General features: G+C 60.1%; 54 protein-coding genes and 1 tRNA gene (1 of these 55 running past the window's edge). 28 read left to right on the top strand and 27 right to left on the bottom strand.

What is annotated here, in order from left to right:
* Positions 1–41: 41 nt before the first annotated feature.
* The 7 genes from sucC to lpdA all read left to right on the top strand — a co-directional run bounded on the left by sucC (position 42) and on the right by lpdA (position 9,194).
* Positions 42–1,235, top strand: a complete 1,194-nt coding sequence (gene sucC / locus ACTIEN_RS01520; protein ID WP_439521337.1) for an ADP-forming succinate--CoA ligase subunit beta — start codon at positions 42–44, stop codon at positions 1,233–1,235.
* Positions 1,236–1,315: 80 nt separating this feature from the next.
* Complete coding sequence (gene sucD / locus ACTIEN_RS01525) at positions 1,316–2,200, top strand: succinate--CoA ligase subunit alpha (protein ID WP_439521338.1); 885 nt, start codon at positions 1,316–1,318, stop codon at positions 2,198–2,200.
* A 53-nt stretch (positions 2,201–2,253) separates the two neighbouring features.
* Entirely contained in the window at positions 2,254–2,718 is a 465-nt protein-coding gene (locus ACTIEN_RS01530; RefSeq protein ID WP_439521339.1) for a DUF805 domain-containing protein, read from the top strand.
* A gap of 33 nt (positions 2,719–2,751) precedes the next feature.
* Complete coding sequence (locus ACTIEN_RS01535) at positions 2,752–5,718, top strand: 2-oxoglutarate dehydrogenase E1 component (RefSeq protein ID WP_439521340.1); 2,967 nt, start codon at positions 2,752–2,754, stop codon at positions 5,716–5,718.
* 3 nt (positions 5,719–5,721) lie between these two features.
* A complete protein-coding gene (gene odhB, locus ACTIEN_RS01540) occupies positions 5,722–7,254 on the top strand; it encodes a 2-oxoglutarate dehydrogenase complex dihydrolipoyllysine-residue succinyltransferase (RefSeq protein ID WP_439521341.1) in 1,533 nt (510 codons plus the stop codon).
* 71 nt (positions 7,255–7,325) lie between these two features.
* Complete coding sequence (locus tag ACTIEN_RS01545) at positions 7,326–7,715, top strand: MAPEG family protein (protein ID WP_439521342.1); 390 nt, start codon at positions 7,326–7,328, stop codon at positions 7,713–7,715.
* A gap of 90 nt (positions 7,716–7,805) precedes the next feature.
* Positions 7,806–9,194: a dihydrolipoyl dehydrogenase gene (lpdA, locus tag ACTIEN_RS01550; RefSeq protein WP_439521343.1), complete on the top strand. Its 1,389-nt coding sequence runs from the start codon at positions 7,806–7,808 to the stop codon at positions 9,192–9,194.
* 365 nt (positions 9,195–9,559) lie between these two features.
* Here the strand turns inward: lpdA and ACTIEN_RS01555 are convergent, their stop codons facing one another.
* Genes ACTIEN_RS01555 through ACTIEN_RS01570 form a run of 4 tightly spaced genes read right to left on the bottom strand, consistent with a single transcriptional unit; the run spans position 9,560 to position 12,468 of the window.
* Positions 9,560–10,168: an MSMEG_1061 family FMN-dependent PPOX-type flavoprotein gene (locus tag ACTIEN_RS01555; RefSeq protein ID WP_439521344.1), complete on the bottom strand. Its 609-nt coding sequence runs from the start codon at positions 10,166–10,168 to the stop codon at positions 9,560–9,562.
* Entirely contained in the window at positions 10,152–10,889 is a 738-nt protein-coding gene (locus tag ACTIEN_RS01560; protein ID WP_439521345.1) for a lysophospholipid acyltransferase family protein, read from the bottom strand. Before ACTIEN_RS01560 ends, ACTIEN_RS01555 begins: the two co-directional genes overlap by 17 nt.
* Complete coding sequence (locus ACTIEN_RS01565) at positions 10,889–11,764, bottom strand: cell division protein FtsX (protein ID WP_439521587.1); 876 nt, start codon at positions 11,762–11,764, stop codon at positions 10,889–10,891. Before ACTIEN_RS01565 ends, ACTIEN_RS01560 begins: the two co-directional genes overlap by 1 nt.
* 26 nt (positions 11,765–11,790) lie before the next feature.
* Positions 11,791–12,468: a cell division ATP-binding protein FtsE gene (locus ACTIEN_RS01570; RefSeq protein ID WP_439521346.1), complete on the bottom strand. Its 678-nt coding sequence runs from the start codon at positions 12,466–12,468 to the stop codon at positions 11,791–11,793.
* A gap of 183 nt (positions 12,469–12,651) precedes the next feature.
* On the opposite strand from ACTIEN_RS01570, the gene ACTIEN_RS01575 reads away from it, so the two are divergent.
* From ACTIEN_RS01575 to ACTIEN_RS01620, 10 genes are all read left to right on the top strand, one after another.
* Entirely contained in the window at positions 12,652–13,512 is an 861-nt protein-coding gene (locus ACTIEN_RS01575) for a zinc-ribbon domain-containing protein (RefSeq protein ID WP_439521347.1), read from the top strand.
* A gap of 186 nt (positions 13,513–13,698) precedes the next feature.
* Complete coding sequence (locus ACTIEN_RS01580) at positions 13,699–15,087, top strand: aminotransferase family protein (protein ID WP_439521348.1); 1,389 nt, start codon at positions 13,699–13,701, stop codon at positions 15,085–15,087.
* The gene (locus tag ACTIEN_RS01585) at positions 15,084–15,794 is read left to right on the top strand and encodes a GNAT family N-acetyltransferase (protein ID WP_439521349.1); all 711 of its coding nucleotides are present in this window, start codon (positions 15,084–15,086) and stop codon (positions 15,792–15,794) included. Before ACTIEN_RS01580 ends, ACTIEN_RS01585 begins: the two co-directional genes overlap by 4 nt.
* 200 nt (positions 15,795–15,994) lie before the next feature.
* On the top strand, positions 15,995–18,373 hold the full coding sequence (locus tag ACTIEN_RS01590) for a glycogen/starch/alpha-glucan phosphorylase (protein WP_439521588.1): 2,379 nt from the start codon (positions 15,995–15,997) through the stop codon (positions 18,371–18,373).
* The gene (gene glgB, locus ACTIEN_RS01595) at positions 18,370–20,583 is read left to right on the top strand and encodes a 1,4-alpha-glucan branching protein GlgB (RefSeq protein WP_439521350.1); all 2,214 of its coding nucleotides are present in this window, start codon (positions 18,370–18,372) and stop codon (positions 20,581–20,583) included. Before ACTIEN_RS01590 ends, glgB begins: the two co-directional genes overlap by 4 nt.
* A gap of 27 nt (positions 20,584–20,610) precedes the next feature.
* Positions 20,611–21,870 (top strand): glucose-1-phosphate adenylyltransferase, encoded by a 1,260-nt coding sequence (glgC, locus tag ACTIEN_RS01600; protein WP_439521351.1) that lies wholly within the window; start codon positions 20,611–20,613, stop codon positions 21,868–21,870.
* 1 nt (position 21,871) lies between these two features.
* On the top strand, positions 21,872–23,305 hold the full coding sequence (gene glgA / locus ACTIEN_RS01605; protein ID WP_439521352.1) for a glycogen synthase GlgA: 1,434 nt from the start codon (positions 21,872–21,874) through the stop codon (positions 23,303–23,305).
* Complete coding sequence (gene glgX / locus ACTIEN_RS01610) at positions 23,305–25,413, top strand: glycogen debranching protein GlgX (protein WP_439521353.1); 2,109 nt, start codon at positions 23,305–23,307, stop codon at positions 25,411–25,413. Before glgA ends, glgX begins: the two co-directional genes overlap by 1 nt.
* Positions 25,410–27,395: a 4-alpha-glucanotransferase gene (locus tag ACTIEN_RS01615; RefSeq protein WP_439521354.1), complete on the top strand. Its 1,986-nt coding sequence runs from the start codon at positions 25,410–25,412 to the stop codon at positions 27,393–27,395. Before glgX ends, ACTIEN_RS01615 begins: the two co-directional genes overlap by 4 nt.
* The gene (locus ACTIEN_RS01620) at positions 27,392–29,023 is read left to right on the top strand and encodes an alpha-D-glucose phosphate-specific phosphoglucomutase (RefSeq protein WP_439521355.1); all 1,632 of its coding nucleotides are present in this window, start codon (positions 27,392–27,394) and stop codon (positions 29,021–29,023) included. Before ACTIEN_RS01615 ends, ACTIEN_RS01620 begins: the two co-directional genes overlap by 4 nt.
* A gap of 77 nt (positions 29,024–29,100) precedes the next feature.
* Here the strand turns inward: ACTIEN_RS01620 and ACTIEN_RS01625 are convergent, their stop codons facing one another.
* The 5 genes from ACTIEN_RS01625 to ACTIEN_RS01645 all read right to left on the bottom strand — a co-directional run bounded on the left by ACTIEN_RS01625 (position 29,101) and on the right by ACTIEN_RS01645 (position 32,974).
* On the bottom strand, positions 29,101–29,949 hold the full coding sequence (locus tag ACTIEN_RS01625; protein WP_439521356.1) for a metal ABC transporter permease: 849 nt from the start codon (positions 29,947–29,949) through the stop codon (positions 29,101–29,103).
* A complete protein-coding gene (locus ACTIEN_RS01630; protein ID WP_439521357.1) occupies positions 29,949–30,851 on the bottom strand; it encodes a metal ABC transporter permease in 903 nt (300 codons plus the stop codon). The genes ACTIEN_RS01625 and ACTIEN_RS01630 overlap by 1 nt, the downstream gene beginning before the upstream one ends.
* On the bottom strand, positions 30,848–31,726 hold the full coding sequence (locus tag ACTIEN_RS01635) for a manganese/iron ABC transporter ATP-binding protein (protein WP_439521358.1): 879 nt from the start codon (positions 31,724–31,726) through the stop codon (positions 30,848–30,850). The genes ACTIEN_RS01630 and ACTIEN_RS01635 overlap by 4 nt, the downstream gene beginning before the upstream one ends.
* A 114-nt stretch (positions 31,727–31,840) precedes the next feature.
* Positions 31,841–32,740: a metal ABC transporter substrate-binding protein gene (locus tag ACTIEN_RS01640; protein WP_439521359.1), complete on the bottom strand. Its 900-nt coding sequence runs from the start codon at positions 32,738–32,740 to the stop codon at positions 31,841–31,843.
* A 158-nt stretch (positions 32,741–32,898) separates the two neighbouring features.
* A tRNA-Lys gene (locus tag ACTIEN_RS01645) sits at positions 32,899–32,974 on the bottom strand.
* A gap of 141 nt (positions 32,975–33,115) precedes the next feature.
* Here ACTIEN_RS01645 and dapF point away from each other — a divergent pair.
* The 4 genes from dapF to ACTIEN_RS01665 all read left to right on the top strand — a co-directional run bounded on the left by dapF (position 33,116) and on the right by ACTIEN_RS01665 (position 36,948).
* On the top strand, positions 33,116–33,952 hold the full coding sequence (gene dapF / locus ACTIEN_RS01650) for a diaminopimelate epimerase (protein WP_439521360.1): 837 nt from the start codon (positions 33,116–33,118) through the stop codon (positions 33,950–33,952).
* On the top strand, positions 33,949–35,202 hold the full coding sequence (mtaB, locus tag ACTIEN_RS01655; protein ID WP_439521361.1) for a tRNA (N(6)-L-threonylcarbamoyladenosine(37)-C(2))-methylthiotransferase MtaB: 1,254 nt from the start codon (positions 33,949–33,951) through the stop codon (positions 35,200–35,202). Before dapF ends, mtaB begins: the two co-directional genes overlap by 4 nt.
* Before the next feature lie 91 nt (positions 35,203–35,293).
* Entirely contained in the window at positions 35,294–35,989 is a 696-nt protein-coding gene (locus ACTIEN_RS01660; RefSeq protein ID WP_439521362.1) for a CDP-alcohol phosphatidyltransferase family protein, read from the top strand.
* Between the two features lie 35 nt (positions 35,990–36,024).
* Entirely contained in the window at positions 36,025–36,948 is a 924-nt protein-coding gene (locus tag ACTIEN_RS01665; RefSeq protein ID WP_439521363.1) for a DMT family transporter, read from the top strand.
* Here the strand turns inward: ACTIEN_RS01665 and ACTIEN_RS01670 are convergent.
* The gene (locus ACTIEN_RS01670) at positions 36,896–37,705 is read right to left on the bottom strand and encodes an ABC transporter permease (protein ID WP_439521364.1); all 810 of its coding nucleotides are present in this window, start codon (positions 37,703–37,705) and stop codon (positions 36,896–36,898) included. The two genes, ACTIEN_RS01665 and ACTIEN_RS01670, sit on opposite strands and share 53 nt — an antisense overlap.
* Positions 37,706–37,825: 120 nt before the next feature.
* Between ACTIEN_RS01670 and ACTIEN_RS01675 the strand changes: the two genes are divergently transcribed.
* Positions 37,826–38,407 carry a GcrA family cell cycle regulator gene (locus tag ACTIEN_RS01675; RefSeq protein ID WP_439521365.1) on the top strand — a complete coding sequence of 194 codons (582 nt, stop codon included), beginning with the start codon at positions 37,826–37,828 and terminating at the stop codon, positions 38,405–38,407.
* Positions 38,408–38,526: 119 nt separating this feature from the next.
* On the opposite strand, the gene ACTIEN_RS01680 is transcribed toward ACTIEN_RS01675, so the two are convergent.
* The 6 genes from ACTIEN_RS01680 to ACTIEN_RS01705 all read right to left on the bottom strand — a co-directional run bounded on the left by ACTIEN_RS01680 (position 38,527) and on the right by ACTIEN_RS01705 (position 43,801).
* Complete coding sequence (locus ACTIEN_RS01680) at positions 38,527–39,951, bottom strand: hypothetical protein (protein ID WP_439521366.1); 1,425 nt, start codon at positions 39,949–39,951, stop codon at positions 38,527–38,529.
* Positions 39,948–40,709 (bottom strand): class I SAM-dependent methyltransferase, encoded by a 762-nt coding sequence (locus tag ACTIEN_RS01685; protein WP_439521367.1) that lies wholly within the window; start codon positions 40,707–40,709, stop codon positions 39,948–39,950. Before ACTIEN_RS01685 ends, ACTIEN_RS01680 begins: the two co-directional genes overlap by 4 nt.
* Positions 40,706–41,110, bottom strand: a complete 405-nt coding sequence (locus ACTIEN_RS01690) for a GtrA family protein (protein WP_439521368.1) — start codon at positions 41,108–41,110, stop codon at positions 40,706–40,708. The genes ACTIEN_RS01685 and ACTIEN_RS01690 overlap by 4 nt, the downstream gene beginning before the upstream one ends.
* 1 nt (position 41,111) lies before the next feature.
* Positions 41,112–42,062, bottom strand: coding sequence for a glycosyltransferase family 2 protein (locus ACTIEN_RS01695; RefSeq protein WP_439521369.1), 951 nt, complete (start codon positions 42,060–42,062; stop codon positions 41,112–41,114).
* 189 nt (positions 42,063–42,251) lie between these two features.
* Positions 42,252–42,563 carry a Dabb family protein gene (locus ACTIEN_RS01700; RefSeq protein ID WP_439521370.1) on the bottom strand — a complete coding sequence of 104 codons (312 nt, stop codon included), beginning with the start codon at positions 42,561–42,563 and terminating at the stop codon, positions 42,252–42,254.
* Positions 42,560–43,801 (bottom strand): MFS transporter, encoded by a 1,242-nt coding sequence (locus ACTIEN_RS01705; RefSeq protein WP_439521371.1) that lies wholly within the window; start codon positions 43,799–43,801, stop codon positions 42,560–42,562. The genes ACTIEN_RS01700 and ACTIEN_RS01705 overlap by 4 nt, the downstream gene beginning before the upstream one ends.
* A gap of 103 nt (positions 43,802–43,904) precedes the next feature.
* Here ACTIEN_RS01705 and rimO point away from each other — a divergent pair, with 103 nt between their 5' ends.
* The 3 genes from rimO (at position 43,905) to ACTIEN_RS01720 (ending at position 46,746) form a co-directional block, all read left to right on the top strand.
* On the top strand, positions 43,905–45,269 hold the full coding sequence (gene rimO, locus ACTIEN_RS01710) for a 30S ribosomal protein S12 methylthiotransferase RimO (RefSeq protein WP_439521372.1): 1,365 nt from the start codon (positions 43,905–43,907) through the stop codon (positions 45,267–45,269).
* A gap of 45 nt (positions 45,270–45,314) precedes the next feature.
* Positions 45,315–46,262 carry a zinc transporter ZntB gene (locus ACTIEN_RS01715; RefSeq protein ID WP_439521373.1) on the top strand — a complete coding sequence of 316 codons (948 nt, stop codon included), beginning with the start codon at positions 45,315–45,317 and terminating at the stop codon, positions 46,260–46,262.
* A 94-nt stretch (positions 46,263–46,356) separates the two neighbouring features.
* Positions 46,357–46,746 (top strand): thiol-disulfide oxidoreductase DCC family protein, encoded by a 390-nt coding sequence (locus tag ACTIEN_RS01720; RefSeq protein ID WP_439521374.1) that lies wholly within the window; start codon positions 46,357–46,359, stop codon positions 46,744–46,746.
* Here ACTIEN_RS01720 and ACTIEN_RS01725 read toward each other — a convergent pair.
* From ACTIEN_RS01725 to ACTIEN_RS01735, 3 genes are read right to left on the bottom strand one after another with little or no spacing between them, the layout of a single operon-like run.
* Positions 46,730–47,077 carry a diacylglycerol kinase gene (locus ACTIEN_RS01725; protein ID WP_439521375.1) on the bottom strand — a complete coding sequence of 116 codons (348 nt, stop codon included), beginning with the start codon at positions 47,075–47,077 and terminating at the stop codon, positions 46,730–46,732. The genes ACTIEN_RS01720 and ACTIEN_RS01725 overlap by 17 nt on opposite strands.
* A 23-nt stretch (positions 47,078–47,100) precedes the next feature.
* Positions 47,101–47,451, bottom strand: coding sequence for a YigZ family protein (locus ACTIEN_RS01730; protein WP_439521376.1), 351 nt, complete (start codon positions 47,449–47,451; stop codon positions 47,101–47,103).
* Positions 47,438–47,896, bottom strand: coding sequence for a hypothetical protein (locus tag ACTIEN_RS01735; protein ID WP_439521377.1), 459 nt, complete (start codon positions 47,894–47,896; stop codon positions 47,438–47,440). Before ACTIEN_RS01735 ends, ACTIEN_RS01730 begins: the two co-directional genes overlap by 14 nt.
* A 272-nt stretch (positions 47,897–48,168) precedes the next feature.
* On the opposite strand from ACTIEN_RS01735, the gene ACTIEN_RS01740 reads away from it, so the two are divergent.
* Both ACTIEN_RS01740 and ACTIEN_RS01745 read left to right on the top strand, forming a co-directional pair.
* Complete coding sequence (locus ACTIEN_RS01740) at positions 48,169–48,750, top strand: thymidine kinase (RefSeq protein WP_439521589.1); 582 nt, start codon at positions 48,169–48,171, stop codon at positions 48,748–48,750.
* A 96-nt stretch (positions 48,751–48,846) separates the two neighbouring features.
* On the top strand, positions 48,847–49,341 hold the full coding sequence (locus ACTIEN_RS01745; protein WP_439521378.1) for a PRC-barrel domain-containing protein: 495 nt from the start codon (positions 48,847–48,849) through the stop codon (positions 49,339–49,341).
* 56 nt (positions 49,342–49,397) lie between these two features.
* Here the strand turns inward: ACTIEN_RS01745 and ACTIEN_RS01750 are convergent, their stop codons facing one another.
* Entirely contained in the window at positions 49,398–50,516 is a 1,119-nt protein-coding gene (locus ACTIEN_RS01750) for a beta-ketoacyl-ACP synthase III (protein ID WP_439521379.1), read from the bottom strand.
* 122 nt (positions 50,517–50,638) lie between these two features.
* Between ACTIEN_RS01750 and ACTIEN_RS01755 the strand changes: the two genes are divergently transcribed.
* Positions 50,639–50,893, top strand: coding sequence for a hypothetical protein (locus ACTIEN_RS01755; RefSeq protein WP_439521380.1), 255 nt, complete (start codon positions 50,639–50,641; stop codon positions 50,891–50,893).
* On the opposite strand, the gene ACTIEN_RS01760 is transcribed toward ACTIEN_RS01755, so the two are convergent.
* The 7 genes from ACTIEN_RS01760 to ACTIEN_RS01790 form a co-directional block, all read right to left on the bottom strand.
* Complete coding sequence (locus tag ACTIEN_RS01760) at positions 50,890–51,843, bottom strand: 2-hydroxyacid dehydrogenase (protein ID WP_439521381.1); 954 nt, start codon at positions 51,841–51,843, stop codon at positions 50,890–50,892. The genes ACTIEN_RS01755 and ACTIEN_RS01760 overlap by 4 nt on opposite strands.
* Complete coding sequence (locus ACTIEN_RS01765) at positions 51,837–52,175, bottom strand: tRNA-binding protein (RefSeq protein ID WP_439521382.1); 339 nt, start codon at positions 52,173–52,175, stop codon at positions 51,837–51,839. Before ACTIEN_RS01765 ends, ACTIEN_RS01760 begins: the two co-directional genes overlap by 7 nt.
* Positions 52,168–52,983 carry a pyrroline-5-carboxylate reductase gene (proC, locus tag ACTIEN_RS01770; RefSeq protein ID WP_439521383.1) on the bottom strand — a complete coding sequence of 272 codons (816 nt, stop codon included), beginning with the start codon at positions 52,981–52,983 and terminating at the stop codon, positions 52,168–52,170. Before proC ends, ACTIEN_RS01765 begins: the two co-directional genes overlap by 8 nt.
* A 33-nt stretch (positions 52,984–53,016) precedes the next feature.
* Positions 53,017–53,517 (bottom strand): YbjN domain-containing protein, encoded by a 501-nt coding sequence (locus ACTIEN_RS01775; RefSeq protein ID WP_439521384.1) that lies wholly within the window; start codon positions 53,515–53,517, stop codon positions 53,017–53,019.
* A gap of 505 nt (positions 53,518–54,022) precedes the next feature.
* A complete protein-coding gene (locus ACTIEN_RS01780; protein ID WP_439521385.1) occupies positions 54,023–55,285 on the bottom strand; it encodes an ABC transporter substrate-binding protein in 1,263 nt (420 codons plus the stop codon).
* Positions 55,286–55,302: 17 nt separating this feature from the next.
* Positions 55,303–56,256 carry a branched-chain amino acid ABC transporter permease gene (locus ACTIEN_RS01785; RefSeq protein WP_439521386.1) on the bottom strand — a complete coding sequence of 318 codons (954 nt, stop codon included), beginning with the start codon at positions 56,254–56,256 and terminating at the stop codon, positions 55,303–55,305.
* Positions 56,253–56,372 carry the final stretch of a branched-chain amino acid ABC transporter permease gene (locus ACTIEN_RS01790; protein WP_439521387.1) on the bottom strand. The gene runs 795 nt beyond the window's last position, so 120 of the gene's 915 nt are visible here — the last part of the coding sequence; the start codon falls outside the window, past its right edge — the gene reads right to left on this strand; its stop codon occupies positions 56,253–56,255. The genes ACTIEN_RS01785 and ACTIEN_RS01790 overlap by 4 nt, the downstream gene beginning before the upstream one ends.

The following is a 56,372-nucleotide window of genomic DNA, read 5'->3' on the forward strand; positions in this document are numbered from 1 at the left end:
ATATCGGCCAAAATCGCAGCAATAAACGGGACAGTTGACCGATGAACATCCACGAGTATCAGGCGAAAGCACTGCTACGCAGCTACGGCGCCCCGGTGTCGGACGGCCGCGTGGTCCTCAAGGCCGAAGAGGCCAAGACCAAAGCAGGCGAAATGGACGGCCCGCTCTGGGTGGTCAAGGCGCAGATCCACGCAGGCGGTCGCGGCAAGGGCACGTTCAAGGAAGAAAGCGCGGGCGAAGCAGGCGGTGTGCGCCTGACCAAGTCGGTGGAAGAAGCCGCCGAAGAAGCCAAGAAGATGCTGGGCCGCACCCTTGTGACCAAGCAGACAGGCGATGCCGGCAAGCAGGTCAACCGCATCTACATCGAAGACGGCTCGGGAATTGAGACCGAGATGTATCTCGCGATACTGGTGGATCGCCAGACATCCCGCGTTTCGTTTGTCGCTTCCACCGAAGGCGGCATGGACATCGAGGAAGTCGCCGAGAATACGCCTGACAAGATCCTGTCCTTCAGCGTTGATCCCGCCACCGGCTACCAGCCCTTCCACGGCCGCCGCATCGCGTTCAACCTTGGCCTTGAGGGCAAACAGGTTAAGCAATGCGTCACGCTCATGGGTACGCTCTACAAGATGTTCGTCGAAAACGACATGGAGATGCTGGAAATCAACCCGCTGATCGTCACCGACGCGGGCGACCTTAAATGCCTCGACGCCAAGATGAGTTTCGACGGCAACGCGATCTACCGCCATCCCGACATCGCGGAACTGCGCGACACCACCGAAGAAGACCCGAAAGAGCTTGAGGCGTCCAAGTACGACCTCAACTACATCGCTCTGGACGGTGAGATCGGCTGCATGGTGAACGGCGCGGGCCTTGCCATGGCGACCATGGACATCATCAAGCTTTACGGCGCTGAGCCTGCCAACTTCCTCGACGTGGGCGGTGGTGCGACCAAGGAGAAGGTCACTGAGGCGTTCAAGATCATCACCTCCGACCCGCAGGTCAAAGGCATTCTGGTCAACATCTTCGGCGGCATCATGCGCTGCGACGTGATCGCGGAAGGCGTGATCGCGGCGGTGAAAGAGGTCGGCCTCAAGGTGCCGCTGGTGGTGCGTCTCGAAGGCACAAATGTCGAAAAGGGCAAGGAGATCATCCAGAACTCCGGCCTCGACGTGATCGCCGCCGACGACCTCAAGGATGGCGCCCAGAAGATCGTGAAAGCGGTTAAAGGATAATTCGTAGGGTGCGTGATTTCACGCACCTTCCCGGAATGATCGGTGCGTGAAATCACGCACCCTACTCAGGAGAACGCCACATGGCAGTCCTCATCGACGAAAACACCAAAGTGATCTGTCAGGGCCTTACCGGCTCGCAGGGCACGTTCCACACCGAACAGGCCATCGCCTATGGCACCAAGATGGTCGGCGGCGTGACACCGGGCAAGGGCGGGATGACGCATCTTGACCTCCCGGTCTTCAACTCGGTCCACGAGGCCAAGCACCAAACCGGCGCAAACGCCTCCGTGATCTATGTCCCACCCCCCTTCGCTGCCGACTCGATCCTCGAAGCGATCGACGCCGAAATGGAAGTGATCGTCTGCATCACCGAAGGTATCCCGGTGCTCGACATGATGAAGGTCAAGCGCGCGCTGGAAACCTCCAAGTCGCGCCTCATTGGCCCGAATTGTCCCGGTGTCATCACACCCGACGCCTGCAAGATCGGCATCATGCCCGGCCACATCCACCGTCGCGGCAGCGTCGGCGTCGTGTCCCGTTCCGGCACGCTGACCTACGAAGCGGTCAAGCAGACCACCGATGTGGGTCTGGGCCAGTCCACCTGCGTCGGCATCGGCGGCGACCCGATCAAGGGCACCGAGCATATCGACGTGCTGGAATGGTTCCTTGCCGATGACGAGACCGAGAGCATCATCATGATCGGTGAGATCGGTGGCTCTGCCGAGGAAGAAGCGGCGCAGTTCCTGGCCGATGAAAAGAAGAAAGGCCGCTGGAAGCCGACTGCCGGTTTCATCGCAGGCCGCACCGCCCCTCCGGGCCGCCGCATGGGCCACGCCGGTGCGATTGTCGCCGGTGGCAAAGGTGGTGCCGACGACAAGATCGAAGCGATGAAATCCGCTGGCATCGTCGTCGCCGAAAGTCCCGCCGGACTTGGCGAAGCCGTGCTTGAAGCGATCAAGGGTTAAAGACGAGGCCGGGCATCAAGCCCGGCTCAACCACACCAAGGGAGGCTACAGATATGACGATGGATTTCCAGACAGCCGTTCGCACCTGTCTCATGCAAAAATACGCCAGCTTTCAGGGCCGCGCGTCGCGCTCTGAATATTGGTGGTTCTTTCTCGCCTTCCTGATCGGCGCGGTCGTCACCCAGCTTATCTGGTGGGGGCTTTATATCGTGTACGCCCTTGCACTGCTCAGTCCAATGATTGGTGCAGGCTTCCGGCGCTTGCAGGATACCGGGCGTCCGGGATGGTATATCGTCATTCCCTTCGGTCTTGGCCTTCTGACCACACTGTTCGCCCCCGACATGCCGGACCCCGACGCGATGGCGACCGGGCAGATGCCCAACATGGGCAACATGGCGCTTTTCTCGATTCTCGGCTTTGTGCAGTTGATCGTCAGCCTGTTGTTCCTGTGGTGGCTGACGCGCCCGTCACAGCCAGAGACCAACGCCTACGGGCCTCCGCCCACCCAACACTCCTGATTCCGCTCGCCCCCAGAAACCCAAGGTGACGTCATGACCGACCAGAGCCCCAACGATCTTTTCCACGCTTCCAGCTTCATGCAGGGGCACAACGCGGCGTATCTTGAACAGATGTACGCCCGATACGCCAATGACCCCAACGCGGTCGATGAGTCCTGGCAGGCGTTCTTCCGGCAACTGGGCGATGACGACATCAGCGTCAAGAAAGAGGCGACCGGCCCAAGCTGGGCGCGCGCCGACTGGCCGCCACAGCCAAACGATGACCTGACAGCCGCGCTGGATGGTCAATGGCCCGTGGCCCCGGTCGAGGCCAAGGCCGCCGGCGACAAGATCAAGGCCAAGGCGCAGGAAAAGGGCGTCGAGGTCACCGACGACGCGATCCAGCGCGCCGTGCTCGACAGCATTCGCGCGCTGATGATCATCCGCGCCTACCGGATCCGGGGCCACCTTGCCGCCGATCTCGACCCGCTGGGCATGCGCGAACAGACCTCCCATCCGGAACTGGACCCGAAATCCTATGGGTTCACCGAATCCGACATGGACCGCCCGATCTTCATCGACAACGTTCTGGGCCTCCAGATCGCGTCCATGCGCGAGATCCTCGACATCGTGCGCCGCACCTATTGCGGCACCTTCGCGCTTCAGTACATGCACATCTCGGACCCCGAACAGTCCGCGTGGCTCAAGGAACGGATCGAAGGCTACGGCAAGGAAGTTGCCTTCACCCGCGAAGGCCGCAAGGCGATCCTGAACAAGATGGTCGAGGCCGAAGGCTTTGAAAAGTTCTTGCATGTCAAGTACATGGGCACCAAGCGCTTTGGTCTGGATGGCGGAGAAAGCCTGATCCCCGCGATGGAACAGATCATCAAGCGCGGTGGCAACCTGGGCGTGCAGGAAATCGTCATCGGCATGCCGCACCGGGGTCGCTTGTCGGTTCTGGCCAACGTGATGCAGAAACCCTATCGCGCGATCTTCAACGAATTCCAGGGCGGTAGTTTCAAACCCGACGAAGTCGACGGCTCGGGCGATGTGAAATACCACCTTGGCGCGTCCAGTGACCGCGAGTTCGACAAAAACACCGTTCACCTGTCGCTGACAGCCAACCCATCGCACCTCGAAGCGGTGAACCCGGTTGTGCTGGGCAAGGTGCGCGCCAAGCAGGACCAGATGGGCGACACCGAGCGCCGTCAGGTCATGCCCATCCTGCTCCACGGCGACGCGGCCTTTGCCGGTCAGGGTGTGGTTGCGGAATGTTTCGCCCTCTCGGGCCTGCGTGGCCACAAGGCTGGCGGCACCATGCATATCGTGGTGAACAACCAGATCGGCTTTACCACCGCGCCGCACTTCTCGCGGTCGTCACCCTACCCGACGGACAACGCGCTTGTGGTCGAGGCTCCGATCTTCCACGTCAATGGCGACGACCCCGAAGCGGTGGTCCACGCTGCCAAGGTGGCAACCGAGTTCCGTCAGAAATTCGGCAAGGACGTCGTGGTGGACATCTTCTGCTATCGCCGATTTGGTCACAACGAGGGCGATGAACCGATGTTCACCAACCCGTTGATGTACAAGAAGATCAAACAGCAGAAGACCACGCTCTCGCTTTACACTGAACGTCTGGTCAAGGACGGCCTGATCCCCGAAGGCGAAATCGAGGATATGAAGGCGGCGTTCCAAAGCCACCTGAACGAGGAATTCGAGGCCGGGAAGACCTACAAGCCCAACAAGGCCGATTGGCTGGATGGCCGCTGGTCACATCTGGACCGTCAGAAGCAGGGCAAGTACCAGCGCGGCAAGACCTCGATCACGCCCGAAACACTGGCCGAGATCGGAACCGCGCTGACCTCGCCTCCGGACACGTTCGCGCTGCACAAGACCATCACCCGGTTGCTTGAAACGCGCAAAGAGATGTTCGAAACCGGCAAAGGCTTTGATTGGGCGACAGCGGAATCCCTGGCGTTCGGATCGCTTCTTACCGAAGGCTACCCGGTGCGTCTGTCCGGTCAGGACAGCACACGCGGCACGTTCAGCCAACGGCATTCCGGCCTGATCAATCAGGACACCGAAGAACGCTACTACCCGCTCAACCATATCCGAGAAGGCCAGTCGCGCTACGAGGTGATCGATTCCGCCTTGTCGGAATACGCAGTGCTTGGCTTTGAATACGGCTACTCGCTGGCGGAACCGAACGCACTGACCCTATGGGAAGCCCAGTTCGGCGATTTCGCCAATGGCGCGCAGATCATGTTCGACCAGTTCGTGAGCTCGGGCGAAAGCAAATGGCTGCGGATGTCCGGTCTTGTCTGCCTGCTGCCGCACGGGTTCGAAGGTCAGGGGCCGGAACACTCTTCCGCGCGTCTGGAACGCTTTCTGCAAATGTGCGGTCAGGACAACTGGATCGTTGCCAATTGTTCGACCCCGGCCAACTATTTCCACATCCTGCGCCGTCAGCTGCACCGGTCGTTCCGCAAACCGTTGATCCTGATGACACCCAAATCGCTGCTGCGGCACAAGATGGCAGTGTCGAAGGCCGACGAGTTCACAACCGGGTCAAGCTTCCACCGCGTTCTGTGGGACGATGCGCAATATGGCAACTCGGACACCAAACTCGTCGCCGATGACAAGATCAAACGCGTCGTGATGTGTTCGGGCAAAGTCTACTTCGACCTGCTTGAAGAACGCGATGCGCGCGGCATTGACGATGTCTACATCCTGCGCTTCGAACAGTTCTACCCGTTCCCCGCCATCTCTGCCGTCAAGGAACTGGAACGCTTCCCGCAGGCCGAGATGATCTGGTGTCAGGAAGAACCCAAGAACCAGGGCGGATGGACCTTTATGGAACCGAACCTTGAATGGGTCCTGGGACGCATCGGCGCCAAGAACGCGCGTCCGAAATATGTAGGCCGCGCCACGTCCGCCTCACCGGCGACCGGTCTGGCCAGCCAACACAAAGCACAGCAAGCAGCACTCGTTGACGAAGCGCTGACGATCGAAGGGAACTAAAACATGACCACCGAAGTGCGCGTGCCCACCCTGGGCGAATCCGTGACAGAGGCAACGGTTGCCACATGGTTCAAGAAACCGGGCGACAGCGTTGCAATGGATGAAATGCTGTGCGAACTGGAAACCGACAAGGTGACGGTCGAAGTGCCGTCACCCGCGGAAGGCAAGCTGGCCGATATCGTGGCGAACGAAGGCGATACGGTGGGTGTCGATGCGCTTCTGGCCAATATCGCCGAGGCCGGTGAGGCAGGCGCGACCACCCCCGAAAAACGCCCCTCGGAAGAGGCGAAACCCGCGCCGAAAGCGGCCTCGGATGACAGCGGATCGGCGATTGACGTGATGGTGCCGACGCTGGGTGAATCCGTGTCCGAAGCCACCGTTTCGACCTGGTTCAAAAAGGTTGGTGACACCGTCGCGCAGGACGAAATGCTCTGCGAACTGGAAACCGACAAGGTGTCTGTCGAAGTTCCCGCACCTGCCGCCGGTGTTCTGTCCGAAATCATCGCCGCAGAAGGCAGCACCGTTGCAGCCGGTGGCAAGCTTGGGGTGATCGGCGGCAGCGCAGGTGCCGCTGCCTCGGCCAGCGCGCAGGAAACCGCTCCGGCCCCTGCCGCACAACCTGCCAGCTCGGGCAATGCAGATGTGGAACACGCACCATCCGCCAAGAAAGCGATGGCCGAAGCCGGGATTTCCAGCGATCAGGTGCAGGGCTCTGGCCGCGATGGGCGCATCATGAAAGACGATGTCGCCAAGGCGGTCGCCGCCGCGTCAAGCGCTCCGCAGGCACAGGCGGCGGCCCCCGCCGCCCCCCGCGCACCCGTCAGCGCCGATGACGCCTCGCGCGAGGAACGGGTCAAGATGACCCGCCTGCGCCAGACCATCGCGCGCCGCCTCAAGGACGCCCAAAACGCCGCCGCGATCCTGACCACCTATAACGAGGTGGACATGACCGAAACGATGGCGCTGCGCAGCGAATACAAGGATCTCTTCGAGAAGAAACACGGCGTGCGCCTTGGCTTCATGTCCTTCTTCACCAAGGCCTGCTGCCACGCGCTGAAAGAAGTGCCCGAGGTCAATGCCGAGATCGACGGCACCGACATCGTCTACAAGAACTTCGTCCACATGGGCGTCGCCGCGGGCACCCCGCAGGGTCTGGTGGTTCCGGTGATCCGCGATGCCGACCAGATGAGCTTTGCCGAGATCGAAAAGGCCATCGCCGAGAAAGGCCGCCGCGCCCGGGATGGCAAGCTGTCGATGGCGGAAATGCAGGGCGGCACCTTCACCATCTCGAACGGCGGCGTCTACGGCTCTCTGATGTCCTCGCCGATCCTCAACCCGCCGCAATCGGGTATCCTCGGCATGCACAAGATCCAGGACCGCCCGATGGTCATCAACGGCGAGATCAAGATCCGCCCGATGATGTACCTCGCGCTGTCCTATGATCACCGCATCGTCGACGGCAAAGGAGCTGTGACGTTCCTCGTGCGAGTGAAAGAGGCGCTGGAAGACCCGCGTCGGTTGTTGATGGATTTGTAAGGACGGTGCGTGCCAGCACGCACCCTACGGCCTTGTAGGGTGTGTGATCTCACGCACCAATTGGTGCGCCTATGACCCCCGAACTCACCGCCCTCACCCTCGCCGCGCTGCTGCAAGTCCTGCAACTGGCGCTCTATTCCATTGCCGGGCAGAAGCAGGCCGGGACCAAGGCCGCACTCAAGCCCCGCGATAGGGCGATCGAACTCACCGGCAAAGCAGGGCGCCTCAAACGCGCCATGGACAACCATTTCGAAGGGCTGATCCTCTTCGGCATCGCGGTCATGGTCATCACCTATTCCGGCCAGAATACGGACATGACGGCGCTGGCCGCCGCGCTCTACCTGTTGGCCCGCGTTCTTTACATCCCCGCCTATGTCTTCGGCTGGGTGCCTTGGCGGTCGCTGATCTGGGCGATTGGTTTCCTGGCCACGCTCTACCTGTTACTGGCAGCCCTCATGTAGCTTCATCTTGCCCATAAACTCCGGGGGAGTCGCCGGAACGGCGACGGGGGCAGCGCCCCCTTCCCCACCCAATACAAAGGACACCGCACAATGGCACAATACGACGTCATCATTATCGGCTCCGGCCCGGGCGGCTATGTGGCCGCGATCCGCTGTGCGCAGCTGGGCCTGAAAACTGCCTGCGTCGAGGGCCGTGACACTCTGGGCGGCACCTGTCTCAACATCGGCTGCATCCCGTCCAAGGCGCTGTTGCATGCCAGCCATATGTTGCACGAGGCCGAGCACAATTTTGCCAAGATGGGCCTCAAGGGCAAAAGCCCGTCGGTCGACTGGAAACAGATGCTGGCTTACAAGGACGACGTGATCGGCCAGAACACCAAGGGCATCGAATTCCTGTTCAAGAAGAACAAGATCGACTGGCTCAAGGGCTGGGGGTCGATCCCCGAGGCCGGCAAGGTCAAGGTCGGTGACGAGGTACACGAGGCCAAGAACATCATTGTCGCGTCCGGGTCCGAACCGAGCAGCCTGCCGGGCATCGAGATCGACGAGAAGGTCGTCGTGACGTCCACCGGCGCACTGGATCTGCCGAAGATCCCCAAGAAGATGGTGGTGATCGGCGCGGGTGTGATCGGGCTGGAACTGGGGTCGGTCTACAGCCGTCTTGGCACCGAGGTCGAGGTGATCGAATTCCTTGATGCGATCACACCGGGCATGGACGGCGAAGTACAGAAAGCGTTCCAGAAGCTGCTGCAAAAGCAAGGTCTGAGCTTTACCCTTGGGGCTGCGGTACAAAAGGTCGACGCCAGCAAGACCAAGGCGAAGGTCACCTATAAACTGCGCAAGGATGACAGCGAACACACCGTGGATGCGGATGTGGTGCTGGTCTCCACCGGGCGCCGCCCCTACACCGATGGTCTGGGTCTGGACGCGCTGGGGATCGAGATGTCAGATCGCGGTCAGATCAAGACCGACGACCACTGGCAGACCAATGTCAAAGGCGTCTACGCCATCGGCGATTGCATCGACGGTCCGATGCTGGCCCACAAGGCCGAGGACGAAGGCATGGCCTGCGCCGAAGTGATCGCGGGCAAGGCAGGCCATGTGAATTACGGCGTGATTCCGGGGGTGATCTACACCCATCCCGAGGTCGCCAATGTCGGTTTGACCGAAGAACAGCTCAAGGAAGCGGGCCGGAACTACAAGGTCGGCAAGTTCAGCTTTATGGGCAATGGCCGTGCCAAGGCGAACTTTGCGGGTGACGGGTTCGTCAAAATCCTTGCCGACAAGGACACGGACCGCATCCTGGGCGCGCATATCATCGGCCCGATGGCGGGCGATCTGATCCACGAGATTTGCGTGGCCATGGAATTCGGCGCGTCGGCGGAAGATCTGGCGCTGACCTGCCATGCCCACCCGACCTATTCCGAAGCGGTGCGCGAGGCCGCGCTGGCCTGCGGCGACGGTCCCATTCACATGTAAACGGACACGCCAAAGCGGGAAGCCTTTTCGAAAAGGCTTCCTTCAAGCGCGTTTCAACGCGCTTGTTCACGCGGTTTGCAAACCACGTCTCAAGGCCGCTTTGATGGGCCTTTACCGTGTCTGATGATCGAAGCGGCGCCGCCCCTTTCGGGCTGACGGTTCTCTTGAATTCGGGGAAATCCCCGGACCTGTGCCCCTGTTCAGGGCCTTTGAAACCGGTCTCTCATGGTCGGTGCGTCACCACCGGATAAGAGAAACGTCAATTGGATCGCGGTGTGGGAGTGACCCTGTCCGCTCGTTGCGCAACGTGGGGCCAGACTGCCGCGACCGGGTTAAGCATTTGGAAACCGACCGAACGGCGGCGCTTACCAAAGCTTCGGGATCGACCGTTCCTCGTAATCCACATCATAGGCGAGACCGCCAACTTCCCCGGCCGATGCATCGGCAAGGATCTCTCCAACCGTCGGCAAACCCTCGGGCACCGGAGCACCGTCCCAGAGACCGGACCGCATGAGAGCCTTGGCACATTGGGAATACACCTCGACAATTTCGGTCACGATGATCGTCGCAGGTCGACGGGTTTTCTTCTCGAACGAGGCGCGCAGATCGGAATCGTCGGTCAGGAAGGCCCGACCATTCACCCGCACCGTGGTCTTGGTGCCGGGGATCAGGAACAGAAAGGCGATGCGGGGGTCTTCGATGATGTCGCGCAACCCATCCAGCCGGTTGTTGCCCTGCCAATCCGGCAAGAGCAGCGTCTTTGCATCATGGATTCGGACAACCGGATCAATGTCACCGCGCGGCGTGCCATGAGCCCCCCGTGATCCCACCGTCGAGACCACGCAAAATCGGGATGACTCGACCCAGCGACGATAACTTGGGGTCAGATGATCCGTCACCTTGCTCAGCGCTGGTCCCGAAGGCGTGCCATACAGCGCCTCAAGGTCGGTGATCGTCTCAATTCTGCGCAGCATGAAATCCAGCCTCTTCGTTCAGTTTGTTCGACGCAGCCTCGATCCGGGTCTCGAGCTGGGTCAGAAACACATCCCGTGCCAGTCCCGCCGGGATCGGCTCAAGAAATTCGACCACAGCAGTGCCCTGATGGCGATAAATGCCACGTTTGGGCCAGAACAATCCGACATTTGTGGCCACGGGCACGCAGGGCTGTTTGAGCTGTTCATAAAGCACCGCCGTCCCGATCTTGTAAGGGGCCTTGACCCCCGGCGCGATCCGGGTGCCCTGCGGATAGATGATCAGTTGCCCAGGCGTCGCAGCCCCATTGCGCACCGCTTCCACCATCTGCCTGATCGCCGCGCCCCGCTTGCCCCGGTCCACAGGAATACAGCCGATGCGCAGACCGTATTGTCCGACAATGGGAGAATACATCAGGATACGCTTCATGATGAATTTGCCCGCAGGCATCACGGAAAAGACCATGAATACGTCCAGAAAGCTTTGATGCTTGGACGCGACAAGGCATTCATAATCCGGTGGCGTGCCGCGAATTTCGGTCTTGAGGCCGATCATCCAGGGCGCTGCCCAACGCACGAAGTGGCACACGCTCATACACCCGGTCCGCGCCCCTTTGCGCGACACCAGCGCCCAGGGAAACAGAACCAGACCCACAACCGCGATCGACAGATAAACCGCGATGATGAAGACAAGTGACCTGGTCCACTGAATTGCGTATGCCATCAGGCCAATTCCTCCAACACACGACGGGCCGCAAAGCGGGTGGCCACGAAGGCGACAATCCCCGAGAGCGGCGGGATCAGGATCACCCAGACCCATCCCCAGCCCTGAATGGACAGATCCGTCAGAAACCCGGCTGTGTCGCTTCCGGTCGGGATCAGGAACAAGGCGATGATCCCGGCCAGCGTCCCGAACGCCGCACCGGTCAACGCCCGCAGGGCAAAACGTCGGACAAAGGCACTGGCGATATAGGTGTCCTTGGCCCCGACCAGCCGCAATACGGCAATCACCTGCGCATTCGCCGCAAGCGCCGCATTCGCGGCCAGCGTGACCATCGCCGCCGTGGCTGTGGCGATCAGCAGGATAGAGACCCAGCCCAGCAAACGAAGCCGCGCCGCCGCCTCGATCAGCGGACGCCGCCAGCGAGCATGGTCATCCAGCACCGCGGCAGGGGCTTCGGCGGCAAGGCGCAGTCGGAGGCCGGCGGAATCATACCCATCATCCGTTTCGACAATGTCGATCAGTTGCGGCAGGGGCAGATCCTCGATCGGAAGATCGGAGCCGAACCACGGGGTCAAAAGCGCCCTTTGTTCGTCAAGTGTCAGGGCCCGTGCATCGACAATGCCCGGCGTCGTGCGCAGAACGCGCAACGCGGCTTCGGTCTGGGTTGCCACCTCACCAGCCGGCGCGGAAATGCGCACGGTCGACGATTGCGCAAGCTCTTCCCCCCACCGATCCGCCACGCGCCCTGCGGCCAGCGACAAGGCCAGCGCAAAGACTGCGAGGAACGCCATGGCAAACGCGCTGAACAGGGTCAGCCGAGCTGTGAACCCGGTGGGCGGGACAACGCGATCCGACTTTTCGTCGAATTGCAGCATTTTGGCCGTTGTGCGCAGGTCAAAGGTCACAGGTCAGCCCCTGCCATTTGCAGACGCCGGTTGGAAATCCGCAGAACCCGCGTCTGAACCTGCGCCTTTGCCGCGCGGATCAGGCCAAGGTCATGGGTCGCGATCAGGATCGTCTTGCCCATGCGGTTCAGCTCGACCAACAGGGTCAGCAGGCGCTGGGACATTTCCCAGTCGATATTGCCGGTGGGTTCATCCGCCAGAATGACATCGGGTGACATGATCACTGCCCGGGCCAGCGCCGCACGCTGGCGTTCACCACCCGACAGCTCTGGCGGAAAGGCATCCGCGCGCGACGTCAGCCCAACCCATGCGAGAAGCTCCTTGAGGTTGGCATCCGCGCCGTTTGCATCCTGTCCGGACACCGCCAGAGGCAGGGCGACGTTTTCGGTCACCGGCAGATGGTCGAGGAACTGACAATCCTGGTGGACGACACCGATCTTGCGCCGCAACAGCGCCACGTCATCCCGACCCAGACCGCGCACATCCCGATCAAAAAGCCGCACATGCCCCGCCGTCGCCTGAAGCGCGCCGTAGCACAGTTTGAGAAACGTGGTCTTGCCCGATCCCGATGGCCCCGTCAGGAAATGAAATGACCCCGGCGGCACTGTCAAAGTCATGTCCGTGAGCAATTCGCCACCGCCATAACTGTAGGCCACATTTTCCAACTCGATCACGGCGGTCTTGTCCCTGCCACTTGTTCCGCGTTGTTGTGCCTGAGCATCGTGCCGGTTTCAATGCGGCGGAGGGTTAACAATAGGCTTTTACAAGCGGAAAGGCCCGCTTATGGTGCATTTCAAACGGTGAGCAAAGGGGTTGGCCGCAAAATCAAGGCCAACTGGATAGGGGCAACAGGCAATATGCGGCTGACATGTCCAAGCTGCGGGGCACAATACGAAGTCCCCGATGACGTCATTCCCGACGACGGACGGGACGTTCAGTGTTCCAATTGCGGCAACACCTGGTTTCAGGCGCCTGACACCAGCAACACCCCCGAAGCAATGGCGGCAGCGGCCGCAGCCCCCAAAGATGCCGTGTGGCATCCCGAAGTCGAAAGCGACATCGCGGACCGGCCCTCGGTCAATCAAAAGCCGACGCCCGGCAGCACACCACCCCCGGCCCCTCCCAAGCGCCGCGAGCTAGACCCGTCGATCGCCGACATCCTGCGCGAAGAGGCCGAACATGAAACCCGCAGCCGCGAGGCCGAAGCGGGATCGCTTGAAGAACAACCCGAGCTTGGCCTGCAAGAGCCCGAGGACGAGGCCGCAAAACGCGCGCGGCAAGCACAGGACCGCATGCGCAAGCTGCGAGGAGAGAACCCCGAGGCCGCAGCAGCCGCCGCCGCAGCATCGGCTGTCACCGACCGCCCGAAATCGCGCGGCGATATGCTCCCGGATGTGGAAGAGATCAACCAGACGCTGCGTGCATCAACCGAACGGCGCGAGGTCCGCACGGTTCAGGCAGACCTTGATGATGACGATGATACGTCCGGCGGGTTTGGGCGCGGCTTTGTCTTTACACTTTTGATCTTCGCCATCGCTGCGGCGATCTATGTGTTTGCGCCGCAACTGGCGGATACCATTCCGCAACTCAAGGCGCCGCTTGACACTTTTGTGCAGTTGATCGACCAGCTGCGCGCATGGCTCGATGTGCAAATCGCCTCGATTATGGGGATGATCAGCGGCGGTGCGACAGAGCCCCCCGCACCCGACGGAACCTGAAACGCCTTCAATACGGACCGCCTGACATTTAACCGATGATGTGATAGGCAATGGCCAGGTTGCAATGTGGACCTATGCGTGATGCAGGTCTGGCCCTAACGTGTGTCCTGCGTTCTGATCAAGATGGCCCCGCCAGAGCAAGACATGCGTCCGGCCCATTTTGATTCTCAGACGGAGGTGACACCCATGGACGGTACATTGTCCCAGAACGATCTCAGCCGCGTGGTCGAAGCCGACCGCGCCCATGTGTGGCATCACCTTATCCAGCACAAGCCGTTTGAGACGAACGATCCCCGGATCATCGTCGAAGGCAAAGGCATGCGGGTCTGGGACCAGAAGGGCAAAGAGCACCTTGATGCCGTGTCCGGTGGCGTCTGGACGGTCAACGTCGGCTATGGCCGTGAAAGCATCGCCAAGGCGGTTTATGACCAGTTGCTGAAACTGAATTATTTCGCCGGGTCCGCCGGGTCGATCCCCGGTGCGCTGTTTTCGGAAAAGCTGATCTCGAAAATGCCGGGCATGACGCGGGTCTATTACACCAATTCCGGGTCCGAGGCGAACGAGAAGGCCTTCAAGATGGTCCGCCAGATCGCGCACAAGCGTTATGGCGGCACCAAGCACAAGATCCTTTACCGCGACCGCGATTACCACGGCACCACCATCGGCTGTCTGTCGGCTGGCGGTCAGGACGAACGCAACGCGCAGTACGGGCCATTCACTCCGGGATTCGTGCGCGTACCGCATTGTCTTGAGTACCGCGCTGGCGATCAGGGTGCCCCGACCGAGAATTACGGCGAATGGGCCGCCGATCAGATCGAAGCGGTGATCCTGCGCGAAGGCCCGGATACCGTGGGCGCGCTGTGTCTTGAGCCGGTCACAGCGGGCGGCGGCGTGATCACCCCGCCGCAGGGCTACTGGGACCGCGTGCAGGAGATTTGCCGCAAGTATGACATCCTGCTGCATATCGACGAAGTGGTCTGCGGCGTCGGCCGCACCGGCACATGGTTCGGCTACCAGCATTACGGCGTGCAGCCCGACATGGTGACGATGGCCAAAGGTGTGGCGTCTGGTTATGCCGCGATTGCGTGCCTCGTGACCACCGAGGATGTATTCTCGATGTTCAAGGACGATGCAGACGATCCGATGAACTATTTCCGCGATATTTCGACCTTTGGCGGCTGTACGGCTGGCCCGGCAGCGGCGCTGGAAAACATGCGGATTATCGAAGACGAAGACCTGCTCGAGAACACCACGGCGATGGGCCACTACATGCTCGACCAGCTTCATGCGCTGGCCGACAAGCACAGCGTGATCGGTGATGTGCGCGGCAAGGGTTTGTTCCTTGGGGCCGAACTGGTCGAAGACCGCGAAACCCGCACACCGATGGCGGAAAAGCGGGTGCAGAAGGTTGTGGGCGACTGCATGCAGCAGGGCATCATCATTGGCGCGACCAACCGGTCGCTGCCCGGCATGAACAACACCCTGTGTTTCAGCCCCGCGCTGATTGCCACCAAGGACGACATCGACCAGATCATCGCCTCTGTCGACGAAGCCCTGGGCCGCGAATTTGGGTGACTGATCCATTGATCACGGGCCAGCGCAGCAATGCGCTGGGCCAACCCGTCGGGTTACCTCTGTCCGATCCATCTTCGCGCGCTTTTCCTCCACGCGCGGAGATGGTCGGACGCTATTGTTCGGTCGTGCCCTTGACCATGGACCATGCCGACGATCTGTATGCGGCCTTCCGACAGGATACAGAGGATCGTATCTGGACCTACCTTCCCAACGGTCCCTATCACGACCCCGGAACGTTTCGCGCCTGGGTCGAACAGGCCATTGTCATGGACGATCCGCTGATGCACGCGATTGTCGTGGACGGGCGCGCTCTGGGTCATGCCAGTTACCTGCGGATCGCGCCGGCAAGCGCCTGCATCGAGGTGGGGTTCATCAACCTGTCCCCTGCGTTGCAACGCACCCGGTCTGCGACCGAGTTCCAGTTTCTGATGATGGCACGCGCCTTTGATGATCTGGGCTATCGCCGTTATGAATGGAAATGCGACGCCCTGAACGCGCCCTCGCGCAAAGCGGCAGAGCGGTTGGGGTTCACCTATGAAGGCACGTTTCGGCAGGCCACGCATTACAAGGGTCGCAACCGCGATACCGCCTGGTTTTCGATCATCGACAGCGAATGGCCGGACCTGAAGGCGCGTTTCACCCGCTGGCTGTCACCCGAGAATTTCGACGAACACGGGATGCAAAGGCAATCCCTGTCCGTTCTCTGACTGCCCCAACCACACCACCAGAGATGCCTCGAAATGAGGCGACGCCAAAGGCGGGTTGTTGCCTTGGAGTCAATTCCTGAAGAAATTGGCAAGCACCTCTGCAATATGTGCAATGGTATTTTCTGCAATATAGGTTATTAGAAGCCAATGTTAGCGCTATCGCAACCTTTGACCCGACTTTGGAACGCCGCTGGATGACCATGAAAACCGACATTTTGAACCGCCTGAAATATTCGTTGGGCAAAGACGCCGAAAATGCCTCGACCTATGACTGGCGCATCGCGATTTCGCTCGTCCTGCGCGACGAGATGGTCGAAACGTGGTTCCGATCGACAAAGGCCACCTACGAAGCCTCGCCAAAGCGGGTTTATTACCTGTCGATGGAATTCCTCATCGGGCGGCTGATCGAGGACATGATCGCAAACCTGCGAATGGAAGACACGGTCAAGGCGGCGATTGCCGAACTGGGTCAGGATTACGACACCATCGTCCATGACGAACCGGACGCAGCGTTGGGCAATGGCGGGCTTGGGCGTCTGGCCGCGTGTTTCATGGATTCGCTGGCCACGCTCGGCATTCCCGCTTTTGGCTATGGCATCCGCTATGAACACGGATTGTTCGAGCAAAGCTTTGCGCAGGGGCAGCAGGTCGAAAAGCCCGAAACATGGCTGACCCAGCGCCATGCGTGGGAATTCGAACGCCCCGAAGCACGGTACCGCATCGGGTTCGGCGGGCATGTTGAACACCACGAGGGCAAGGCCCATTGGCATCCCGGTGAGGTCGTGATGGCAACGGCCCATGACACGCCCGTTGTGGGGTGGAAAGGTGAGTGGGGCAACACGCTGCGCCTTTGGTCGGCGGAGCCCGCCAAGGAGTTCGACCTCGAAAGCTTTAACAGGGGTGACTACCTTGCCGCCGGGCGGTCCGAGGCGTTGGCGCGCACGATCAGTCGTGTCCTGTACCCAGACGACACCACCGAAAGCGGCAAGGAACTGCGCCTCAAGCAGGAATATTTCTTCACCGCCGCGTCGATCATGGACCTGCTGCGCCGCTACCTGAATGATCACGACGACATCCGCGCCCTGCCCAATTACGTGGCGATCCAGCTCAACGACACGCACCCGGCCATTGCCGGACCTGAACTGGTGCGGATAATGGTGGATGAGCACGACATCCCGATGGACGAGGCAATTCCGCTCGCGCGCAAATGTCTGGCCTACACCAACCATACGCTGCTTCCCGAAGCGCTGGAACGGTGGAGCGAGCATTTGATGGGCCGTATCCTGCCCCGTCATATTGAAATCATCCGCGCCATCGAACATGCCCACCAGACCGAATTTCCCGACAGCCCGCGCATTCTTGACCACGGCGACGTGCGCATGGGGGAACTGGCCTTCATCATGGCGCACAAGGTCAATGGCGTCTCGGCGCTGCACACCGAACTGGTCAAGGAAACGGTGTTTGCCGACCTGCACCGCATTCACCCGACCCGGATCATCAACCAGACCAACGGCATCACCCCGCGCCGCTGGCTTTATGGCTGTAACCCGTCGTTGCGCCATCTGATCACTGACACCATCGGTGAAGGCTGGGTATCAGATCTGGAACAGCTATCTGCGCTCAAGCCCAAGCGCGACGATGCCGCGTTCATCGAGGCGTTCACCGCGTCCAAGCGCAAGAACAAGGTCAACCTGTCGAACTGGATCGGTCAGTCAATGGGCGTCAGCCTTGACCCCGACGCGATGTTCGACGTGCAGATCAAGCGCATCCACGAATATAAACGCCAGTTGATGAACCTTCTGGAGACCGTCGCGCTGTGGAATGACATGCGCGACAATCCCAACGCCGACTGGACCCCGCGCGTCAAGATTTTCGGCGGCAAGGCGGCACCCGGCTATTTCGTGGCCAAGGACATCATCCGCCTGATCAACGACGTGGCAGCGGTGATCAATGCTGACGAGGTGACGGGCGACAAGCTCAAGATCGTGTATCCCCCGAACTACAACGTCACGATGGCCGAACGGCTGATCCCGGCGGCGGATCTCTCGGAACAGATCTCGACTGCGGGCAAGGAAGCGTCGGGAACCGGCAACATGAAATTCGCCCTGAACGGCGCGCTGACAATCGGCACGCTGGACGGTGCAAACGTGGAAATCCGCGAACATGTGGGAACCGAGAATTTCTTCCTGTTCGGTCTGACCGCGCAGGAGGTGATGGAGCGCCGCACCCATCACGGTTTCGCCCGCGCCGCAATCGAGGCCAGCCCGCGCCTGCAACGTGTGTTGGGCCAGATCGCCGAAGGACGTTTTGCACCACATGACCCAAGCCGCTATCATGGCCTTGTGGGAATGCTTTATGATCATGACTATTTCCTCGTGACCTGTGATTTCGACAGCTATTTCGACACGCAGCGTCGCGCGGACAGGGCTTATCAAAACCCGCAGAACTGGGCGGCAATGGCGCTTGCCAACACGGCCAGCATGGGGTGGTTCTCGTCCGACCGCACGATCCGTGGCTATGCTCGTGACATCTGGGGCGCCGAGAGCGTATCGCGCCCAAAGCTTGAGAAATCCGCATGAATGAGAGTTCAGACCTGATCGACAGCGCCACGGCGTCCACCCTATCCAACGGGCGGCACGGCGATCCGTTTTCCGTTCTCGGGTTGCACGAGGTTGACGGCAAGCTGGTGCTGCGCGCCATGCGCCCCGAAGCAGATACGGTTGAGGTTCTGGACACCAAGACAGGCCGCAAGATTGCGGCTTTGGACCGGGTCGATGGGGGTGACGGTCTTTTTGCCGGTGTGATCCCGCGCCGCAAGAAGCGCTTTGACTACACGCTGCGCATGACGCGGGGCGCAGAACGCTGGGAAGAGCAGGACGCCTATGCGTTTGGTCCCAAGCTGGGCGATCTCGACGAATACCTTCTGGGCGAAGGCACGCATAACCGGCTTTGGGATGCCTTGGGCGCGCATGTCTGCACACATGAAGGTGTGGCAGGCACACATTTTGCCGTATGGGCGCCAAATGCGTCGCGCGTGTCGGTTGTGGGGAATTTCAACGGGTGGGATGGCCGCCGTCATGTCATGCGCCGTCGCGGTGCGACAGGTGTCCACGAGATTTTCCTGCCGGGGCTGGGTGACGGCACGGCCTACAAGTACGAAATTCTGGATGGGGCCGGCAACCTGCTGCCGCTCAAGGCCGACCCGGTGGGGTTTGGCGCGGAACTGCCACCCAAGACCGCTTCCGTCGTGCGGGATCTGGACGGCTACGAGTGGTCCGATGCGGGGTGGCTCAAGGCGCGTGGCACAAAGCAAAGGTTCGACCAGCCGATCTCGATCTACGAGGTGCATCTGGAAAGCTGGCGGCGCGTCCCGGAAGAAGGCAACCGGTCGCTGACTTACCTCGAACTGGCGGAGTCGCTGGTCGGCTATGCCAAGGACATGGGATTTACCCATATCGAACTCACGCCGGTATCGGAATATCCGTTTGGCGGTTCTTGGGGGTATCAGCCGGTGGGCCTTTTTGCGCCGACCTCGCGATTTGGCACACCGCAAGAGTTTCGCGCCTTTGTCGACGCCTGCCATGCTGCGGGTCTGGGCCTGATCATCGACTGGGTGCCGGGGCATTTCCCGACCGACCAGCATGGGCTGGGTCAATTCGATGGATCGCCGCTTTATGAACATGCCGATCCAAAGGAAGGGTTTCATCCCGACTGGAACACGCTGGTCTACAACTATGGCAGGACGGAGGTGCTGAACTTCCTGATCGCAAACGCGAAATTCTGGTTCGAGGAATACCATATCGACGGGCTGCGGGTGGATGCCGTGGCCTCGATGCTCTACCGCGATTATTCGCGCAAGCAAGGTGAATGGGTGCCCAACAAGGATGGCGGGCGTGAAAACCTTGAAGCCATCGCCTTCATGCAGCGGATGAACGAGGTGGTCTATTCCGCCGATGACAGCATCCTGACGGCCGCCGAGGAAAGCACCGCTTTTCCGGGTGTCAGCGCACCGACCAGCGGGGGTGGTCTTGGGTTCGGCTTCAAGTGGAACATGGGGTGGATGAACGACACCCTCCGATACATGGCCGAAGACCCGATCAACCGGAAATACCATCACGACAAGATGACGTTCGGGCTGCATTACGCGTTTTCGGAAAACTTCATCCTGCCGATTTCCCATGACGAAGTGGTGCATGGAAAAGGGTCGCTTCTGGGCAAGATGCCGGGCGATGACTGGCAGCGGTTCGCCAATCTGCGCGCCTATTTGGGGTTCATGTGGGGCCATCCGGGCAAGAAGCTGTTGTTCATGGGATGCGAGTTTGCGCAAGGCGGTGAATGGAACAACGAGACCAGCCTTGACTGGCATCTGTTGGAATATGCGCCGCATCAGGGGATGCAGAACCTCGTGCGGGATTTGAACGCGCTCTATCGGGAAACCCCGGCGCTTTACCAGAAAGACAGCTCTGAAGACGGTTTCCGCTGGATCGACGGCGGCAATGCGGCGGACTCGGTGTTCTCCTGGGTCCGCTATGGCAAGGACGGCACACAGCCGGTTCTGGTTGTCGCAAACTTCACGCCCATTCCGCGCACCGGCTTTCGCATCGGCGTTCCCGAGGCCGGACATTGGGATGAAAAGCTGAATTCGGACGCTGCGATCTACGGCGGCACCGATACCGGAACGGCCGGCGGTGCGAGGTCCGAAGACGTTTCGATGCACGGCTGCCCATATTCGATCGAGATAACCGTACCGCCATTGGCGACCGTGTATTTTCAGTTGGCCAAAAACTGACGGACACGGGTTTAGGGGAGGAAAGACATGAGAGAAGATCGTTTCAGCCTGGCGCAACAATCCATGGCGTTCATTCTTGCCGGAGGTCGTGGCAGCCGCCTGAAAGAGATGACGGATGTGCGCGCGAAACCGGCGGTTTATTTCGGCGGCAAGACGCGGATCATCGACTTTGCGCTGTCAAACGCGGTGAATTCCGGTATCCGCCGCATCGGTGTGGCGACACAATACAAGGCGCATAGCCTGATCCGCCACATGCAGCGCGGCTGGAGTTTCTTTCGCGCCGAGCGCAACGAGTCGCTGGATATCCTGCCCGCCTCGCAACAGCTGAACGTGGATAACTGGTACAAGGGCACGGCGGATGCCGTGACCCAGAATATCGAGATCATTCGCGGCTACGGTCCCAAATATGTGCTGATCCTTGCCGGGGATCACATCTACAAGCAGGACTATTCGGTCATGATCGAGGAACATGTTCGGTCCGGGGCCAAGGTGACGGTTGGCTGCATTGCCGTCCCGCGCGAAGAGGCCAAGGGCTTTGGCGTGATGCATGTGGACAAGTCCGACAAGATCCTTGAATTCGTCGAAAAGCCTGCCGACCCTCCGACGATGCCCGGCGACGACACCAAATCACTGGCGAGCATGGGGATTTACGTCTTCGAAGCCGAATACCTGTACACTATCCTGCAAAAAGATGCCGAAAACCCGGATTCGGACAATGATTTCGGCAAGGACATCATTCCTGGGATCGTGGCGGAAGGCGGTGCGCGGGCGCATCCGTTCAACCGGTCCTGTGTGATGTCCGGTCTGGAAACCGAACCCTATTGGCGCGATGTCGGCACGATTGATGCCTATTGGCAGGCCAATATCGACCTGACCGATTTCAAACCCGATCTGGACATTTACGCAACCGACTGGCCGATCTGGACCTATTCGGAACTCACACCACCGGCAAAATTCATCCACAACGAAGAAGGACGACGTGGTCAGGCGGTGTCTTCGATGGTGTCGGGGGGATGTATCATCTCGGGGTCGTCGCTGTATCGCTGCCTGTTGTTCACCGGCGTGAAAACCCATTCGTTCTCGCAACTCGAAGGTGTGGTTGCCCTGCCCTATGCCGAGGTGGGACGGCGTGCCTTTCTCAAGAACGTGGTTCTCGATCGTGGCGTCAAGATCCCGCCAAATCTTGTTGTTGGCGAAGACCCCGAGCTTGATGCCAAACGGTTTCGGCGGTCGGAAAACGGTATCTGCCTGATCACACAAGCGATGATTGATAAACTGGACAGCTGATATGCAAGTCTTGATGGTCGCCTCGGAATGTGCGCCTTTTGTGAAGACCGGCGGGCTGGCGGATGTGGTGGGTGCCCTGCCCGCTGCGCTTGCGTCGCTGGGTGTGGACACGCAGGTTGTGCTTCCGGCCTATCCGGCGCTGTTTCCGTTGTTGCCAACAGGCACAGAGGTGGCACGGTTCGACGATCTTCCGGGTGGCACCGGGCGCATCGTCAAGGTGGCGGCCCACGGGCTGACCCTGTTGCTGCTGGACGCGCCACAGTTGTTTGACCGACCCTGTGGGCTTTACGTTGACGAGACAGGCAAGGACTGGCCCGACAACCACCTGCGGTTTGGCGCACTGTCAATGGCCGCAGCGCGGATCGCCATGGGTCAGATCGACGGCTACCACCCGGACGTTCTGCACGCCCATGATTGGCAAGCGGCATTGACGCCCGTGTATCTGAAAATGTCCAACCAGCAGACACCGCGATCCATCATCACCATCCACAATATCGCGTTCCAAGGCCGCTTTGGTCCCCAGGTGCTTGGGCAGCTTCATCTCAAGACGGATTGGTTTCACCCCGAAGGTCTTGAGTTTCACGGAGATCTGAACCTGCTCAAGGGTGCCTTGATGTTCTCGGACCGGATCACAACAGTCAGCCCGACCTATGCACGCGAGATCCTTACACCCGAGTTCGGGATGGGATTGGACGGCGTGCTTCGGTCGCGCTCTGACGTGCTGAGCGGGCTGCTGAACGGGATCGACACGGACGCATGGAACCCGTCGGACGATCCTGCATTGGCGGAACCCTACGACGCAAAGTCGCTCAAGCGAAAAACTGCAAACCGCACTGCACTGTGCGCACGGTTGGGGCTTGAGCCGGAAAGGGGAGGACCGCTTTTCTGCGTGGTCAGCCGGTTGACCAGCCAAAAGGGGCTGGACGCGCTTCTTGACGCGGTTCCGCATCTTGTTGCCAAAGGTGGACAACTGGCCATTTTGGGCAGTGGGCAGCCGGAACTGGAGCAAGGCTTCATGGATGCGGCAGAGGCCTATCCCGGTCAGGTCGCCGCCTTTATCGGGTATGACGAACCACTTTCGCATCTGTTTCAGGCCGGCAGCGATGTCATCCTGATTCCCTCCCGCTTTGAACCCTGCGGCCTGACCCAGCTTTACGGTCTCCGCTATGGCACGCTGCCCGTGGTCGCGCGCACCGGTGGGCTGGCCGATACCGTGATTGATGCCAATGTCGCGGCCATCGCGGCCAAGGTTGCGACGGGGTTTGTGTTTGGCGACGTCAGCGCCCTTGGTCTGTCCGAGGTGATCGACCGCGTGATCGAGGCCCATTCCGATCCAAAGCTCTGGCAATCCATGCAACGTAATGCGATGCGTCACCCGGTGAGCTGGGAAAGCTCTGCCAAGGCGTATCGCGACCTTTATTCCGAACTGATCTGATGACCTACCACACCACCGTTTCCGCCACTCTTGAACCCGGCAGCCCGGCGCAGCTTGGCGCACATTTTGACGGCGGTGGGACAAATTTTGCGGTGTTCTCTGAACATGCCGCGCAGGTGTTTCTGTGTCTCTTTTCCCCTGATGGCAAAACTGAAGAGATGCGCCTGCCCTTGCCAGAACGCACCGGATCGGTGTGGCATGGGTATCTGCCGGGGCTCGCGCCCGGAACATTGTACGGCTATCGCGTGTCCGGACCTTATGACCCGGACTCCGGGCATCGGTTCAATCGCAACAAGCTGCTGATCGACCCCTACACGCGCGAATTTCACGGAGCGTTCAGCGATCACACTGCCACGTTCGGCTATCAGCACGCCGCACCCGAGTCCGACCTGTCCTTTGACAGCCGGGACAGCGCACCGTTCGTGGCGAAATCGGTGGTGTCTGATCCGGCGCTTTTTCCGCTGGATGCGCAGCCACTGGGCAACGGCTGGCACGAGACGCTGATCTACGAAGCCCATGTAAAAGGCTTGACCAAGTGCCACCCGGATATCCCGAAGACCGCGCGGGGCACCTATGATGGCCTGGCCACGCCAGCGATGCTGGATCATCTGACCAAGCTGGGTGTGACTGCTGTCGAATTGTTGCCGGTCCAGTCGATCAAGTCCGAAGGCGCACTTTCGGGGCGCGGCCTGGTCAACTACTGGGGCTACAACACCATCGGGTTTTTTGCACCCGAACCACGCTATTTCGGACCTGCGGGCGTGCGCGGCTTCCGGGCGATGGTGGACCGGTTCCACGCCGCCGGGATCGAGGTCATTCTGGACGTGGTCTACAACCATTCGGCCGAAGGGGATCACCTTGGGCCAACCCTGTCCTTTCGGGGACTGGACAACGCCGCCTACTACCGCCTTCAGGACGACAACCCGCGCTATTACGTCAACGATACGGGTTGCGGCAATACGTTGAACGTCACCCATCCGTTTGTCACGCGCATGATCCTCGACAGTCTGCGATTCTGGGTGCAGGGCATGGGGGTCGATGGGTTTCGATTTGATCTGGCGACAACGATCTGTCGCGAGGCCGATGGCTTTGACCGCAATGGACGGTTTCTGACCGCGCTGCGTCAGGATCCGGTTCTGGCAGGGGTCAAGCTAATCGCGGAACCCTGGGATATCGGCCCCGGCGGCTATCAGCTGGGTGGATTTCCGGCAACGTTCTCTGAATGGAACGACCGCTATCGTGACACCGTCCGCAAGTTCTGGCGCGGCGATGCGCATGGCGCACAGGAACTGGGTTCGGCGCTTTTGGGGACCGCCTATGTGTTTGACAAACGCGGTCGCCGCGTCTGGTCGTCGATCAACTATGCCGCCTCGCATGACGGCTTCACGCTTGCCGACACGACCCGCTATGAGAAACGTCACAATCAGGCCAATGGCGAAGGCAATCGCGACGGGCACAAGGCCAATTTCAGCGACAATTTCGGTGTCGAAGGCCCAAGCCCCGACCCCGACATCCAGGCCCAACGCGCCAAACGCCAACGCAACATGCTGGCGACCGTCTTTTTGTCTCAGGGCACTCCGATGCTGCTGGCCGGTGACGAGGGTGGGCATAGCCAGAACGGCAACAACAACAGCTATTGTCAGGACACCGAAATAAGCTGGATCAACTGGTCCACGCTTGATCCTGACCAGATCACGTTTACCGCCGCGCTGTCCCGCTTTCGCCGGAACACGCCGGTTCTGCGACAGATGGATTTCCTGCACGGTGCAACCCGCGAAACCGACCGACGCAAGGATGTGGAATGGCGCGGATTCGACGGCAAACCGCTGAATTGGGGGGACGAAACGTTATCAAGCCTGTGTCTTCACCTGCGCGGCAATGCCGAAAGCGTTGCGGGCAAGGCGTGCAGCGACGAAGTGTTGCTTGCCTTCAACCGGTCGGATGACGACCTTGATCTGCTCGTGCCGAACACCCCATCCAACAAATGGGTGCGCGAGATCGAAACCTCAAATGCCGGCCAGGACGCGACACCTGTCGACGGCGAACGCATCCGCGTACCTGCACATTCGGTCAGTGCCTTTGTGCTCAGGGACGGCCCGCGCGAATGAGCGGCGATGACGACAGACTGCGCCAGCTTGCGCAAGCGCATGGCATCTACCTTGATTTCCACGATCTGCATGGGGAACGCCACGAGGCAGACCCCGAAACGCTTCGGGCGTTGCTGAAGGCGCTTGGAACCGAGGCCGAGACAGCCAATGACATCGACACAGCCCTGGGCGCGCTTGCCTTGGATCAGGAGGGTCTTCCCAAAGAAACCATCGTGTTTGCCGGTGCGCAGACGCGTATTCCGGTCGCGTTGAACTGCTTTTGGACTCTGCTGGATGACTCCGATCAGATCGTGGCCGAGGGCAAATCCAGCGAAGGGATCGACCTTCCCGCGTTGGACGTCGGGTATTTCGATCTGCATGTGACCAGTCAAACCTGGTCCGGCAGCATCTTCCTGATGGTGCGCCCCCATCGCGCGCCCGATCTGCCGTCGCAAAGCCGGATGGAGCATTGCTGGGGCGCGACAGGGGCGCTTTACGGGTTGCGGTCGGCGCAGAATGGCGGGCTGGGCAGTTACGGTGATCTGGGCGCAACCGCCGCGACATTTGGACGGGCCGGAGCACAGTTTTTCGGGGTGAACCCTTTGCATGCCCTGGGGTGGGCGATGCAAGAGATCATCAGCCCCTATTCACCATCGCATCGCGGCATGTTCAACATTGATCATATCGCACTTCAGGACGGGCTTGGGCCAACGCCGGAGGATGCGCTGATCGACCATTCGGCGTTTCGCAAACGGCATCGCGCCGCGTTGGAGCGCGCGTTTCAGGACCGGGACAAGGCGGCTTTTGCCGGGTGGTCCAAGACCTGTTCAATCGAAACGCATCAGTTTTCGCAGTTCGAGGCGATCAGCGAAACATACGGCCACGATTTCCGCACATGGCCTGTCCAGCTGCAATCGCCGGGTGCCGCCGCAAAGGCCGCCGCCGGGACGCGGGCAGAGTTTCATCTATGGTTGCAGTGGTTGGCAGAAACACAGATTGACGGCGCCCAGGACAGGGCAATGCAGTCCGGCATGTCGCTTGGGCTTTATCTTGACCTTGCCGTCGGGCCACGCCCGGACGGGGCCGAGGTCTGGATGAATGTCGACACCATCGCCAGAGGTGTCACCATCGGCGCGCCGCCGGATCACCTGAGCCCGGAGGGCCAGTCCTGGGCGCTTTCGGCCCATGCGCCTGGTCCATTGGCCCGCGCGCGGTACGCGCCGCTCCGCTCCATGCTGCGGCGCCTGATGGCCAAATGCGGATTGCTGCGGATCGACCATGCGCTGGGCCTGCTGCGCAGCTACTGGCTTCCTGATGATGGCAGTCCGGGGGGCTACATAACGCAGCCGCTCGAGTCGCTTTTGGCAGTGATTACTATCGAGGCGCATCGTGCGGGGTGTGTGGTCGTGGGTGAAGACCTTGGGCTTGTGCCAGACGGGTTCCGGGACGCCATGAACACGGCGGGGCTTTACAGCTATGCGGTCTGGCAGTTCGAAACCAACCATCTGGGGGACATCCTTCCAGCCAACACACTGCCTCCCTACAGTCTTGCCTGCTTTGGCACCCATGACACGCCAACGCTGAACGGATTCTGGCACGGCACGGACATCGAATGGTGGCACAGGGTGGGATGGCTTGACGGCACTCACAGGGCGGATCGACACGCGCACCGGTCCCGACAACGGGCCAGCCTGCGCAAGGTGTGCGCGCTGACTGCGGATGCGTCGATTTCCACCGTGGTCGACACCATCCACAGCGCATTGGCCAAATCGCCTGCCGCTTTGGTGTCGGTCCAGATGGATGACGTCTTTGGCGAACTTGAGGCGCAAAACCTGCCCGGTACAATTGACGAACACCCGAACTGGCGCCGTCGCCTTGGCGTTCCCATCGAAGGAATGGAACAGAGCCGCGCGTTACGGCATATTGCCGAAGTTATGAACACCCGTCGCGGTCCGACATCCGCCAAAGACCCAAGGGACCAGCCCAAGGAGATACCCGCATGACGATCCTGACCCATAGCTGCACCCCGTTCGAGGGGCAGAAGCCCGGCACATCGGGCCTGCGCAAGAAAACGCGCGTCTACATGCAGCCCGGCTATGTCGAGTGTTTCGTGCAGTCGATCTTCAACGCGATTGGCGGCATTGCAGGCAAGACGCTCGTCATCGGCGGGGATGGACGGTACTTCAACGCGGATGCAATCCAGACGATCCTGCGCATGGCGTCCGCCAACGGTGCGGCGCGCGCGATTGTCGGTCAGGGGGGGCTTCTGTCCACACCGGCCGCGTCGAACCTCATCCGGCAACGCAAGGCGGATGGCGGTCTGATCCTGTCGGCCAGCCACAATCCCGGTGGCATCGACGAGGATTTCGGGTTGAAATACAACACATCAAACGGCGGTCCGGCCCCAGAGGCGATCACTGACGCGATCTTCGCGCAGACCAAGACCATCGACAGCTACAAGACCCTCGACACCGCCGATATCGACCTTGACCGGGTAGACGAGCGTGCCTTGGGCGACATGACGGTCGAGATCGTCGATCCGGTCACCGACTACGCCGCTCTGATGGAAGACCTGTTCAATTTCGACGCGCTGCGTGCGCTGTTTGCGGGTGGATTTACCATGCGGTTCGACGCCATGCATGCGGTGACCGGACCCTATGCCACAACCATCCTCGAAGACACGCTGGGTGCGCCTGAAGGCACCGTTCTCAATGGGGTGCCGTCAGAGGATTTCGGCAAGGGCCATCCCGATCCAAACCCGATCTGGGCCAAGCCGCTGGTCGATCTGGTGATGTCGGATGACGGCCCGGACTTTGCGGCGGCGTCTGATGGCGATGGTGATCGCAACATGATCCTTGGCAAGGGCATCTATGTGACCCCGTCCGACAGTCTTGCGGTTCTGGCCGCCAACGCCCACCTCGCCCCCGGCTACACCCGTGGCATTGCCGGTGTTGCGCGGTCCATGCCCACCAGCGGTGCGTGTGACCGGGTCGCCGAGGCGCTTGGTGTGGAGTGTTTCGAGACGCCGACGGGGTGGAAGTTCTTCGGCAATCTTCTGGATGCCGGGCGCGTGACCCTGTGTGGCGAGGAAAGCGCCGGCACCGGGAGTGACCATGTGCGGGAAAAAGACGGGCTTTGGGCGGTGCTGTTGTGGCTCAATATCCTGGCCAAGCGCAAGATGTCCGTGAAGGACATTCTGCAGGATCATTGGGAGACATATGGCCGGAACTACTATTCCCGCCATGACTACGAGGCGGTGGACAGCGAGGCCGCCAATGGGCTGATGACGGATCTGACGGCGCGGTTGGACGATCTTGCAGGACAGAGCTTTGGTGCCTGCACGGTCGTATCCGCCGATTCCTTTTCGTACCACGATCCCGTCGATGGTTCGGTCAGCCACAATCAGGGTCTGCGGATCAATTTCGAGGGCGGCGGTCGGGCGGTCTTGCGATTGTCCGGCACGGGAACCGAAGGCGCGACGCTGCGGGTCTATCTTGAGCGGTACGAGGCACCGGGCGGGGATCTGAACATCGAAACGCAAGCGGCTCTTCAGGAAATTTCCGAAGCCACGGCGCGGATCACCGGTTTGCGCGAGCGGACCGGAAGAACCAGACCCGACGTGATGACATAGACAGGGAAGCGCTTTCAAGCGCGCTTGAGACGCGGTTTGCAAACCGCGTGGTCAAGGTCTTTGCAAAGACCTTTGCCCTAGCCCTGCTGGATGCGCATTAATGAGGCCCGGCGCGCCAGGATCTGTCGGCGCACGAAGGCCAGCAAGAACATCGAGGTCAGGATCAGGATGATTGTCGGCGCAGGTGCGCTGTCGAGGAAGAAGCTCAGATATGTGCCCAGCAACATCGCGGACATGTTGATCAGGACCGACACCCAGAGCATTGTCGAGAATTTGCGCACCAGCAAGAACGCAATTGCGCCGGGGGCGATCAGCAACCCGATCGCAAGAATGAGCCCCGCCGCAGACAGCGTGGCCACAATGGTCAGCGACAAGACGGTCAACAATCCGTAGTGCAGCGTGTTGACCCAGAGCCCGGAGGCCTGCGCCTGCGCGGGATCGAAGCTGTGCAGCAAGAGGTCTTTCCATTTGAGAACCAGCACAGCGGCAACCAGCGCTGAAATGATGCCTGCCGTCCAAAGTTCGTGGCTTTCCACCCCCAGCATGTTGCCGAACAGGATGTGATCCAGGTGCGCGTTCGTTTCGATCGAGACGTAAAGCACGATCCCAAGCCCGAACATGCCCGAGAAGACGACCCCCATCACGGTGTCCTGCTTTACCCGGCTGTTGGATGTCAGATAGCCGGTGGCCAGCGCACAGGTCATGCCAGCCGCAAACGCACCGATGAGGAGCGGAATGCCAAGGATATAGGCCAGCACGATCCCCGGCAGCACCGCATGGCTGACCGCATCGCCCATCAGGGCCCAGCCTTTGAGGACAAGAAAGCAGGACAGAAGTGCTGTCGGGACGGCCACCATCATCGAGATGAGAAAGGCGTTTTGCATAAATGCAAAGCGAAAGGGCAAAAGAAGTGTTTCGAGATCCATCACACACCGTCCTGCGCAGCATTACCTGCCACAAGGCTGTCGCCCGGACCGTCTCGAAGAGCGGTTTGGGCTTTGCGTCGTGCCGCCAAAAGCCCGTGGCGGGGGGCAAAGACAAAGACCAGAAGGAAGATCAGTGTTTGCAGGCACACGATGACTCCACCGGTCGCACCGTCGAGGAAATAGCTGATATAGGCCCCGAAAAAGCTGGTCAGGGCGCCGATCGCAACCGACGTGATGATCAACCGTGGGAACCGGTCACACAGCAGATAGGCGGTCGCCCCCGGAGTCACGACCATGGCGATCACCAGAAACGCGCCGACGGTCTGCATCGCTGCAACCACCGAGGCGGACAGCAGAACGAAGAACAGCGCCTTGAGTAGCTGCGGACGCAGTCCGATGGTGCGGGCGTGGTTTTCGTCGAAGAACGTGACCATCAGGTCTTTCCATTTGGCAAGCAGCACCGCCAGCGACACAAAGCCGATGATCGCCAGCTGCAGTGTGTCTCCGGGTGTGATGGCAAGGATGTTTCCCATGGTGATGGTCTGGATCGACACCGACATCGGGTTGACCGACACAATGAAAAGACCAAGCCCGAAAAACGAGGTGAAGATCAGCCCGATGATCACATCCGGCTTCAGCCCCGACCGGTCCGACAGAAACAGCATCGCCCCTGCGGCAAGCCCGCCGGCGATGAACGCGCCCAGCGCGAACGGCAGGCCAAGGATGTAGGCCCCCGCAACACCCGGCACCACCGAATGGGACAGCGCGTCCCCGATCAGCGACCAGCCCTTGAGCATCAGGTAGGACGACAGAAAGGCACAAACGCCTCCGACAAGAGCCGACACCCACATGGCGTTGACCATGTAGTTATAGCCAAACGGTTCCAGCAGCGCTTCGATCATGGATTTGGATCCGTCCGCTGGGTCTTGTCGCCATATTGAACGAAGGGGCGTTCATCGTCGGTAAAGATCGTGACCTCGCGGGCGTCCTCGTCATCGTGCAGCGTATCACCTCCCAAGGTGAAATGGCGCAGCACACCTCCAAACGCCTGTTCCAGATTTTCGCGGGTGAAGGTCGTTTCAGTTGGCCCGTAGCTCAGCACGGTTCCCTTGACCAGAACGGTTCGGTCACAAAACTCGGGCACCGAGCCGAGGTTGTGGGTCGATACCAGCATCACCCGGCCTTCGTCGCGCAATTCACGCAGCAAGGCAACGATCTGATCTTCGGTCTGCACGTCAACGCCGGTAAACGGCTCGTCCAGCAGGATCACCTGACCATCCTGCGCCAGAGCCCGCGCAAGGAACACACGTTTGCGCTGTCCCCCGGAAAGCTCTCCGATCTGGCGATGGCGAAACTCCTGCATGTTCACACGTTTCAACGCCTCATCGACCGCCGCGTGATCTACCGTCTTGGGACGACGCAGAAAGCCCATGTGACCATAGCGGCCCATCATCACGACATCCTCGACAAGGACGGGAAAGGCCCAATCCACCTCTTCGGACTGGGGCACATAGGCGACCAGGTTCTTGGCCAGCGCCTCTTTCACCGTCATTCCGAGAATGCGGATTTCGCCTTTTGATGCGGGAACAAAGCCCATGATGGCCTTGAACAATGTCGACTTGCCCGCGCCGTTGATTCCGACAAGCGCCGTCACGGTGCCGCGCGGGATTTCGAAGCTGGCATTCCAAAGCGCCGTGTGACCGTTGCGATAGGAGACCGTCACATCCTGCGCTGACAAGCCGCTCTCCCGTGACGCGGGTGCGGTCTGTGGTGTCATCCGGCTCTGCTCATCGAGCATGGCATGTCCTTACGTTCTTCGGGCCACTAGCCCCTAAAAATGCGCACCCGCAGCAGGATCGCCACGGGTCGCGCGCCTGAATTCTCTTCCTGCTCAGTTGGTGGCAGAGGTCAGACCCTCCACAACGGTCCGCGCGGTGACGGTCAGCAGATCAAGATAGGTCGGAACGGGTCCACCTGCCTCGCTTAACGAATCGACATAGAGCACGCCGCCATAGGTGACACCTGTTTCGCGCGCCACCTGCTCTGCGGGAGACGTGTTGACCGTGCTTTCGCAAAAGACCACCGGAATATCATTGTCGCGCACGCCGTCGATCACGGCCCGCACCTGCTGCGGCGTTCCCACCTGATCGGCGTTCATCGGCCAGAGATACAGTTCTTGCAGACCAAGGTCGCGGGCAAGATAGCTGAACGCGCCCTCGCAGGTAACCAGCCAGCGTTGTTCTGGAGGGATCGTGGCGATTGCGTCGCGCAGCGGGTCAATCGTCGCGCGCAGCTCGTCTTTGTAGCGCGCGGCATTTGCGGCATAGGTCGCGGCGTTTTCGGGATCGTGCTCGGAAAAGGCCTTGGCGATATTGTCGATATAGATCAGGGCATTATCGAGCCCCATCCAGGCATGCGGATTTGGCTTCCCCTCGTAGCTGCCAGACGAGATCGAGATCGGATCAATGCCATCGCTGAGCGTGACCGATGGCACATCGCCAAGGTTCGAGATGAATTGCGCAAACCAGAGTTCGAGGTTGAGACCGTTCCAGAGAATCAGGTCAGCGTCGTAGGCCCGAACGATATCCTGCGGAGTCGGCTCGTAACCGTGAATCTCGGCACCGGGCTTGGTGATGGACACCACGTCTGCCACATCCCCAGCCACATTCGCCGCCATGTCCGCAAGGACGGTAAAGGTCGTGACCACCTTCATCCGATCCTGCGCGGCGGCTCCGTTGGCGATCACGGCCAGCAGCCCTGCGAACAAAAGTGTAAGATTTTCGGTCTTCATGCGTCGTGCCTCCGTTGGCAGTATGTCCAGCGAGAATGAAAATGCAAATCATTCTCATTAACATAAGCGACCTGTCCACAGGCGCAAGTGCGGCAGACAAGAACACCCCGGAGCAGAGCGTTCTACCCGGGAAAAGATCACGATTCTTGGAGGATCAGTGGTGAGCCGTGCAGGATTCGAACCTGCGACCCACTGATTAAAAGTCAGTTGCTCTACCAACTGAGCTAACGGCCCACTGGCGCGCTGTCTAGAAAGACGCAGGTGGGCGGTCAACCCCAAAACGGAACAAAGCGAACCTGACGCAAAGAATGACGCGGGGCTGCTGACGCGTCGCACTGGAAAGATGTATCGCAGGGGCGTATATGCGCGGCCATGATGACCCTCGCGACACACGACATTGCCTTCATGAAGATGCACGGGCTTGGCAACGATTTTGTCGTGCTGGATTGCCGTGTGCGTCGTGTCTCGATGAACGCAGCGATGGCGAAGGCGATTGGCGACCGCCATCGCGGTGTGGGGTTCGATCAGCTTGCCGTGATCGAACCGGGAGATGATGGCGCAGATGCGCGTCTGACCTTTTACAACGCGGATGGATCGACTGCCGGGGCCTGTGGCAACGCGACCCGCTGTATTGCGCGGTATCTGCTGGACGAAAGCGGCATGTCAGAGGTGGTTTTGACAACAGACCGCGGACGCCTGGTTGCGCGCGATGCAGGCCATGGCCTCACGTCGGTCAATATGGGTCCGCCGCAACTCGACTGGGCGGACGTGCCGCTGGCGCACGCGATGGACACGCTTGAGCTTCCCATCGACGGGGGGCCAACTGCGACCGGGATGGGAAACCCGCATTGCACCTTTTTTGTCGAGGATGCCGAATCGGTCGATCTGGAGTCGCGGGGCGCAGAAATCGAGCATCATCCGCTGTTTCCGCAGCGCACGAATGTGCAGTTTGCCAGCGTGATCGGCGAAAACCATCTGCGCATGCGGGTGTGGGAACGTGGTGTGGGTGTCACACTGGCCTCCGGGTCGTCCTCTTGCGCGACCGCCGTGGCGGCTGCGCGGCGTGGGCTGACGGGACGCAGCGTCACGATTGAACTGGATGGAGGCCGGATCGACATCGACTGGCGCGAGGACGGCGTCTGGATGACCGGACCAACGGCGCATGTGTTCTCGGGATCGTTCACCCTAGCCTGGTTGGAGACCATTCGATGAACCCACCCAAGTTCACCACGCTGGGCTGCCGCCTGAATGCCTACGAGACCGAGGCCATGAAAGACCTTGCCGCACAGGCGGGGCTCGAGAACGCCGTTGTGATCAACACCTGCGCCGTCACCTCCGAGGCCGTGCGCAAGGCCCGTCAGGAGATTCGCAAGCTGCGCCGCGAAAACCCCGACGCCAAGCTGATCGTCACCGGCTGCGCTGCGCAGACCGAGCCCGAGACCTTTGCGAAGATGGCCGAGGTGGATGCGGTGATCGGCAATACCGAAAAGATGACGCCCGATACCTGGCAGGGGCTTGCGGCGGATTTCATCGGTGAGACCGAGGCAGTTCAGGTCAATGACATCATGTCGGTCACAGAAACCGCGCAGCACCTGATTGACGGGTTCGGCACACGCAGCCGCGCCTATGTTCAGGTCCAGAACGGCTGCGATCACCGCTGCACGTTCTGCATCATCCCCTTTGGGCGCGGAAATTCGCGGTCGGTCCCGGCTGGTGTGATCGTGGACCAGATCAAGCGACTGGTGGACAAGGGCTTCAATGAAGTGGTCCTGACGGGGGTCGATTTGACCTCTTGGGGGGCCGACCTGCCGGCGCACCCCAAGCTGGGCGATCTGGTCATGCGCATCCTGAAACTGGTGCCCGACCTGCCGCGCCTGCGGATCAGTTCCATCGACAGCATCGAGGTCGATGAGAACCTGCTGACCGCCATTGCCACAGAACCGCGCCTGATGCCGCATCTGCACCTGAGCCTGCAACATGGCGACGATTTGATCCTCAAGCGGATGAAGCGGCGGCATCTGCGTGACGATGCCATCCGGTTTGCCGAAGACGCGCGCAAGCTGCGCCCGGACCTGACGTTTGGGGCCGATATCATCGCGGGATTCCCGACCGAGACCGAGGCGCATTTCGAGAATTCGCTGAAGCTTGTGGAGGAATGCCACCTGACATGGCTGCACGTCTTCCCCTATTCGCCCCGACAAGGCACTCCGGCGGCACGGATGCCCCAGGTCGATGGGCGAGCGATCAAGGAGCGGGCCGCACGCTTGCGCGCCTCTGGAGAGGCCGCTGTGTCGCGCCATCTGGCGGCGCAGACCGGGCGCACACACCGGGTGCTGCTTGAAGCCGCAGATATGGGCCGGACAGAGCAGTTTACCGAGGTCCGCTTTGCAACGGCGCAGCCGGTCGGCCAGATCGTCAGCACGGTGATTACAGGCCATGACGGCCACCAGCTCGTTGCGTGAAGGTGACAGGTCGGATCGACAAACCCGCGCCATTGTCGTTCAGCGGCATGGCTGCGTTGCAAGCCCTGACCATTTCCGCCAAAACCACGAAATGACCGATCAATCCCGCGCGCTCTGTGTCCACCTCCTTACCGCCACGGGTGCAGTGTTTGCCATGCTGGCTCTGCTTGCCGCCGCACAAGAAGAGTGGTCGATCATGTTTCTCTGGCTGGTCGTGGCCTTTGCCGTGGACGGCGTGGATGGTCCCCTGGCGCGGAAATACGACGTCAAGAACAACGCCCCACGCTTTGACGGGGTGCTTCTGGACCTGATCATCGACTATCTGACCTACGTTTTCATCCCGGCGTTTGCGCTGTTCCAATCCGGTCTGTTGCCCGGCTGGACAGGCTGGTTCGCGATCATCGTGATCACCTTTGCCTCGGCCATGTATTTCGCCGATAGCCGGATGAAGACCACGGACAATTCGTTTCACGGATTTCCCGGCTGCTGGAACATGCTGGTGCTGGTTCTTTTCGCGATCGAGCCGAATTTCTGGGTGTCGCTGACGATGGTAGCGGTTCTTGCGGTGTCGATGTTCCTGCCGTTGAAGTTCATCCACCCGGTGCGCACGGAACGCTGGCGCAATCTGTCATTGCCGATTGCCCTGGCCTGGACATTCTTTGCAGGCTGGGCGGCCTGGGTCGATTTCCACCCCGAAAGCTGGGCGCATTGGGGACTGATCGCGACATCGCTTTACCTGATCCTCGTTGGCATCGTTAAGCAGATTGTACCGACACGCAGCCAGTGATTGCCTTTGCCGGCAAAGCAGAGCATGGCTGAGTCATGTTCGTTCCGAAGGCGCAAAATCCATTCCTGGCTGCGGTGTTGACACTGGCGGCATCGGCCTTTGTGGCCGGAACCACCCTGTTGGCCAAGATGCTTGGAACCGATAGCCTGGGACCGCCGCTGAACCCGCTCCAGATCAGTCAGGGCCGTTTCGTGTTTGCCTTTCTGGCCTTTGCCATTGTGGCGCTCGCAATGCGGTTGACCTTCACACAGGTGGCCTGGACGACACATTCGCTGCGCGTTGTGTTCGGGTGGGGCGGGGTCACCCTGATGTTTGCCGCAGCCGCATTCATCCCGTTGTCGGACGCCACCGCGATCAGTTTTCTGAACCCGGTCATTGGTATGCTCCTGGCCATTCCATTCTTGGGTGAACGGATAGGTCCGGTGCGCCTGACGGCGGCGGCAATTGCCCTGGCCGGGGCCATGATCCTGCTGCGACCGACGCCCGAGGCGTTTCAGCCCGCCGCATTGCTCGCACTTGGCGCGGCCTTTGCGCTTGGGCTTGAAATGATCGTGATGAAACGTCTGACCGGGCGCGAGGGGCCGCTGCAAATCCTTTTGATCAACAACGTGATCGGGGTCGGGATCGCCTCGGCGGCGGCGGTCTGGGTGTGGATCGCGCCGACGCCGCAGCAATGGATGGCTCTTGCGGGAATCGGACTTCTGATGGCTTCGGCCCAGACCTGTTTCGTCAACGCGATTGCCCGCGCCGATGCCGGTTTTGTCGGCCCCTTCTTTTATGCCACGCTGGTCTTTGCCGCGCTCTATGACTTTGCCATCTTCGGTGTGCGCCCCGATGCGGTGTCGGTGACAGGCACACTGATCATCCTGTGTGGTGCAGGCCTTCTGATGTGGCGCGAAGGCCGGATCAGGCCTTCAGTCGGTAACCCCGCCGAAAAAATGACCACGCCACTAGATTGATCGCCACGGTACCGGCCAAGGCCACAACGGCTCCCAAGACCGGGCTGCTGTCGGACACACCGATCATGCCCCAACGGACCCCGTCGATCAGGTAGAAGATCGGGTTGGCGTGGGTGATGTCGTTCAGGACCGGGGGCAAAGCCTCGACCGAATAGAAGGTGCCCGACAGGAAGGCGAGCGGCGTCACGATAAAGTTGGTGATGGCCGCCATCTGATCGAACTTTTCAGCATAGATTCCGGCGACCATTCCGATACCCGACAAGAGCGCTGCACCGATGATGACGAAATAAAGTGCGGCAATGGGATGGTGTGGAACAATGCCAAGGAACACCCAAAGCGCCACTGCAATGGCGATGGCCACCATCAGCCCGCGCGCGACACCTCCGGCCAGGTAGCCCAGAACCAACTCTCCGGCGGCCAGCGGCGGCATGAGCGTGTCCACGATGTTGCCCTGCACCTTGGACACCACGATCGACGACGATGTGTTGGCAAAGGCGTTCTGGATCACGGTCATCATCAAGATACCCGGCGCGATGAAGGTGGTGAAATCCACCCCCATCACATCGCCCCGCCGGGGACCAATCGCGATGGTGAAGATCAGCATGAAAAGTCCGGCAGTGACCAGCGGAGCAAGCAACGTCTGGGTCCAGACATTCATGAAACGCAGGATTTCCCGCTGACCCAGCGTGTAGAGGCCCAGCCAGTTCACCCGTCCAAATCGGCGCTCGTTCGCGATCATATGCTCTGTGTGCTGCATTGCGTGCCTCTTGCTGTGCGGCGCGGGTTGTAACTCGCCCGCGCATGATTAGAATAGAGAGCGACTTAGAGATTTCGGGCGGCCAAGGCAAATGGCCGCTCTTTTTGATGGAGGGCGACTATGTCCTGGACCGATGAACGCGTAGACATGCTCAAGAAGATGTGGGGCGAAGGCCAGTCGGCCAGCCAGATCGCCAAGGAACTGGGTGGAGTGACCCGCAACGCTGTGATTGGCAAGGTGCATCGCCTTGGCCTGTCGAACCGCGCCGGTGCTGCTGGCACTGCCAAGCCCGACCTGAAACCGGCAGCCAAGACAGAGGCGGCCAAGCCCAAGGCGGCGCCGAAACCTGTGCCTGTGGTCAAGCCGGTCAAGCCCGAAGTGCTGATGGAGACAAAATCCGCGACCCCGCCCTCGAGCCCGCGCAAGCAGATCATTCCGGCAGGTCAGCCCCTGCCGCCGCAGCCTTCTGCAAATGAAATCAGCCCCGAGGCTCTGGCCAAGGTGAACGCGGTCGAGAAGAAAGCCAAGAAACTGACGCTGATGGAGCTGACCGAGCGGACCTGCAAATGGCCCGTGGGCGATCCGGCAACCCCTGACTTCTGGTTCTGCGGCCTTCCTGTGCAGCAGGGCAAACCCTATTGCGAGGCGCATGTTGGCGTTGCGTTCCAGCCCATGAGTTCGCGCCGGGACCGTCGGCGCTGAAGGCTCACCTCTGGGGGAGAGGTGCAAACAGAAACGCGAAGGAGCGGATGACCCGCTCCTTCACAATCCAAATATCCGGCAACCCATTTGGTGAACCGCAATCAAGCCGCCTTGTCAGGTCAGCTTGCCGGTCTGATGTCCAGGGTTGGACCTTGCGCTGATGGCTTTAGCCAGATTTCCGACGGGCATGGCCCCGGAACCGTAGACGGACAACAATCCTTGCCGTCCAGACACACAGCGATGTCACGCCCGGTCAGAAGTTTCAAACGCGACGCCAGCCCGCGTGTATCCTGAACAAATGCCTTTTGCGCCGATGCAAGCTGCAACGCGTCATCCACGATCACAAGCGGGCCTTCAACCGCGGCAACCTGTGTCGCAAACGCCCGCGTTTCATCTTGCCAGTCCCGGTACTGCATTTGCTGGAGGCCGGATTGCAAACCATAGCTGCCGACAACAAGCAGGATGAAATTGCGCGCAATCCGTCCCATGTAGCCCGGTTCGGCAGAGATATAGTATGTTGCGCGCACGACGATCAGCGCGTGGATCATCCATATCACGAAGTTGGCTCGCGGCGGTACATAGAGACCCATCTTGAGGACCTGAGCCGCAAGCATGGCCAGCGCAAGACCAAGCAAAGCATAGAGATAGAGCGCTTCGAGCGGGGCGCGTTTGATGAGAACGACCGTTGCGGCGACCAAGAAGCACAGGTGGGTGTAAATCGCCGGTTCAAAGTAGAAGGTCGAGAAAATCGCGAAGTTCTTCAAGCTATCTATCAGAAGCGGGATGTTGCCCAGATAGCCTGCCAGATCCGCTGCTGGCGTGGCTTCGCGCCAATCGGCGAGCGGAATGCCGAAGACATCGTGAACGTAGAAGTTGATCGAATACACCGTCAGCACCGCAATCGCAAAGCTGACCACAAACAAGGTCAGCAGTCCGGCAAGATCCTTGATCGAACGGTCTTCCGTCCGCATGACCACAATCGCAAGGATCAGCAGCGGATAGTTCGTGTACGACATGAAGGTCGCCACGATAAACGGAACCATGAGCAGGCGCAGGGTCTTGACCGTCACATGATGTGCGATCACCGCGAACAGCGCCACCAGCGCGATGCCCGGCAACAACGTGTTGAACCAGAGCGACATCAGCAAGGCCGATGGCGATACCGCAATCATGAGCGATGCCACAACGGCAAACCACGTCGCGTTTTCGTTTGTTCGGAACATCAAACGACCGACGCTTGCCGCGATGGTGGCCCAGCAGACCTGGTACATGAAGTAGTTGAGCCAGGACGGAGTCGTGACCTCGCGAAGATGCCAAAGATAGCTTAGCCAGCGGCCTTCGTCTTTGGTCTTGTGCCAAAAACCCGAAGGGTCCGCGAAAAGCGCAGGGTAGTCATCGAACCGCAGCATCGGATCAATGAGGTTCGGTGCCGAAATCACCAAGAGCCCGACAAGGGTCGCCAACAGCGTCGGCCAAAGCGATATGTCCCGGCGTGCGGACGCCACGCCGTGGAACGCAGCGGGGCTGACAGTCGCGTCCGTCATGACTGGTGCGCGCTCCGACGTGCCCGCGTGGCGATCAGCGACGCACGGGTCTGTGCGATCTGCGTGACAGCCGCTTGCGGCAGATGCGACACGATTCCACGGCGCAGACGCCACTTGAGATCACCGGCGTTCCGGACTTTTTGCCCCTCGGGAATGGCGCAACTGGTGACCGCCTCGGGAAGCCCGGCACGCCCTGCGTCATTGACATACAGAACCGCGTTGTAGCGATACCAGGGTTCAACGTCGGAATGGCCTTTGAGGTGCGGCCGGATGCAATCATAGGCGCGATAGCCACGGGCCGCGAACTTGTCTTGCCAGAACGACAAGGGCTGTTCGTTAACATGAAACTCGCCACCCTGACCAACCACGGCCGCCGAAAAAAGCACGCGGTCCGCCGCGCCTGTCAGGCTGTCGACAAGCGCATCGGACGCTTCGAACGGAAGGTGCTCACCCACTTCGAGGCTTTGGGCGAGATCGAATTTCCGATCAAGATGTACAGGTTTGGTCAGGTCTTTTGCCGAAAAGCTGTCCGGCGCAATCGCCAGCGAGGTTCGGTTGACATAGTCACCATCCACACCATGCACGGTCTGGATTCCGGCGCGATGCCATTCATCAAGCCAGACACCCCGTCCACAGCCAAGATCAAGAACACTTTGCGGGGCAAGCCAGTCTTGCAACAGACCGATAAACGCCTGTGCGGACCGGCGCGCGCCGTCGTCGATGTAATCAAAAAACGTGTCGTTGTAGATATGGCTCATGTGGATGTCTCCAAGTGGTCCTGCGCGGTCTTGAAGACCCAGCGCGACATGATGAGGTAATTTTGGATAGGTAGGACAAGCGTCACGATCCCGGCGGCGATCACGGGCGCGATGTTCAGGCTGGGTGCAATACAACCGGTGATCAGCGCAGAGGTGATCAACCCGCAGCCGATCATCGCGATGAAGCGGCCAAACTGCCGTGTGTCGGCCACGGATGTGCGAAAGGTGAACCCTGCCTGAGCCGAATACTGAAACGTAACCGCCAGCAGGAACGCCACCGCGTTGGCCACAATCTGCGCAATGCCCAGCCAAAGAAACAGGGCATAGAGCGCGATGTACAGCCCGGCCACCGCAACGCCTACACATGCGAAGCGCAGTTTTATTGCACTACTGGGCGACATGTCAGGCCCGCGTTCTCAGTTGCACTGGCATCGGGGTTTCGGTGTCTTCCGAGACGAAATACAGCGGGCGGTTCTTCGCTTCGAGGTAAAGGCGGCCGATATATTCCCCAAGAATACCAAGGGTCAGAAGCTGAACCCCGGAAAACGCGCTGATGGCAAGGATCACCGACGCCCACCCCGGAACCGTCTGGTAGGCAAGCATCGAGTGAATCACATAAATCATCATCAGCCCCGAGACACCGAGGCTCACGAAGGACAGTCGGGTCGCCAGACGCAAGGGCTTGGTCGAAAAGGCGGTCATCGCATCCATGGCAAGACGGATCATCTTGCGCAGTGGGTATTTCGTTTCCCCAACCGTACGGGCGGCGCGGGTGTATTCGATGCCGATCTGGCGAAACCCGACCCAGGCAAACATGCCCCGCACAAAGCGTGCCTTTTCCGGCATCGCAAGCACAGCGTCGAGGGCGCGGCGGCTGACCAGTCGAAAATCGCCGGTGTCTTTGGGGATGTCGACGTCCGACATCAGGTTCAAGAGGCGGTAAAACACACTGGCTGTCGCGCGTTTGAACCAGGTTTCACCCTGACGTTCCTGACGGCGCCCATAGACCACGTCGTACCCACGGTCCATCAGTGACATCATGTCCGACAACAGCTCTGGCGGGTCTTGCAGATCGGCGTCGAGCATGAAGATACGTCCACCCCGCGCCGCTTCAAGACCGGCGGTCAGGGCAATCTGGTGGCCCCGGTTCATTGACATCCGCAGACCGCGCAATTGAGGGACACGGGTCTGGGCGGCAAGAATGGCCTCCCACGTTCCGTCAGTGGAACCGTCATCCACCAGAATAATCTCGGCACGATCCTTGTAAGGCGCGATCACGGATTCCAGCCTGCTGACCAGCGCAGGAATTGCCTCTTCCTCGTTCATGCAGGGAACGACGACTGACAGAAACATGAGAAATCTCCAAACCGTTTGGAAGTGGATTAACTGCGGTTTATGTCGATAATCAGGCCAAGTTTGGGTGATTTAAGAGAATTCCATGGACAGCGGATCGCACGGCACCATGCCCGCCGCGCGTTGAACTTGCGCATCTTTTCGCAATCCCTGCGCCCTGCCAGAATGCGCGTAGCTGACCAAAGCCCATCAGGCGCAGTCAAGGTCAACCACCATGATACCGTCAGCGCCGCCTGCGCAAAGATCGCAAAGGCGCTGACCCAACTCTTTGTGGGTCGGGTGATCTGCATAAAGCTCCAACGCCGCGCGGTCGGTGAATCGAATGACAAACCCATCCGAGACCTGTGGCGACTTGCCCTCGAAATCGCGATTGGGGCCAAAATCGAAGGCAAGAACGCCGTCAAGCGCCCCGCTGAAGGTGGCGAGGTCCGACAGAATGGCGCGGCGGCTTTCCGGGGATGCATCGGCGCGGAAGGTGCAGAAAACACAGTGCAAGATCATGGGTCAATGTCCGGTTGGTTGGGGATTTGGGTCTGACGAGGCGCGTCAAGCGGCAGGCGGCGCACAAGAAACCATAACGTGATCCAAATGCCGCTTCCCACAAGTGCATAGGTGGCAAGGACCAGGGTCAGATCCTGAAGTGGCATCTCTCCAACAGTGCTGACATTGCGCGATGCGATCCAGAGACTGAAGGCAAAGACGATCCGGCCTGCGAAGCTCTGGATGGAAAGATAGGTGGCGCGCATTCCGTCCGACAAGAGCGGCTGGGTGGTGGCAAGGATGAAGGGGCGTGACAGGCTGTCGGGCACCATGCGCAGGAACAGGATGGTGATTGCAAGCAGACTTTGGTTCAGGGCAAGCACGGCGCACAGAACGATCTGTAGCGCAAAAGCCAGAAGCAGTATCCGTGCAAGGCCGATGCGGTCGCGAATCCGGGGTGCCGCGAACGAGGCGGCGACGGACACTGCCATCATCACACCGACAACCAGACCCGAGACCAGCGGTGCTTCGCCAGAAAGCCCGACCTGCGCGAGTGCCGCAAGGATGAAAGGTTGGCCAAACACAAACGGCACATGCGAAAAGCCGTACATCACGACGCCAAGCGCAAAAAGCCAAAGCAGGACAGGATTGCGGAATGCCGCTGCAATCGCCGCCCCGAACCCCACGGCATCGGCCTCGCCCAAGTCATGTGGGCTGTCACGCAAGCGCGATGCAAGGATCAGCATCACCACAAAGGCGGCCCCGCTGAGGATGAAGGGAAGAACCGGAACGGCGCGGGCCATGAGGCCCCCGGTCACAGCCGAGACCATGAGCGCGACAAAGGTAAAGCGCCAGAGGCGGAGTTCCTGCGCTTCGACCTCGGATTCGCGGCCTTCGGCGGCAAGGGTTTCGTAAAGCAATGAGCTGTCCGTACCCGAAGCGAACGCGATGGACGCGCCAAGCAGGACTTGGGCAAGCGCAAAGGTGGCAAAGCTGTCACCCGTCACAAAGCAGACCATCGCCGCGATGCCGGCAAAGGCCGACGCCAGAAGCGTCTCGCGACGTCCGATGCGATCGGACATATAACCCGAGGGAACCTCGAACACGGTCGTGCCTATATCGTAGATCGCATAAAGCAGAACGGCTTCGGCTGCCGACAGACTGTCCTGCAGGAACAGAAACCACGTCGCCTGCCAGAAAAGAAGGTTCTGGGCGAACTTTATCCACGCAAGCAGGGTCAGGTTTCGGGCGATGGACACGTCGACGACGGCTTTCGGGCAAAAGGCTTGCGGACAGTGTTGTGGCTAAGGCTGATGCGCGCAACCCCTTCCCCACGGGCCGCCGAGCCTCTATGTGAGCGTCATGTCTCAGAACCCGCCTTCCCTGCGCCCTGATCTGGCCCCTGCGGCCCGGATCACCGATGCGCCCCGCTCTGGCCAGCCGACGATTGGCATGGTGTCGCTTGGATGCCCCAAAGCGCTGGTGGATTCAGAGCGGATTTTGACCCGGCTTCGCGCCGAAGGTTACGGGATTTCGCCGGATTATTCCGGGGCGGACGCGGTGATCGTGAACACCTGCGGGTTTCTGGATTCTGCCAAGGCCGAAAGTCTTGACGCGATTGGCGAAGCACTTGCCGAAAATGGACGGGTGATTGTGACGGGCTGTCTGGGGGCGGAACCCGAGTACATCACCGGCGCACATCCCAAGGTTCTGGCCGTGACCGGACCGCATCAATACGAGCAGGTTCTGGATGCAGTCCATGCCGCTGTGCCGCCCGATCCCGACCCGTTCATCGACCTTTTGCCCGCAACCGGCGTGAGCCTGACGCCACGGCATTACAGCTATCTCAAGATTTCCGAGGGCTGCAATCACAAGTGCAAGTTCTGCATCATCCCCGACATGCGCGGTTTGCTGACCTCGCGCCCAGCCAAGGCGGTGCTGCGGGAAGCGGAAAAGCTGGTCGAGGGCGGCGTGCAAGAGTTGCTGGTCATATCGCAGGACACCTCGGCCTATGGCACCGACTGGAAGGACCGGGAGGAAAAGTTTCCGATCCTGTCGCTGGCCCGCGATCTTGGGGCTTTGGGCGCGTGGGTGCGGATGCATTACGTCTACCCCTACCCGCATGTGCGCGAGCTGGTGCCGCTGATGGCCCAGGGGCTGGTGCTTCCGTACCTCGACATCCCGTTCCAGCACGCGCACCCAGACACGTTGAAACGGATGGCGCGGCCTGCGGCGGCGGCGCGGACGCTGGATGAAATCGCGGCGTGGCGGGACGTCTGCCCGGACATCACGCTTCGCTCGACCTTTATCGTGGGCTATCCCGGAGAGACAGAGGCCGAATTCCAGACGCTGCTGGATTGGCTGGACGAGGCACAACTGGATCGGGTCGGCTGTTTCCAATACGAAAACGTCGATGGAGCACGGTCGAACGCGCTGCCCGACCATGTGCCGGGAGACGTCAAACAGGATCGCTGGGACCGGTTCATGGAAAAGGCACAGGCCATTTCCGAGGCCAAACTGGCGGCCAAGGTCGGTCAGCGTCTGGATGTCATCATCGACGATATTGACGAGGATGGCATCGCCACTTGCCGCACCAAGGCAGACGCACCCGAGATCGACGGCAACCTTTTCATTGATGAGCGCACCGAAGGGTTGGCCGTGGGTCAGATCGTGTCGGTCGAGGTGGACGAGGCCGGGGAATACGATCTTTGGGGCAAACTGGTTTGACGTCATGGCAGGTCAACGCCCGTGCCTTACCCTGGACCCCAAGATATGACACCCGAAAATCACAGCTTCAGTCACCTGATTTCCAAAAGCGGAACCGCCTTTGACGGTGACGGCCCGCAATTGGCCTATCGCTGGACCCATGTTCAGGGCGACGTCGACTATGTGGCCCGAGAGCTATTTGCGCTCGACCTTGATCCCGTTGTTACAGCGGCACTTTCAGCAACCGAAACCCGTCCGCGCTGTACCCCGCATGGCGATGGCGCGGTGGTGATCCTGCGGGGGGTCAATCTGATCGAGGGCGCAGAGCCGGAGGACATGATTTCCTTGCGGGTCTGGATCGAGGAGCGACATATCATCAGCGCCGGGATCCGCCCGCTGGCGGCGCTGGACGATATTGTTGCGATGGTGGCGCGTGACAGGGCCCCGGTGTCGACCGGCGATATGCTGGCCAGCATCACCTTGCGGCTGGTGGACCGGACCGACCCGGTCATCGCCGATCTGAACGAGGTGCTGGACGGCCTTGAAGACTCGTTGGAACAAAGTGATGTCGCCGAGACCCGCCGCACCATTTCGGACACGCGGCGTGTGGCGATTGCCCTGCGACGCTATCTGTTTCCACAAAGAGACGCGCTTACCACTTTGGAGGTCGAGGCGTTTGGCTGGATTCCCGAGCTTGCCAAAGGGCATCTTCGCGAAGCCGTGGACCGGTTGAGCCGCTTGTGTGAAGAACTGGACATGATCCGCGAACGGTGCCAGGTGGTTCAGGATCACATGCTGGATGTGCGCGCCGAAGCGATGAACCAGCAGATGCTGGTGTTGACCGTGGTGGCCGCATTTTTCCTTCCCATCAGCTTTCTCACCGGACTTCTGGGCATCAATGTGGGTGGTGTGCCGCTGGCGCAGAGCGAGAACGGGTTTTGGATCATCTGCGGCCTGATGGCCGTGATCGGACTACTGGAATATGTGCTGTTCAAGAAGTTCAAGCTTTTCTGAACAGGTCGATCTGCGCCCAACAGGATATCGTCAAAGGTGTGATCTGCGACCCGATGCACCTTGCCGGCCAGCCTGCGCGGCATAGGTTTGAACCATGACACAGACATCCGACACGAGGGTCTTGTTCAACGATCAATGCCCCGTGTGTTCCTTTGAGATCAATCACTACGCCGCCTATGCCAGGCGCGAAGGTCTGGCGGTCCAGTTCGACGATCTGAACGGGCCAAAGCGTGCGGCGTGGGGCATTGATGCTGATACCGCCGCGCAGCGCCTGTATGTGTTGCGCGACGGAGAGTTGACCAGCGGCATTCCGGCGTTTCTGGTGCTGTGGCGCGAGATGCCACGCTACCGGTGGTTGGCAAGGATCGTTGGACTGCCGGGGATCAGACAGGCGGCATGCGCGCTTTATGACCACATGCTTGCACCGCTGATCTACCGTTGGCACCTGCGGCGCAAGGCGCGGGGCACTAGCCCAGCAGGATAACCAACCACGCCACACCCACCGCGATGGCGGCAACTGCGACACCCGCGCTGCCTGCGTCTTTGGCGCGTTTGGCCAAGGGGTGGTCGTCGGTGGAGATATAATCAACAGCGTCTTCAATGGCCGTGTTGATCAGTTCAACCGCAAGAACCAGGACACCAAGCGCAAGGATCAGTGCGCGTTCGACAGGATCAAGCGGCAGCACAAAGGCCAGCGCCGCAGAGGCCAGGTTGGCCCAGACCCACGACCGGAAGCTGTACTCGGTCCGCCATGTTGCGACGACGCCCGACCACGACCAGATGCAGCGCTGTTTCAGACGGGCGAAGAACTCCATGCGCGATCCTTTTTCCGGGCGTGTCAGATGTTATCGAGGTAGTGGCGGACACAATCCTGAACATGGCGAAACCGGTCGCCACCCAGATGTTTGCCGCCGTACCAGCGGGTCACAACGATCACATGATCGGTCAGACGCTCGCGTTCCAGCATTTGCAAAATGATCTGCCCAGCCCCACCTTCACCATCGTCATTCTTGAGAGGGACGCCATCGGAAAACACCACCGCCCATGTGTTATGCGTGGCCTTTGCGTATTTCTTGGTGCGTTTGAGGTCCTTGAGAAAGGCCAGAGCCGCCTCGCGACTGGCCGCAGGACCGCCGCTCACCGCGTATTTGGAGCCGCGATCCGATATGACGCCTTCAAATTTGTTCATCTTCCAGATGCAGTTTCATATCGACAAGCACCTGTTGCAGCGCGAGGGTTTCGCGCAGAAGGCGGCGGGCCTCATTCGCGCTGATCACGCCGTCGGCAATGGACTGGTGGTATTCGCCCATGAGCATTGCAAACCGTTGGCTGAGCGCAACCACATCCGAATTGACGCCGCCCTTCTTGGCGGTATTACCCCGGCGTTCGTCAAAGGAGAGGGTGATGCCGTTCAATTCGGCGAGCGCCGAGGTGACATGAGGATAGCTTGACGCCTGTTCGAGCGCGGCAACGGCATCGACCGGGATAAAGCGGTCTGCGTGTTCATCATGATCCGCGTAATACCGACCCAATGTGGCTTTGGATTTGCCGGTCAATTCGCACGCGCGTTCGATCCCGACATCCTTGACGAGAAGCTCTGTATGTTTTTTCAGATACGGACCAAACGTTGGCATCACTCACCCCTTCACTGCTTCCCAACACCATGGGAACCTTACTGTCTCTTTCCCCTGACTTTGATCGTAATGCAATGCGACAGGTAAGCGAGACCCGAAAGTGTCGGGCGCAAGGCACACCGGGCCCGGCCCGGACCTGGGATGCGCAGTCCGGTCGTTGGCACGGTGCGTGACTTACGCCGTGTTGCATGTCGCCACTTACGGACAGCGGCAGCGCATCCCGTTTTTTACCACCCTTGCGCGGATCGGTCCGTTGCGGCACATGGCTGTTCATGGCCAAGCTTTATTTCAATTACTCCACCATGAACGCGGGCAAATCGACCCTGCTGTTGCAGGCTGCGCACAACTATGAAGAGCGCGGGATGTCTGTCTATCGGATGACCGCCGGTTTTGATGATCGCGCGGGCAAGGGGCAAATCGGATCGAGGATCGGCTTTTCGCGCGAGGCGGACTCATTCTTTCCCAATGACGATCTTTTTGTGGGGATCGAAGCGGTGATGGCCAAAGCCGACCTCGCCTGCATCTTCATCGACGAAGCACAGTTTCTGACGCCGGAACAGGTGTGGCAGCTGGCCCGCGTGGCGGATGATCTTGGCGTTCCGGTGATGGCCTACGGTCTGCGCGTGGATTTTCGCGGGCAGCTTTTTCCGGGGTCGGCAACTCTTCTGGCGCTGGCGGATTCCCTGCGGGAGGTGCGTACGATCTGCCATTGCGGGCGCAAGGCTACGATGGTGGTGCGGCAGGACGATCAGGGCAATGTTCTGACCGAAGGCGCGCAGGTGCAGATTGGTGGAAACGAGACATATGTGAGCCTGTGTCGCAAGCATTGGCGGCAGGTCACCGGCGCGCGTTGAGGCAAAAAGTTCCATGCGGTTTCAAAAATAATTCGCGGAACGCAGAGTGCGTGGCTTGGTTGTTGTCCCAGAAGCAATTGAGCCAAGGAGGCTACCATGAACAAGCTATTTGTAAGCGCACTCGCCCTGACAATCGGAACCACCGGCGCATGGGCTGAAAGCCATTCCAACAGCGCCATGTCCGATGACACCAACATGACCGAAACGACCGACACCGCGATGAACGACACCACATCTCTGGACGATCGGGCCAACCTGATCCGCACGCGCGACATCACGGGTGGTACGGTCTACACGACGAACGCGGCCAATGACGAAGGTTGGTCGATGGATACGATCCACACCGAAGCCAGTGCTGACTGGAACGATATCGGTGAGATCGAAGACATCATTCTGAACAAGAGCGGCCAGATGATTGGCATCGTCGCCGAAGTGGGTGGTTTCCTGGACATCGCCGACAAGCATGTGATGATCCCGACCGAGAACGTGAACCTCGTCGCCGTCGACAATCGCAGCTATGCCATCCTGACCCGGTTCAACGAAGAAGAACTGGAATCGATGGAATCGGTTGATGAAGGTTTCTGGAACTAAGGCAGTGCCATACATGCGAAATCGGGGGCCGAATGGCCCCCTTTTTTGTGGCTGCTTCAGGCGCGCTGGATGAGGACAGAGCCTACTGAATACCCCGCGCCAAAGGAACAGATCACACCACGGTCCCCAGGTGTCAGATCATCGGAGTACTTTGAGAACGCGATGATTGATCCAGCGGATGATGTATTGGCATAGTCCTGCAGGATGTTGGGCTGTTCCCCGGGTTCCGGCGTGCGACCCAACACCTTTTTGCCGATGAAGTCATTCATCGTTTTGTTCGCTTGATGCAACCAGAGACGTTTCAGGCTGTCGGCACTCCAATCGGTATCGTCCAGATGGCCAAGGATATGAGCCGAAACCATCGGCAGAACCTCTTTGAAGACTTTTCGGCCGTTCTGCATGAACTGCATGTCTCGGCGGTCTTCCATCTGGTCGCGGGTACGGCGCAGGAAGCCGTTGTTATTGCGGATATTGTTCGAGAATTCGGTCGCGCAGCGGGTGCCGTGAATCGTGAAATGCGGGCCTTTGGCATTCGTGCTGGGTTCGATCACCACCGCGGTCGCCACATCACCGAAAATAAAGTGGCAATCCCGGTCCCGCCATTCCAGATGCGCCGAACAGATTTCCGGGTTCACCACGATGGCGCATGTGACCGATCCCGACCGCACCATGTCAGCGGCTGCCTGAATGCCAAACGTGGCCGAGGAACAGGCCACGTTCATGTCAAAGGCAAAACCCCCGGCGCCGATCAGGCTTTGGATCTCGACTGCAATCGCCGGATAGGCGCGTTCGTGGTTCGAGGCAGCACAGATCACAAGGTCGACCTCGGACGCATCCCGCCCCGCCTGTAGCAACGCTTTGGCGATCGCGTCCACGGCCATTTCCGCCATGATCGACGGCGCATCATCGGCGCGGGGTGTCAGGTTTGGAAACATGCGCTCCGGGTCCAGAACACCGGACTTGTCCATGACATAGCGCTGTTCGATCCCGGATGCCGACAGGATGAATTCGGCGCTTGAATGCGGGATCGGGTCTTTGATGCCCGCCGCGATGTCATCCGCGTATTGTGCGTTCACACGGTCAGCATAGGCGTTGAACGCCACCACAAGTTCATCATTGGTGATGATGTCCTTGGGCGTGAATACACCGCTTCCGGTGATGGCGGGCTGGATCATTGCGGGCTTCCTTGTGTGTCGCGGAAACAAACTGCACCGGAACGCATTGGTCAAGCACGACGCTGCGCGATTTCGGAACCGACTTCAGCGGCGCTGCGTTGATCCTGCGAAGGAGGTAACACATGGACCGCTTATCAATCTTACTGTCGCTTCTCAGCGGCGCACTGATCACGGGTACGCTGGTAACAGCTGCCTTCTCAATGGGGTATTACAACTGGTGGGTCATTGGCGGCGCGGCAATCATAGGCTGGCTGACCGCATGGCCCAGCGCCTATTTCGTGTCGCGCCTGATCAAGGACAACGATCCAGAGTGGTCACCACACCGTGACCCGATGGAACATGGCCCGATCCCGAGACTCAATGCGAAAGAAGTCTAAACGGCGTTGGGCAGGACGTTCCCCTTGGCAAATGCGATCGCGTTATCGACCGCCATCAACCCCATCGCCTGACGGATTTCCAATGCGGACGTCCCGAGATGGGGCAAAAGCGTCACGTTTTCCAAATCGATCAACTCTTGCGGAACCTTGGGTTCGAATTCGTACACATCAAGCCCTGCACCCGCGATCTGCCCTGTCTGAAGGGCGTCGATCAAATCGCTTTCTTTGACCACATCCCCACGCGCAATGTTCACCAAGTGCGCGTGGGAATTCATCGCGTTGAACACCGAAGCATCAATCAGATGGTGCGTGTCAGCGCCACCCGGAACAGCGATCACCACAACATCGACCTGTGCGGCGAGATCCGTCAGTGCCTCAATCTGTTGCGCCGGAAACGGCAACGTCTTGGGTGACCGGTTGTAGAACCTGATCTGCATGCCAAAGCCGAAATGGGCCCGCTGTGCAATCGCTTCGCCGATGCGCCCCATCCCAACCACGCCCAGCGTTTTCCCGGACATGTGCAACCCCAAAAGCTGGGTCGGATGCCACCCGTCCCATGATCCGGCCCGCACCATCCGTTCGCCTTCTCCGGCACGGCGACAGGTCATCAACATAAGCGTCAGGGCTATATCCGCAGTGGCATCCGTCACCGCTCCGGGTGTGTTGGTGACCGATATCCCGACCTCTGCCGCTGCCTTGGCGTCGATATGGTTGTAGCCCACCCCAAAATTCGCGAGAAGTTTGCAGCGTGGGTCCGGAACGGCGGCGAAGACATCTGCGCCATATGCATCCCCCAGCGTTGGAAGCACGACGTCATAGTCGCGCAGGCTCGTCTCGAGTTCGTCGCGGGTCATGATGGCAGGGCTGTCACGGTAGGTGACATCAAAGGTTTCCCGCGCCTTGGCGATGACCGTGTCCGGCAGGTTTCGCGTGATCAGAAGTTTCAACATAAGCGCGCTCCGTTCGGGATTTCTTTGTCCGGGACAGCAAGAACGATGGCCTCGTCCGCGTCGTAAAAGCCAAGAACCAACGCTTCGGACATGAAGGGGCCAATTTGGCGGGGTGGGAAGTTGACAACCCCCATGACCTTTTTGCCCACAAGCGTCTCGGGGTCGTAATGCACCGTGATCTGGGCCGAAGATTTCTTGATCCCGATCTCGTCCCCATAATCAACCCACAACTTGATCGCGGGTTTGCGCGCCTCGGGAAACGGTTCGGCGCGGGTGACCGTGCCGATACGAATATCCACCTTCATGAAATCGTCGAACGTGATTTCAGCCATTTGCAAGCTCCTTTGACCGCTTGGTCGCCGCGTCGATGGTCCTGGCGATCAGCGGCGGCAGACCCGTGTCGTTGTCCATCAGCACCTCCAGCCCCGCCTGCGTCGTCCCGTTCGGGCTGGTCACGTTGACCCGCAACTGGCTGGGTGTCTCGTCTGCCTGCATCGCCAATGCACCAGAGCCCGCAACGGTCGCCTTGGCGAGCGTCATCGCAAGTTCGGGATCAAGCCCCTGTGCCTCGCCGGCATGGGCCAGACATTCGATCATGTGGAACACATAGGCCGGACCAGAGCCGCTCAGGCCCGTGACAGCGTCCATCTGGTCTTCGGTCTCGAGCCGTACGGTCTGACCAATGGCAGACAACAGCGCCTCGGCCATCTGCAACTGATGTTCGCTGACATGGTCATTGCCGATGATGGCGGTGATGCCCTGCTTCACGGCAGCCGGCGTGTTGGGGATCGACCGAATGACCGGGGTCTTGTCGCCCAGCATCCCTTCGAAGGTGGCGATGGTGATACCCGCCGCAACCGACAGGAACGTCGTGTCACCATTGCCCAGGGGTTTCAATGTGGGCAGCGCGTCGCGCATGATCTGTGGTTTCACTGCAACCAGAACAATTGCAGGGCTCTCGGGCAGAGCGTCGTTCAGATGCACACCCTGCGCCTGCACCCAGTCCGACGGGTTCGGATCCTTCACGAAGACCGAACCTGGCGGCAATCCTCCAGCCAGCCAGCCTTCGAGCATGGCCGACCCCATCTTGCCGCAGCCCAGAAGAACCAGGCCCCGCTTGGCGATATCGGAATTCTGCATAAATGCCCCCATTTCTTGCGTCGGGGGCAAGTGTTACGCGCGCCCGTAGGCCTCTGCAATGGCGACCTGAAGCGCGTCCTTGGGATCGCGGTTGCCCCAGACAACCAGTTGAAACGCCGGATAATACCGTTCCGCGCTCGTCACGGCACAGTTGATCATCGTGTCGATCTGGTCTGCGCTGGCGACATTGCCACCCGCCAGCACCAGGCCATAGCGATAGACCATCAGCTTGGCCTCTTCCCAATAGGTAAAGGCTCCGGCCCAGCATTGGTCATTGACCGCATTGAGGCTTTCCATCAACGCGGGCATTCGGTCCTTCGGCGGTTCCATGTCGAAGGTGCAGATCAGGCGCAGGGTTTCGTCATAGGGAGACCAGGCCAGCGTGATGGAATAGGTCCGCCATTGGCCTTGCACCGCCATCGCAATCTGATCTTCTGTGATGCGGTCAAAATCCCATTCATGATGTTCAGCAATGTGCTCCACGATGTCGATGGGATGAATATCATCTTCAAGATACTGCTCGGACAGGGCCATAACGCCGCCTCCTGTTGCCTGTGCGGCGCGGGCTGTTTCGCCTCAACCGCTCGGTGCCTGCTCTAGGGACTGCGGTTTCTCCGTCATCCCCTACCGCATATGCTGCATGGGCTGGCGCCCTGCGTAAAGCGCTAAATGGGGGATAACCGCAATAAGTTGTGGAGAAGTCCACCCAATGCGGTGAGCGCGAATAGTTCCACTATCTGTGGGTAAAATCACCGGAAAACCGACAGGCGCATTCGTCAGCAGGCGTATCTGGCGCTGTTTGGCAACAATCACAGGGCGACGGCATAGAAAATTCCAAGGCAACCCCGTGACTGTTTTTTCAGCACGCTTGGGCTGCGCGCACGGATTGCCTGCTTCTCTGGTTCAAAAATATCCCGGTGGACTCCGCCCAAGACGGCAGAGGGCAGCGCCGCCACCTCTTTCCGTAAACGGATAGAGGACGATGCGTCGACGCATCGTCCTCTGGTCGGATTGGCAAGCCAATTCGAAATCAAACGCCTCAGTTCAGCGACGACATGAAGGCGTTCACCTCGGTAAGCGAGATATACTGCTTCTCGTCAATGCCACCTTCCGAGAAACCCCAGGTGACAGCAGGAGCCGACACATCGCCGTTCTTGTCGAACAGAACGTTGCCCGTCGCCCCCTGATAAGACACGCTTCCGCCGCCATCGAGCACGTCTTTCGCCTGCGCGAACCCGGCCGCATCCGCCGTGACCGGCGTGCCGTTCGGATCAGTGATCATGCCGATCTTGGCGGCAATCTCGGACCCGGATGCGTCCTTGCCCGCCGCGTGCATCGCCATCAGCGCAATCATCGTCGCGTCATAGCTGTTGGCCAGACCCGGACCGTTGGGTGGTCCGTCGAAACGGGCGGTGTAAGCGTCGACAAAGGCCGAAGCCGAGTCGGTGCGCGGCGAGGATGTATCGGTGCCGGTGAAGTTGCCCAGGTACTGCATCCCGACATTGTCGCGGAATTCGTCCGAGCGCAGCGCATTGGCGGCGATCATGTTCTGCGTGCCGCCCAGCGACAGCCATTCCCGCACGACCTGCGTGCCTTCCTTGGGATAAAGTGCCATGTAGATCGCCTCGGGGCTGTCCTTGAGCGCCTCGGTCACTTCCGCGCGATAGGACGCCTGCGCGTCGTTGATGGCGATGAAGGCAGTCACTTCGATGCCAAGCGACTCAAGATCCTCGGCAACCAGCTTGCCGATGTCCTGGCCCCAGTCGTCGTTCTTGTAAAAGACCGCAACCGACTTGTAGCCCTCGTCACGGGCCACCATAGCACCGACCGCCGCCTGCACACCCGACGTGGCGAAGGTGCGATAGAACAGACCGCCAGTCTTTCCTTCCTCGGCCAGCACGGTGAAAGCAGTCGAGGACGAGCAGCACGACATCTGCAACACGCCCGCAGGCACAGTGACGGAGGTCAGGATCGGCATCGACACACCCGAAGACACCGCCCCCAGCAGAAGCTGCACACCGTCCAGATCGACCAGCGCCTTGGCTGCATCGACGCCGACCTTGGGATCGGTCTGGGTGTCACGCAGCACCATCTCGATCTGGCAACCGGCAACGCCGCCGGTCTCGTTGGCGATATCCACAACATATTGCGCAGTGGCGGCGATGGGTTTGCCCCAATCGACGGATGTGGGCAGCACGGCGCCGATCTTGGTGGTGCATTCCTGCGCAGACGCTGCGCCGCCAAGGGTCATGACCCCCATGGCAAGGCCCAGTGCAAGGGCCATGTTCCTTAGTCCAGACATTCCTAGTCTCCCTGTTATTATCCTTTGGATCGCGCCGATTGGGACACGACCAGTTTTTCCGGGAACAGCCCCTGTGGTCGCCACATGAGCATTCCGACAATGACAAAGCCGATCAGCACGAACTGGATCGACCCGGTGTAAAGCTGCACATCCAGTGGAGCAAAGCGGGACAACGCCCATCCGCTGGCTGTCCACGCCCCCCAGATCAGAAACGTTCCCATCACGGCCCCCTTGTTGTTGCCCGCGCCGCCGACGATCAGCATTGCCCAGATCTGGAATGTGAGGATCGGCAGCACGTCCTGCGGGCTGATGAAGGCATAGAAAGTAGCGTAGAGTCCACCAGCAAGGCCCATGATCACCGATCCTGCAACAAAGGAGGTCAGGCGAATGCGGGACGGCGATTTGCCCAGCGATTGTGCGGCCGTCTCATCTTCGCGGATTGCGCGCAAAAGCCGCCCGAAAGGTGACTGGATCAGCCGTTCGAGGAACAGGTAGGTTCCGATAAGCAGGACAAGGACAAAGCATAGAAACAGAGCGTTGTAGGCAAAGCCATTGCCCAGCGTGTCACGCAAGGGTCGCTCGAATCCGCGAATGCCCTGCGCCCCACCCGCAAGCCAGGAGGCGTTGCGCATGAAGTTCTCGAAAGCGACGGCCACGCCGAAAGTTGCGATGGCAAGGTAATCATGCCTGAGCCGCAGCGTCAGCAGACCGACAATCCACGCCACAAGACCCGCGATCACCATCCCGCCCAAAAGCGCCATCAGGTACGGAAGTTCGAACCCGCCGAGTTGGTTCGCCTGCGGGCTACCGCCCAGGATCAGGGTGCCATAAGCCCCCGCCCCGAAGAACGCGACAACGCCGCCGTTGAACAGCCCCGTATTGCCCCATTGCAGGTTCAGTCCAAGCACCGCGATGGACAGGATCGACGCAACCGTGACGAAGAACACCAGATACGAAAGAACGCCGATCATGTACGTTCTTCCCCGAACAACCCGTGTGGCCGGATGATGAGCACGGCAAGAATGATAAGGAACGGCACCGCCGGGCTGTATCCCGAGGGCAGGATCACCAACGCGAGGTTGGATGC

Origin of the sequence: Marivita sp., assembly GCF_051859345.1 — a bacterium.
Lineage (GTDB): Bacteria > Pseudomonadota > Alphaproteobacteria > Rhodobacterales > Rhodobacteraceae > Marivita.

Excerpts from the sequence above, each read along its gene's own strand:
- ACTIEN_RS01545 (WP_439521342.1), top strand. The coding sequence starts at position 7,326 with ATGACCCCCGAACTCACCGCCCTCACCCTCGCCGCGCTGCTGCAAGTC.
- ACTIEN_RS01565 (WP_439521587.1), bottom strand. The coding sequence starts at position 11,764 with ATGCTGCAATTCGACGAAAAGTCGGATCGCGTTGTCCCGCCCACCGGG.
- ACTIEN_RS01700 (WP_439521370.1), bottom strand. The coding sequence starts at position 42,563 with ATGATCTTGCACTGTGTTTTCTGCACCTTCCGCGCCGATGCATCCCCG.
- glgA (WP_439521352.1), top strand. The coding sequence starts at position 21,872 with ATGCAAGTCTTGATGGTCGCCTCGGAATGTGCGCCTTTTGTGAAGACC.
- sucC (WP_439521337.1), top strand. The coding sequence starts at position 42 with ATGAACATCCACGAGTATCAGGCGAAAGCACTGCTACGCAGCTACGGC.
- ACTIEN_RS01530 (WP_439521339.1), top strand. The coding sequence starts at position 2,254 with ATGACGATGGATTTCCAGACAGCCGTTCGCACCTGTCTCATGCAAAAA.
- ACTIEN_RS01625 (WP_439521356.1), bottom strand. The coding sequence starts at position 29,949 with ATGGATCTCGAAACACTTCTTTTGCCCTTTCGCTTTGCATTTATGCAA.
- ACTIEN_RS01765 (WP_439521382.1), bottom strand. The coding sequence starts at position 52,175 with ATGGCTGAAATCACGTTCGACGATTTCATGAAGGTGGATATTCGTATC.
- ACTIEN_RS01755 (WP_439521380.1), top strand. The coding sequence starts at position 50,639 with ATGGACCGCTTATCAATCTTACTGTCGCTTCTCAGCGGCGCACTGATC.
- glgB (WP_439521350.1), top strand. The coding sequence starts at position 18,370 with ATGAATGAGAGTTCAGACCTGATCGACAGCGCCACGGCGTCCACCCTA.
- ACTIEN_RS01780 (WP_439521385.1), bottom strand. The coding sequence starts at position 55,285 with ATGTCTGGACTAAGGAACATGGCCCTTGCACTGGGCCTTGCCATGGGG.
- rimO (WP_439521372.1), top strand. The coding sequence starts at position 43,905 with ATGTCTCAGAACCCGCCTTCCCTGCGCCCTGATCTGGCCCCTGCGGCC.
- ACTIEN_RS01640 (WP_439521359.1), bottom strand. The coding sequence starts at position 32,740 with ATGAAGACCGAAAATCTTACACTTTTGTTCGCAGGGCTGCTGGCCGTG.
- ACTIEN_RS01660 (WP_439521362.1), top strand. The coding sequence starts at position 35,294 with ATGACCGATCAATCCCGCGCGCTCTGTGTCCACCTCCTTACCGCCACG.
- ACTIEN_RS01725 (WP_439521375.1), bottom strand. The coding sequence starts at position 47,077 with ATGGAGTTCTTCGCCCGTCTGAAACAGCGCTGCATCTGGTCGTGGTCG.
- ACTIEN_RS01590 (WP_439521588.1), top strand. The coding sequence starts at position 15,995 with ATGAAAACCGACATTTTGAACCGCCTGAAATATTCGTTGGGCAAAGAC.
- odhB (WP_439521341.1), top strand. The coding sequence starts at position 5,722 with ATGACCACCGAAGTGCGCGTGCCCACCCTGGGCGAATCCGTGACAGAG.
- ACTIEN_RS01620 (WP_439521355.1), top strand. The coding sequence starts at position 27,392 with ATGACGATCCTGACCCATAGCTGCACCCCGTTCGAGGGGCAGAAGCCC.
- lpdA (WP_439521343.1), top strand. The coding sequence starts at position 7,806 with ATGGCACAATACGACGTCATCATTATCGGCTCCGGCCCGGGCGGCTAT.
- glgC (WP_439521351.1), top strand. The coding sequence starts at position 20,611 with ATGAGAGAAGATCGTTTCAGCCTGGCGCAACAATCCATGGCGTTCATT.
- ACTIEN_RS01555 (WP_439521344.1), bottom strand. The coding sequence starts at position 10,168 with ATGCTGCGCAGAATTGAGACGATCACCGACCTTGAGGCGCTGTATGGC.
- ACTIEN_RS01635 (WP_439521358.1), bottom strand. The coding sequence starts at position 31,726 with ATGACACCACAGACCGCACCCGCGTCACGGGAGAGCGGCTTGTCAGCG.
- ACTIEN_RS01575 (WP_439521347.1), top strand. The coding sequence starts at position 12,652 with ATGCGGCTGACATGTCCAAGCTGCGGGGCACAATACGAAGTCCCCGAT.
- ACTIEN_RS01615 (WP_439521354.1), top strand. The coding sequence starts at position 25,410 with ATGAGCGGCGATGACGACAGACTGCGCCAGCTTGCGCAAGCGCATGGC.
- ACTIEN_RS01785 (WP_439521386.1), bottom strand. The coding sequence starts at position 56,256 with ATGATCGGCGTTCTTTCGTATCTGGTGTTCTTCGTCACGGTTGCGTCG.
- sucD (WP_439521338.1), top strand. The coding sequence starts at position 1,316 with ATGGCAGTCCTCATCGACGAAAACACCAAAGTGATCTGTCAGGGCCTT.
- glgX (WP_439521353.1), top strand. The coding sequence starts at position 23,305 with ATGACCTACCACACCACCGTTTCCGCCACTCTTGAACCCGGCAGCCCG.
- ACTIEN_RS01775 (WP_439521384.1), bottom strand. The coding sequence starts at position 53,517 with ATGGCCCTGTCCGAGCAGTATCTTGAAGATGATATTCATCCCATCGAC.
- ACTIEN_RS01735 (WP_439521377.1), bottom strand. The coding sequence starts at position 47,896 with ATGCCAACGTTTGGTCCGTATCTGAAAAAACATACAGAGCTTCTCGTC.
- ACTIEN_RS01680 (WP_439521366.1), bottom strand. The coding sequence starts at position 39,951 with ATGACGGACGCGACTGTCAGCCCCGCTGCGTTCCACGGCGTGGCGTCC.
- ACTIEN_RS01760 (WP_439521381.1), bottom strand. The coding sequence starts at position 51,843 with ATGTTGAAACTTCTGATCACGCGAAACCTGCCGGACACGGTCATCGCC.
- ACTIEN_RS01695 (WP_439521369.1), bottom strand. The coding sequence starts at position 42,062 with ATGTTTCTGTCAGTCGTCGTTCCCTGCATGAACGAGGAAGAGGCAATT.
- ACTIEN_RS01745 (WP_439521378.1), top strand. The coding sequence starts at position 48,847 with ATGAACAAGCTATTTGTAAGCGCACTCGCCCTGACAATCGGAACCACC.
- ACTIEN_RS01750 (WP_439521379.1), bottom strand. The coding sequence starts at position 50,516 with ATGATCCAGCCCGCCATCACCGGAAGCGGTGTATTCACGCCCAAGGAC.
- ACTIEN_RS01630 (WP_439521357.1), bottom strand. The coding sequence starts at position 30,851 with ATGATCGAAGCGCTGCTGGAACCGTTTGGCTATAACTACATGGTCAAC.
- ACTIEN_RS01665 (WP_439521363.1), top strand. The coding sequence starts at position 36,025 with ATGTTCGTTCCGAAGGCGCAAAATCCATTCCTGGCTGCGGTGTTGACA.
- ACTIEN_RS01580 (WP_439521348.1), top strand. The coding sequence starts at position 13,699 with ATGGACGGTACATTGTCCCAGAACGATCTCAGCCGCGTGGTCGAAGCC.
- proC (WP_439521383.1), bottom strand. The coding sequence starts at position 52,983 with ATGCAGAATTCCGATATCGCCAAGCGGGGCCTGGTTCTTCTGGGCTGC.
- ACTIEN_RS01740 (WP_439521589.1), top strand. The coding sequence starts at position 48,169 with ATGGCCAAGCTTTATTTCAATTACTCCACCATGAACGCGGGCAAATCG.
- ACTIEN_RS01715 (WP_439521373.1), top strand. The coding sequence starts at position 45,315 with ATGACACCCGAAAATCACAGCTTCAGTCACCTGATTTCCAAAAGCGGA.
- ACTIEN_RS01730 (WP_439521376.1), bottom strand. The coding sequence starts at position 47,451 with ATGAACAAATTTGAAGGCGTCATATCGGATCGCGGCTCCAAATACGCG.
- ACTIEN_RS01690 (WP_439521368.1), bottom strand. The coding sequence starts at position 41,110 with ATGTCGCCCAGTAGTGCAATAAAACTGCGCTTCGCATGTGTAGGCGTT.
- ACTIEN_RS01560 (WP_439521345.1), bottom strand. The coding sequence starts at position 10,889 with ATGGCATACGCAATTCAGTGGACCAGGTCACTTGTCTTCATCATCGCG.
- dapF (WP_439521360.1), top strand. The coding sequence starts at position 33,116 with ATGACCCTCGCGACACACGACATTGCCTTCATGAAGATGCACGGGCTT.
- ACTIEN_RS01670 (WP_439521364.1), bottom strand. The coding sequence starts at position 37,705 with ATGCAGCACACAGAGCATATGATCGCGAACGAGCGCCGATTTGGACGG.
- ACTIEN_RS01535 (WP_439521340.1), top strand. The coding sequence starts at position 2,752 with ATGACCGACCAGAGCCCCAACGATCTTTTCCACGCTTCCAGCTTCATG.
- mtaB (WP_439521361.1), top strand. The coding sequence starts at position 33,949 with ATGAACCCACCCAAGTTCACCACGCTGGGCTGCCGCCTGAATGCCTAC.
- ACTIEN_RS01675 (WP_439521365.1), top strand. The coding sequence starts at position 37,826 with ATGTCCTGGACCGATGAACGCGTAGACATGCTCAAGAAGATGTGGGGC.
- ACTIEN_RS01720 (WP_439521374.1), top strand. The coding sequence starts at position 46,357 with ATGACACAGACATCCGACACGAGGGTCTTGTTCAACGATCAATGCCCC.
- ACTIEN_RS01685 (WP_439521367.1), bottom strand. The coding sequence starts at position 40,709 with ATGAGCCATATCTACAACGACACGTTTTTTGATTACATCGACGACGGC.